Below are 57,293 nucleotides of genomic sequence, written 5' to 3' on the forward strand. Positions count from 1 at the left end.
TTGCGGTGATTTCAAATATTGGCTTTGCGCTCACCATCATTCCGTCGGGGATCCTGAGCGATAAGATAGGACGCCGCACAGTGATGATTATCGCCGCCGCGCTGCTGCTGATCCTCGCCCTTCCGCTGCTCAACATCCTGCAGGCGGAGTCGAGCACGCTGGCCGTCAAAGCCATCGTGGTGCTGATTGCAGGGGGTCTGGTAGGGATGCTGGCGGGGCCAGGTCCGGCCATGCTCTCGGAGATGTTTCCGACGCGCGTGCGCTATACCGGGCTTGGGCTGGCCTATTCCCTGTCGAATGCGATTTTCTCGGGCTGTGCGGGCTTAATCATTACCAGTCTGATTAAAGAGACGGGCAATCTTGATATTCCGGCCTATTACGTAATGGCAACGGCGGTGGTGAGCATTGTGGCGCTGATGACATTGAGGAAGGATGACCATTTGCGGTCGCTGGAGGAGTGAGGTTGTTTTGCCGGGTGGCGGCTTCGCCTTACCCGGCCTACAAAACCGTAGGCCCGGTAAGCGAAGCGCCACCGGGCGAAAATCAACTACGCTGACGCACCGCTTCAAACAGGCAGATGCCCGTCGCGACGGAGACGTTCAGCGACGACACGCTACCTGCCATCGGAATGCTGATCAGCTCGTCACAATGCTCGCGCGTCAGGCGACGCATGCCTTCCCCTTCTGCGCCCATCACCAGCGCCATGCGGCCGGTCATCTTGCTTTGGTACAGGGTGTGATCCGCTTCGCCAGCCGTACCGACGATCCAGATATTCTCTTCCTGCAGCAGACGCATGGTGCGCGCCAGGTTGGTCACGCGGATCAGCGGTACGTTTTCCGCCGCGCCGCAGGCCACTTTTTTGGCCGTCGCGTTCAGCTGCGCTGAGCGGTCTCTTGGTACGATCACCGCGTGGACGCCCGCCGCATCGGCGCTGCGCAGGCACGCGCCGAGGTTGTGCGGATCGGTCACGCCATCAAGGATCAGGAAGAACGGGTTATCCAGCCCGGCAATCAGATCCGGCAGATCGTTTTCCTGGTACTGACGGCCCGGCTTCACGCGCGCAATAATGCCCTGGTGAACCGCGCCTTCACTTTTCTCATCCAGGTACTGACGGTTCGCCAGCTGGATCACCACGCCCTGCGCTTCCAGCGCGTGGATTAGCGGCATCAGACGTTTATCTTCACGCCCTTTCAGAATAAACACTTCCTGAAAACGCTCCGGCGCGCGCTCCAGCAGGGCCTGCACCGCGTGGATGCCGTAAATCATTTCACTCATTGATGGTTCTCATTATGACAATGCTTGTCCCCCTCCCTTTTCGGGAGAGGGTCAGATTAGCAGAGTAGTTTACTCCGCCTGCTGTTTCTTCGCAGCGCGTTTCGCTTTGGTAGCGGCTGCGATTTTCTGGGTCTTGGTGGAAGGCTTCTTCGCTTTCCGGGCATCTTTCTTCGCTGCCTTCGGCTTCTGTTTCTTCTCGCCACGGAAGGCGCTGTCCGGCTCAAAGTTTACCTTTTTACCGGCCTGACGGCGTTTACCGCCCGCGTTGCCGTTGCCGCCTTTCTTCGCTCTTTCACGCTCGGTTTTGCCGACGTTACGCGGCGCACGCTCGCTGGAGATCAGGCTAAAGTCGATTTTACGGTCGTCCATATTGACGGCTTCAACTTTCACTTCCACGCGGTCGCCCAGGCGATAAGTCTGGCCACCGGATTCGCCAATCAGGCGCTGGCCCACCTGGTCGAAGCGGTAGTAGTCGTTATCCAGGCTGGAAACGTGCACCAGACCGTCGATAAACAGCTCATCCAGACGCACGAAGAACCCAAAGCCGGTCACGCTGGCAATCACGCCTTTAAAGACGTTGCCGACCTGATCCAGCATAAAGTCACACTTCAGCCAGTCAGCCACATCACGCGTGGCTTCGTCGGCGCGGCGTTCAGCCATGGAGCAGTGCTGACCAAGCTGCAGCATCTCGTCCATCGAGTAGTGATAGCCGCCGGTTTCGGTGGTGTTACCTTTGTGACCCTGCTCCTGAGCCAGCAGATACTTGATGGCGCGGTGCAGAGAGAGGTCCGGATAACGACGGATCGGCGAGGTAAAGTGCGCGTAAGACTGTAGAGCCAGGCCAAAGTGGCCCCGGTTTTCCGGATCGTAAATCGCCTGCTTCATGGAGCGCAACAGCATGGTTTGCAGCATTTCTGCATCCGGGCGGTCGCCAATGGACTCCAGCAGCTCGGCGTAATCACGCGGCTCGGGCTTGTTGCCGCCAGGCAGTTCCAGTCCTAATTCGGACAGAACGGTGCGGAACGAATTCACTGCTTCCGTCGTCGGCTTATCGTGGATACGGAACAGCGCCGGCTCTTTGGCTTTCTCAACGAAACGTGCCGCTGAGATGTTCGCCAGGATCATGCACTCTTCAATCAGCTTATGCGCATCGTTGCGCTGGGTCTGCTCGATGCGCTCGATACGACGTTCGGCGTTGAAGATAAACTTCGCCTCTTCGCTCTCAAACGAAATCCCGCCGCGCTCTTCGCGCGCCTGATCCAGCGTTTTGTAGAGGTTATGCAGCTCTTCGATGTGCTTGACCAGCGGCGCGTACTGTTCGCGCAGATCCTGGTCGCCCTGCAGCATATGCCAGACCTTGGTATAGGTCAGGCGCGCGTGCGAGCTCATCACCGCTTCGTAGAATTTGTAGCCGGTTAAGCGGCCCTTGGTCGAGATGGTCATTTCGCAGACCATACACAGACGGTCAACCTGCGGGTTCAGCGAGCAGAGGCCGTTGGAGAGCACTTCCGGCAGCATCGGCACAACCTGTGACGGGAAGTAGACCGAAGTTCCACGGCTGCGCGCTTCGTTGTCCAGCGGGGTATTCGGACGCACATAGTAACTGACGTCTGCAATCGCAACCCACAGACGCCAGCCACCACCGCGTTTCTTCTCGCAGTATACGGCATCATCGAAGTCGCGGGCGTCTTCGCCATCGATGGTCACCAGCGGCAGGGAGCGCAGATCCACGCGGCCCACTTTGGACTCTTCCGGCACTTCTTCACGCAGGTTTTCGATTTGCTCTTCAACCGCTTTCGGCCAGACGTACGGGATCTCATGGGTACGCAGCGCCATATCGACGGCCATACCGGTGCCCATGTTATCGCCCAGCACTTCGACGATTTTACCTACCGCTTTGGTACGGCGGGTTGGACGCTGGGTGAGTTCAACCACCACCACAAAGCCCATGCGCGCGCCCATCACCTCTTCGGGCGGAATAAGGATGTCGAAGCTCAGACGGCTGTCGTCCGGCACCACAAAGCCCACGCCCGCATCGGTAAAGTAGCGACCCACAATCTGGCTGGTTTTCGGTACCAGCACGCGCACCACGCGCGCCTCACGGCGGCCTTTACGATCGGCCCCCAGCGGCTGCGCCAGGATCTGATCGCCGTGAATACACATCTTCATCTGTTCGGATGAGAGATAGAGATCGTCTTTACGGCCTTCCACGCGCAGGAAGCCAAAGCCATCGCGGTGCCCAATGACCGTGCCTTTCAGCAGATCGAGACGTTCAGGCAGGGCGTAGCACTGGCGGCGGGTAAAGACCAGCTGCCCGTCGCGCTCCATGGCGCGCAGGCGGCGGCGAAGGGCTTCGGTTTGCTCTTCACCTTCAATGTTTAATTCAACGGCAAGTTCTTCACGATTGGCGGGTTTTTCGCGTTTGGTTAAGTGTTCAATGATGAACTCGCGGCTGGGGATAGGATTCGCGTATTTTTCGGCTTCGCGTTCCTGGAAAGGATCATGTGACATGTCGGTTCCTCCGTTGTCAGCTCCGGTGGAAATTTTCTTCATTCCACCAGCAATAATTTATAAAGCGGTTGATTCTCTTCAACCAAATCGGCCAGCGTGTAGTTATCCAGTTCCTTGAGAAAACTTTGCACGGCCTGAGAAAGCGCCTGTTTCAGGCGACAAGCGGGGGTAATGTGGCAAAATGCGCTGCTGCAGTTCACCAGAGACAAGGGCTCCAGTTCACGTACCACATCCCCAACACGAATACTCTGCGCCGGTTTACCCAGGCGGATCCCGCCATTCTTCCCGCGGACGGCAGCAACGTATCCGGCACGACTAAGTTGATTGATTATTTTGACCATATGATTACGGGACACGCCGTATACCTCTGTGACTTCAGAGATACTTGTCATTTTCCCGGCGGGTAACGACGCCATGTAAATGAGCGCGCGTAAGCCGTAATCGGTGAAACTTGTTAACTGCACATCAACCTCAGGAAATAAGGAAAAACGCGGTCAAACCGCAGAGATATTCATTAATGATGATAAACCAGCCAGCCAGGTAGCGGCTAATTTATTTGACAGACGGGGCGAAAAAGCGGATATCCAGGAGCGGTCGCCGGATGGCGCTACGCTTATCCGGCCTACGGGTCACCCCGCAGGCCAGCAGTCACGAAGATTATGCGTCGAACGGATCGCGCAGGATCATCGTTTCAGTACGATCCGGGCCGGTAGAAATAATATCGATCGGCACTTCGGTCAGTTCTTCAATACGCTTGATGTAATCCAGCGCCGCCTGCGGCAGGCCGCTACGCTCTTTCACACCGAAAGTGGTCTCAGACCAGCCCGGCATGGTTTCGTAGATTGGCTCGATGCCTTCCCAGTCGTCAGCAGCCAGCGGCGTGGTGGTTACTTCGCGGCCATCTGGCATACGGTAACCTACGCAGATTTTCACCTCTTTCAGGCCGTCCAGCACGTCCAGCTTGGTCAGGCAGAAGCCAGACAGGGAGTTGATCTGCACGGCACGACGCACGGCAACCGCGTCCAGCCAGCCGGTACGACGACGACGACCGGTGGTCGCGCCAAACTCGTTACCCTGCTTGCACAGGAACTCGCCGGTCTCATCAAACAGCTCGGTCGGGAATGGACCTGCACCCACACGCGTGGAGTACGCTTTGATGATACCCAGAACGTAATCCACATAACGTGGACCCAGACCAGAGCCGGTCGCCACGCCACCAGCGGTGGTGTTAGAGGAGGTAACGTACGGATAGGTACCGTGGTCGATGTCCAGCAGCGTACCCTGCGCACCCTCGAACATGACGAAATCGCCACGCTTGCGCGCCTGGTCCAGCAGATCGGAAACATCAACAACCATACCGGTCAGGATGTCAGCAATCGCCATGACGTCATCCAGCACTTTCTGGTAGTCAACGGCGTCAGCTTTATAGAAGTTAACCAGCTGGAAGTTGTGATATTCCATCACTTCTTTCAGTTTTTCAGCAAAGGTCGCTTTATCGAAGAGGTCGCCGACGCGCAGACCGCGACGTGCTACTTTGTCTTCGTAAGCCGGGCCGATACCACGACCGGTCGTCCCGATCGCTTTCGCGCCACGCGCTTTTTCACGTGCAACGTCCAGCGCCACATGATAATCCAGAATCAGCGGGCAGGCTTCGGAGAGCAGCAGACGCTCGCGAACAGGAATACCACGGTCTTCCAGGCCTTTCATCTCTTTCATCAGGGCAGCAGGAGACAGCACGACGCCGTTACCGATGATGCTGGTGACGTTTTCGCGAAGAATGCCTGATGGAATAAGATGGAGGACGGTTTTTTCACCGTTGATTACGAGAGTATGGCCTGCGTTGTGACCGCCCTGGTAGCGTACAACATATTTAGCCCGTTCAGTCAGAAGATCAACGATCTTCCCTTTACCTTCGTCACCCCATTGGGTGCCCAGTACGACGACGTTGTTACCCATTTTTTCAAAATCACCGATTGCTTAAAAATGGATTCTACCATCGCTTTTTCAGATATACAGCACTTTTTGACCCTAAAACATGCCAAATCCGACCACTTTTTGATCAGCCAATCGTTTTCCTCAACATGTAGTAGATAACGATCCCGGCAACCACAAGAGCACCGCCAAATCGACGCAACGTATTTTCTGGCAAGTGTGTCATCGCCAGAATCATCTTCTTCCACGCACGGGGATAGAGCATCGGCCCGAGACCTTCCAACACTAAAACCAAAGCAAGCGCCAGCAAGATGTGTGAGTTCACGCGACTATCCTTCTTACTATTATCGAATCGTATCCGTTGTCATGCCAGTGACTGTAACATACCTTGGCCCTCATTTTTCCTGCGCTTTTTTCGTTTAAAATATGAACAACCCGAAAGATACACTTAAATAATAAATATAAAAGGCAAGTTATATTTATTTAACAAATATACTCCTGGAATATTATTTAAAGGCAGGTAATCATGAGTAAAATCATAAAGTATGTCAGACTTAACCCATAGCATGCTCCCCACTTTGAATATTATCTAATGTTCAAAATCCATAAAGATTACTTAAAATACATGTAAGCAATTGTTGATTGTAACAATCAATGATTCAGATTATTCTTGTAAAACAATATTAAATACACTTAGTTCATGAGTTTACATTACCTAAGTTATTTGTCTCTTTTTAAAGTGTTCCCCTCCCCTTCCTCCGATCGGGTTATGAATTGCTTTCAAAGATGCTGGAGATCGAGGCATACCTCCGCTTGGTTATCAATAACCGCATATCTATTAATGCCTGTTTTTTAATACATTAAGGATGAAAAATGAAAAACGTTGTTAAAACGACGCTCGCTGCTGCGTTGGTTTTGGGTAGTGCAATGTCTGTCGCTCAGGCAGAGGAAACTACAACCGGCGCCAACGATGGTACCGTGACGTTTGTCGGCAAAATCGTAGAATCTCCATGCTCTATTAAGATTGGAGACGAAAACCAGACCATCAGTTTGGGCGAAAACCTGGGTACTGCATCACTGAAAGCAGGCCTGACACAGAAAGTTGATTTTGACATTGAACTCGTAAACTGCGTATTCGACGCTCAGACAAATATGTCCATTGTCTTCAACGCAAATGGTAACGAATCGACTACCCACGCCGGTAACCTGGCTTTAATGGGTGCTGGCGGTGAAATGAAAGGCGCCTACATTGTGATGGCTGACAGTAAAGGTACCGAACTGCGTATGGGTACAGCCTCAACCCAGCTAATGACAAAAGATACAGCGGGTAAAGCTATGGCCGATCAAACCCTGCGTTTCAAAGCTTGGGTTCAGGGCGATACTGCTGCGGCAACTGTCGACACGGGTGAATTTTCTAGCATGACCAGTTTCCAGATTACGTATCTGTAATAAATATATTCCCCTGCTGCATGATGCGGCAGGGGAAAATGAAACAACATGACATCGGAATGTCGAAGGAATAATTCATACTATGCCGCCCGGTCCTCATTTCAGCCTCAAAAGTTTGACAAATGTCATAGCGTTTACGCTTGCCTGTCAATCATATATTGGCCTGGCGGAAGAAAACGTAGAATTCAATACCCAATTCCTGGAGTCTCAGGAAGGGGCGAGTTATGACATTAGTCGTTTTTCTCGCAAAGGATATGTATTACCGGGTTCTTACGATCTCCAGGTTTTTATAAATAATAGCGCCTTGCCAGATGAGCATACCATTATCTGGTACGCTACGGATGATGCATCAAAAACTAGCTTTGCGTGTTTGTCACCTCAGCTGGTCTCCTTATTAGGTATTCAACCCGCACTGACAGAAAAATTCATTTGGATTAAAGATGGCTCCTGCCTGAAACCCGGGCAGTTAGACGGCATGGAAATTGAAGCCGATCTCAGCCATTCCGCATTAAATATCACGCTTCCTCAGGCTTACCTGGAATACACCGATAAAAATTGGGATCCCCCGTCGCGCTGGGATAACGGCGTCTCAGGTATTCTTTTTGACTATAACGTTAACGCTGACCATGAACATCGCATGGATGGCAGCGGTAATGAGCATGATATTAGCGGTAACGGGACAGTAGGCGCGAATATCGGCGCATGGCGTTTACGCGCCGACTGGCAAGGAAACTATCAGCGCCTGGATGACCAAACATACCAACAGTGGAACTGGAATCGCTACTATGCGTATCGTGCTCTGCCCAGTCTTAGCGCGCAGCTGACGCTGGGTGAAGATTATCTGCAGTCAGATATCTTTGACAGTTTCAACTATGCTGGCGCCAGCATACGTACAGACGACCAGATGCTCCCCCCCAATCTTCGAGGCTATGCGCCGGACATCATTGGCGTCGCCAGGAGTGTCGCTAAGGTCATTGTTAGCCAACAAAATCGCGTTCTGTATGAGAAGCAGGTACCGGCAGGGCCTTTCCATATCCAGGATATCAGCCAGTCGACCACGGGCGATCTGCACGTACGCGTCGAAGAACAAGACGGCAACGTTCAGGAATATGATGTCACCACGGCCTCTATCCCGTTCCTGACCCGCCTGGATCAGGTTCGCTATAAGGCGGCAGTGGGTCGACCACAAAGCTGGGACCTTCATATGGAAGGATCCCCCTTTGGCGTTGGAGAAGCGTCCTGGGGGATCGCTAACGGATGGTCGTTATACGGTGGAATGATTGGCGAACAAGATTATCAGGCACTGGCATTGGGTGTGGGCCGCGATCTGGCTATCCTCGGTGCACTCGCCGTTGATGTGACAAACTCCCGTACACACCTGACCGAAGACACCGGTTATGGGACCGGGACGTTGCAGGGCAATTCTTTCCGCATCAGCTATGCCAAAAACTTCGACGAACTGCACAGCCGTCTCTCCTTTGCGGGTTACCGCTTTTCTGAAGAAAAGTTCATGACGATGAATGAGTCTCTTGACGCTCGCAATGGCGAAAACATTCGCGCGGGCCACGATAAAGAGATGTTCACCATGAGTTACAACCAGAATTTCATCGGACCTGGGCTGAACATGTATTTCAACTGGACGCAACGAACCTATTGGGATCGTCAGGACCAGAATAACTACAACGTTATGGTTTCTAAATATTTTGATATCAGCCGTATCAGGAATATCAGCCTGTCGCTCAACGCTTTTCGCAATGAGTTCGATAATGAAAAAGATGACGGTCTCTATTTATCGCTGAGTGTACCTTTGGGTGATAACCGCACGCTAAGCTACAGCGGTTCATTCGACGATAACACTACCTCGAACCGGGTTGGCTATTATGAGCAACTTGATAACCATAACAACTACCAGGTTAATGTTGGTCAGTCAGAACATGCCACATCGGTGGATGGTTACTATCGCCACACAGGTAGCTATGCCGATGTGGATATGAATGCCAGCTATGTGGATGGAGACTATTCATCGGTGGGATTATCCCTAACCGGCGGGGCAACGTTAACCACCCAGGGCGGCGCGCTGCACCGTACGTCAATCCCCGGCGGTACGCGCCTGCTTGTGGACACCAGCGGCGTCCCGGATATCCCGGTTGGCGGTTACAGCGATCCGGTTTACACCAACCGCTTTGGCAAGGCCATTATATCCGATGTTAACGACTACAATCGGAACGATATCCGCATCGACATTGATCACCTCCCGGAGAATGCTGAGGCCTTGCGTTCAATTGCTCAGGCAACGCTCACGTCCGGCGCAATTGGCTATCGTCAGTTTGATGTGATCAGCGGCGTGAAAGCCATGGCGGTACTGCGCATGAGTAATGGTAGCCACCCACCGCTTGGTGCAGAGGTAAAAAACCATCGCCAACAGCAGGTAGGGCTGGTTGATGAAAATGGCAGCGTGTATCTGGTGGGCGTTAACCCCGGCGAGAAAATGCAGGTTTCATGGAATGGCGACGATCATTGCGAGATCGCGCTTCCATCCCCACTACCGAATGACCTGTTTAATGGCGTGTTTTTACCCTGCCGCAACGATAAACCCGTCGGTCCAAACACGCCGGTGCAAACCATTCCGGCCATTCAGCAACAAACCAATCGGCTTGAGCTGCCCCCTACACCCGAAAATATTTCCGGGATACCCGCTCTCGCCACCTCCTCAGGAAAAGCACTATGAAGATTTTTCATTCACATACCGTAAAACTCATCGCAGGTTGCCTGCTGATGTCCACACTTGCGGCTCATGCCGCAGTCGTTCCTGACAGAACGCGCGTGATTTTCCGCGGCGATCAAAAATCGGTCAGCATCACGCTCAGAAACGACAACCAATCGCTGCCGTATCTGGCGCAGGCATGGATCGAGACCAGTACAGGACAAAAGATCACCTCGCCACTGACTGTACTGCCGCCCGTTCAACGAATTGAACCCACGGCCACCGGTCAGGTAAAAGTACAGGGAATGCCTGGACTGGCCTCTTTGCCGCAGGATCGCGAGACGATGTTCTATTTCAACATCCGCGAAATCCCGCCGAAAAGCAGCAAACCTAACGTATTGCAAATCGCTCTTCAAACGCGGATTAAGCTGTTTTATCGTCCCGCGGCGCTGCCTGCGCTGGATCCCCAGCATCCGTGGCAACATAAGCTGACGCTTACCCGAACCAGCGACAGCTATACGGTGAAGAACCCCACGCCATATTTTGTGATCATCAGCAGTGCCGGTCCCAGCAAGGATAAAACTGCCGCTGGCTTTGAGCCCATTATACTCGCCCCCTTCGCCAGCCAGCCGCTGAAGGTGAAATCTGCCGATCTCGGCAGCGAACCTGTTCTGGGATACGTCAATGACTACGGCGGACGTCCCCCTTTGTACTTCACATGCGCAGCGAATACGTGCAGCGTAAATGAAGAAAAGAGTCTGAAGAAATAGTCGCAGGAGAAAAATGAAATGCTGCGCACTGTCCTCTGGAGTCTGATCATCGTGTTCATCAGCGCAAACACAGCATGTTTTGCCGGCAGTAAATCCGTCGATATGTCGCTTACGGTATTGATTAATGTTCCAATTCCCTGCGTCATCAACGGCGGAACGGTGGAGTTTGGTACCGTTGTCACCACCAAAGTGAACGGTGAGCACTATACACAGCCCGTGAACTACGCAATGGATTGTCAGACGAGGATAAGTGATTATCTCAAGCTACAGTTACAGGGCGAGACGACCGTCATTAATGGCGAACAGGTGCTCAAAACCAACATTGAGGGTTTTGGGCTGCGCTTACAGAATAAAGCGGATAAAACACTGATCAAGCCAGGAACAACCGACTGGCTTAACTTTACTTATACCCAGGCCGCTCCCGAACTGGAAGTCGTACCAGTAAAAGAAGCATCGGCATCACTTCAGGCGGCTGAGTTTAATGCCACCGCAACAATGGTGGTCGATTACCAATGAAACCATTGATGCTTGTATTACTCCTCGTTTTCACGCATGACGCCATGGCCAGTGCCGATGTCAACTTTCACGGTTATCTTGTGAACCCGCCACAATGCGTCATTAGCAACAATGAAACCATTGAAGTTCCCTTCGCTGAAATGCAGATCGATGATATCAACGGCATTAACTATATGAAGGAAATCCCTTATACCATCGACTGTGATTCGACGGTCCGTGATGCATACATGACCATGACGTTAACGCTAATGGCGACGCAGTCCGACTTTAACGATGCCGCCGTCAACACCGATATTAACGGTCTTGGGATAAAAATAACCCATGATGATCAACCTTTTACCATCGGCACAGCGCTCACTATTAATCCAGCGACGCAACCGGTGCTAAAAGCTGTGCCGATTAAAAAGGATGGCGTTACGCTTCCTGAGGGCACGTTTGAAGCATGGGCAACGCTTCAGGTGGACTATCAATGATACATCGAAAAACAGCGCGACTCCTGATAGGCGGGCTATTGCTGTGTGGGGGGCTTCAGCCCCTGTTTGCCGCGACGGATAACCTTCATTTTAGTGGAACCTTGCTGACCACCTTCTGTAAACCCGTGATACAGGGGGGCACGTTGGATGAGGTCGTGTTTCCAGAAATGGCTGCGCCGGATTTAATGTTGCGCGGTCAATCAGCACGCGCAAAGCTGGTTATTTCGCTTAAAGACTGCAGCGGACCAACGCTAAAAAACGGCCTGCGGGTGACATTTTCAGGCTCAGAAGAACAGACGCTGCCGGGGTTTCTGGCCCTGGATAGCGGATCGACCGCCAGTGGTTTTGCGATTGGGCTTGAAACATTGGCAGGCACGCAAGTGATGTTCAATCATCCGACGGGGGCAACGTTCGCGTTAAATCCGGGCAGTAACGAGCTGATCCTGAACGCATGGCTACAAACCGTTGCCGGGACTCGGGTGATGCCAGGTACTTTTATCGCAACGGCAACCGCCACGTTTGAGTATTTATAAATGAAAAAATTGCCTGCATTATTTATTCTTTTTTCGCTTATGTTGGCGATGTTATTTACATCATCAGCAATGGCGGCTACCGATAACCTGAAAAGCCAAACGCACTTTCTCGTTTATTTTGCTTATCTTAAAAACCCCAGTGTTCAAGCTAATATTCAGCTTCACGTGTCTTTCCCATCCTCTAATTCCACTGAAAACGGTATTTACGATGCAACCGATGCTGTAGAGAACGGATTAGGCACGCCCACTTTAATTTCCTGGAGCACCTCTCATCTCCCCAGAATAGAAATACTCCATGCTCAAAAGAATGACATTGCCTCATCGCACTGCCCTGGAATTGATACCACCCTGTGGGCATGCGGGAGTTTAGATGTTTCGTACACCGTACACTTTGAGGGTCAGGATTGCCCGTGGAATATCGCGCAATATACCATGAGTGTCGATCCCTCTACCGGTAAATCGTGGACATCTCCCCCAACACGCGAAACGGCTTGCCCGACCGTACCTGTCGCCACCTACGATATTTCCTGGAGTAAAGACCAGGTTCAACATGAAAAACAACTGATTCTAACCCCCAATGGCGGCAGGGTAGAAACGATATTACAAACCTATTTAATGGAAGGGGGTCAGTTGTGCGATGGTAGCCAGATGAACGATCGTGGCGTCTATTGTCGCTACGTTTCCACCGGTGTTTCCGTCAGTGTGTTGGGTTGCGACGATCCCCGCGTCACCACCAGTATTTCTAAACACCCCATGACCGACACTGAGCTTTATGATATTCATGTTCAGGCAGACACCCAGCACCTTGGCGCGGGTTTATTCAGTACGACCTGTAATTTTCGTTATCTGATCGATGAATTGTAACCAGACGCAGACCTTACACTTAACGTAAAAAGGGTGGCCCATTGGCCACCCTTTCGCTTTACGACTTACCTAATGTGAATTAATTAGCGTGTCGCGTTACTCGGCGTCTTCATATAACGGAAGAAATCGCTGTCCGGGCTGAGCACCATCACATCCTGGTTGCTCTGGAAGCTATTCTCGTAAGCACGCAGGCTACGGATGAAGGCGTAGAAGTCAGGATCCTGGCTGAAGGCATCAGCAAACAGTTTCGCCGCTTCGGCATCACCTTCACCGCGCAGGATACGGCCCTGACGCTCAGATTCCGCCAGCGTCTTGGTCACTTCGTAGTCCGCCGCTGCACGCAGCTTCTCAGCCTCTTCCTGGCCCTGTGAACGGTGACGACGGGCTACCGCTTCACGCTCGGCGCGCATACGGTTGTAAATCGCCTCAGACACTTCTGCAGGCAGGTTGATCTGCTTGATACGCACATCGACCACTTCGATACCCAGCGCCGCCATACTGTTCGGATTGATCACCGGCACGTTGCCGTTGGTTTCCGTCTGAACACGCTCAGCCGCTTTGGCAATGGCGTCATCCGCTGCCGGGGTTTCCACTTCGTCTTCCGTACCCGCAGAACCGGAGTTCAGCGCATCACGCACTTCGAGAGTCAGACGACCACGGGAGTCGGTAACGATGTCTTTCACGTCCAGACGACCAATTTCAGAACGCAGACGGTCAGAGAACTTACGTTTCAGCAGCACTTCTGCCTGAGAAACGTCACCACCGCCTGTTGCCAGGAAGTAGCGGCTGAAATCACTGATGCGCCATTTGATGTAGGAATCAACGATCAGGTCTTTTTTCTCTTTGGTCACAAAACGGTCGGCCTGGTTATCCATGGTCTGAATACGCGCATCGAGCGTTTTCACCGACTGAATAAACGGAACCTTGAAGTGCAGGCCCGGCTCATAGATCACCGGACGCTTGTCGCCATCACGCACGACGCTGCTGAACTGGAATTTGATCCCACGCTCGCCCTCTTTCACCACAAAGATCGAGGTGTAAAGCACGACCAGTACGATGATGATGATCGCAATAACTGACTTACGCATCCTTATTCCCCCTGACGCTGGTAGTCGTTACGCTGCGCGTTAGCACGGCGTTGGTCCATAATGTCACCATCGTTCGAAGAAGGCGTTGTGTTCGCGCTGGAGCCGCCCTTTGAGGCTGGCGGCAGACGCAGCAGGTTGTTTGCGCCGCTGGTGTCTTTCGCAGCCGGTGCAGAACCGCCTTTCAGCATCTGATCCAGCGGCAGAACCATCAGGTTCCCGCCCTTGCTGTCGTTAACCAGCACTTTACGCGTGTGGCTCAGCACTTTTTCCATGGTTTCGATATACAGACGCTCACGGGTAATTTCCGGAGCCGCTTTATATTCCGGTAGGATCTTCGCGAAACGCGCCACCTCACCCTGTGCTTCCAGGATGGTCTGCGTCTTATACGCACGCGCTTCTTCCAGAATACGCTGCGCCTGACCGTTAGCACGCGGCTGAACTTCGTTGGTGTACGCTTCCGCTTCACGGATGTACTGCTGCTCGTTTTCACGCGCGGCAATCGCATCGTCAAATGCGGCTTTCACCTCTTCCGGCGGACGTGCAGCCTGGAAGTTGACGTCCAGCAGGGTGATACCCATGTTGTACGGGCGAATGGTCTCTTCCAGCTCGCGCTGGGTATCGCTACGAATAACGGTACGACCTTCCGTCAGGATGCGGTCCATGGTGTACTTGCCGATCACGCCGCGCAGGGCGCTGTCGGTTGCCTGACGCAGGCTGTCGTCCGCGCTGGTCACGCTAAACAGATAACGTTCTGGATCGGTCACGCGGTACTGCACGTTCATTTCAACGCGCACGACGTTTTCGTCAGAAGTCAGCATTACGCCAGAGGCGGCCAGTTCACGGACGGATTCCACGTTTACCGCGGTCACGTCGTCAATGAAGGTCGGTTTCCAGTTCAGGCCCGGCTCAACCAGATGGCTGAACTTACCAAAACGGGTAACCACGCCGCGCTCCGCTTCTTTAATGGTGTAGAACCCGCTGGCCGCCCAGATGATCACCACGGCAGCAGCAACAATGCCCACGATGCGGCCACCCATTTGCGGGCGAGGTCCCTGAGTGGAATTTCCACCCGTGCCAGAACCTTTACCCCCACCTAACCCACCCAGCTTTTTGCTGAGCTTACGGAAGATGTCATCCAGATCCGGCGGCCCCTGCTCGCGACCACCTTTGTTGCCATTTCCCCCAGAGTTGCCGCCTTGATTATTGCTGCTTCCCCACGGGTCGCGGTCTTGTCCGTTATTACCGGGCTGATTCCACGCCATGTATATGCTCCATATTTGTTATGCAAGGGCGAATTATTCAGGCATCCCCTTTCTGATCAGACGATATAGTCGATCAGCGCAGGTTCTTGTTTACAGAGGCGACGCCAGTCAACGATCGGCATACGCACCTGCATCCCCACGCTGCCGTCATCCTCCATCCACTCTTTTTCTATCGCCTGAAGCTGATAAAACCGGCTGCGCAGCCTGCCTTCCTGTGGCGGCAGTCGCAGCGTGTGCTGAGCTACCTCACCGGAAAGACGTTCTGTCAAAGCCTGGAAAAGCAGTGGCACACCAACACCGGTCTGGGCAGAAAGCCAGACCCGAATCGGTTTGTTCTCTTCATCTCGGTCGATACGCGGCTCGAAATCCTCCAGCATATCGATTTTGTTCATCACCAGCAGCGTCGGGATTTCGTGGGCCTCGATCTCTTCGAGCACCACGTTTACCGCGTCGATGTTCTCCTGCACGCGCACGTCTGCTGCGTCAATAACGTGCAGCAGCAAGGTCGCCTGGCGCGTCTCCTGCAGGGTGGCTTTAAACGCTGCCACCAGATCGTGCGGCAGATGGCGGATAAACCCTACGGTATCCGCCAGCACCGTTTCACCGACGTCCGCAACGTCAATACGACGCAGCGTCGGGTCCAGGGTCGCAAACAGCTGGTCTGCGGCATACACCTGAGCCTCGGTTATCTGGTTAAACAGGGTGGATTTACCGGCGTTGGTATAGCCCACCAGCGACACCGTCGGGATGTCGGCTTTCGTTCGCGCCCGACGTCCCTGCTCACGCTGTTTCTCTACGCGTTCCAGGCGTGAGAGGATCTGGGTAATACGGCCACGCAGCAAACGGCGGTCGGTTTCGAGCTGGGTTTCACCCGGACCGCGTAAACCAATCCCGCCCTTTTGTCTTTCAAGGTGGGTCCAGCCACGCACAAGACGCGTCGCCAGATGGCGCAGCTGCGCCAGCTCAACCTGCAGCTTCCCTTCATGGGTACGCGCACGCTGAGCAAAAATATCTAAAATTAGCCCAGTACGATCGATAACCCGACATTCGCAAAGTGCTTCAAGATTACGCTCCTGAGCGGGAGACAGCGCGTGATCAAACAACACGACTGATGCGCCGGTTGCTTTAACGGCATCCGCAATTTCAACTGCTTTACCTTCACCAACAAAATACTTCGGGTGCGGCGCTTTACGGCTACCGGTAATCACCTGCATTGCTTCGACGCCAGCGGAAGAGACCAGAGTTTCAAACTCCTGGAGGTCTTCCATATCTTTGTCTTGCGAAAAATAGATGTGTACCAGCACCGCCTGCTCACCGGCATCATAACGGTCAAACAAGCGTAAACCTCTCAATAAAGATCAACGGGGAACGCAGGATCCCTGGCTCCCCGTGTGGATAACAGCCGAAACCTTATTCGGTATCGTCGCTGTCCTGCGCAGGGGCAGCAGAACCCTGTGCGTTGCTACCATGATGGTAGTTACTACCTGTGCCGCCGCCAGCGTTATTGCTGTGATGAGATACCGGACGAGACGGAACAACAGTAGAAATAGCGTGCTTATAGACCATCTGGCTGACCGTGTTTTTCAACAGAATCACGAACTGATCGAAAGACTCAATCTGACCTTGCAGCTTAATACCATTCACCAAATAAATAGAAACTGGAACACGTTCCCGACGCAATGCGTTCAGGAACGGATCTTGTAAAGATTGCCCCTTAGCCATTCTATCTTTTCCTTATATGCTTGTTTTGTACTTAGAACCTTGCGATTCTGAAAAATTGCGCACGATACGGCTTAATTGTACACATTCAGTGAGCGATATCACCAATAACCTCAATCACTTCGTTTAACGCCTGTTGTGGTTTTTCACTGTCTAACCAGTGAACCCCCTCCCAACCGCGCAACCAGGTGATCTGGCGCTTCGCTAACTGCCTCGTGGCGCAAACACCTCGATAAACCATTTCATCGTATGAAATCTCACCTTCAAGATACGACCACATCTGGCGGTATCCCACACAACGAATGGAAGGCATGTCCGTATGCAAATCTCCACGGGCAAAAAGCGCCCGCACTTCTGCTTCAAAATCTGAAGCCAACATCTGATGAAAACGCTGCTCAATTCGTTGATGGAGCAGTTCACGGCTCGCCGGGGCGATGGCGAACTGATGCACCTGATACGGCAGAGCCTCTCCTGACGTTTGCGTCAGTTCCGTTAAAGTTTTACCCGAAATGAAAAAAACTTCCAGTGCCCGGGAAAGCCTTTGCGGATCATTTGGATGAATCCGTGCTGCGGCAACCGGATCGACTTGTGCCAGTTGCTTGTGCAAAACGTCCCACCCCTGCTCTGCCGCCTGCTGCTCAATCTTTGCTCTTACCTCAGGATCCGCCGATGGCAGAGGTGATAACCCCTCCAGGAGCGCCTTAAAGTAGAGCATGGTACCGCCAACCAGCAGCGGTATTCGTCCTGCCACCGTAATGTCGGCCATTTCGGCCAGGGCATCGCGGCGAAAATCGGCTGCCGAATAAGCCTGAGCCGGGTCAAGAATATCCAGCAAACGATGCGGTGCCGCGCGCAGTTCGTCTGCGTCTGGCTTCGCCGTGCCAATGTCCATCCCCCGGTAAATGAGGGCAGAATCAACGCTAATCAACTCTACAGGCAAAACTTTACGCAGCTCAATGGCTAATGCCGTTTTACCGGAGGCCGTCGGCCCCATTAAAAAAATTGCCTTAGGCAGGCTCGCCTTGCTTACATCAATCATCTTTCAGGGCGGTCATCGCCGTTTTTAAATCAACAGGTTGTAATAATCCACCCGGTGGCGCTTTTACCAGATGCGGACAAAGGCGTTCCACCTCCGCCAGCACGGTAATGGCCTGCGCCATACTCCATGCAGCGTGTTCACTTGCCAGATGGCGAGCAATCCACTGCGCGGTATTCGCGGCATCAGACGTTGTCTGTTGCGCCAGGTAGCCTATCAGTTCAGGAATCAAGTTTTGTAAATTTTGTTGGCGTAAGGGTAAAGGCACTGCGCGAATGGTCACATGCTGCGCTTCGAGTGCGATTTCAATACCCATTTCCGCCAGTAACGGCGTTGCACGCTGCAATACCGCTGCTTCCTGTGCGGTTATTTTCAGGCGTACGGGGATCAGGAGCGGCTGTGCGCAAGCGGCATTGATCCCCGGCGTCAGTTGCGCCTGTTTGAGCCAGCGTTCCGCCACCGGCAGCGCCAGCAGCATCAGTTGCCCTTCGCGTTCGAGCAGCGCGACATCCGGCGCGATGATGGTCAATACCCGTCCAAAGCTCTGGCTGTGGCCGTCCAGCGAAGGCGTAGAGACCGCAATGCGTTCTTTATGCTCAACGGCTGGCGTATCCAGCAGCTTGCGGTACAACGCCCCCTGCTGCTTTTGATAACCCGGCTGGGCGTTCGGGTAGTTCGCCCCCGTGGCTCGCGGCGTGTTGCCGGACGCGGCGAATCGCGGTGCCGCCGGTTCACGCGCAACGGCGGGTTCGGCAAAGTGGTTACGCCCTGCGGCGACCCGGTTTTCCGGCAGTGAACGCGCAGACGGCTCGCTGTCGTCCAGCGGTAACGTCGGCTCTGCCTGCTGCTGCAATACGCTCACCACGCCCTGATAAATAAAATCATGCACCAGACGCGACTGATGGAAACGGACCTCATGCTTGGCCGGATGAACGTTAACGTCAACCTGGTGCGGGTCAATATCCAGATAGAGCACAAAGGCGGGCTGCTGATCCGCACCGAGCTTCTCTTCACAGGCCTGGCGAATTGCGTGGTTGATCAAGCGATCGCGCATCATACGCCCGTTGACGTAGCAGTACTGAACCTCAGCAAACGCGGCGCTGCTCACCTTAGGATCGGCCACCCAGCCGCGCAGGGCCAAATCGCCATGCTGCCACTCAATCGCCAGCGCGTGCTCAAGGAAGGGCGTTCCGCAGATGGCACCCAGGCGGCGCTCTTTTTGACCGCCTTCAGCGACCGCGCGGTACTGGCGCATGACTTTGCCGTTATGGCTGAGGTTGATCGTGACATCAAACCGCGCCAGCGCAATGCGGCGAATAATCTCATCGATATGGCCGAATTCGGTCTTCTCGGTGCGCATGAACTTGCGTCGGGCGGGCGTGTTGTAAAACAGATCCAACACTTCCAGCGTGGTGCCAACGGGATGTGCGGCAGGTTTCACCGTCACATCCATGTCGCGCCCTTCGGCGTAGGCTTGCCAGGCCTCCTGCTGTTCGGCCGTGCGGGAGGTGAGCGTAAGACGTGAAACGGAACTGATACTGGCAAGCGCCTCGCCGCGAAAACCCAGGCTGATAATCGCTTCCAGGTCGTCAAGCGAGGCGATTTTACTGGTGGCATGGCGCGCCAGAGCTAACGCCAGCTCGTCCTTTTTGATGCCGCAGCCGTTGTCCCGAATGCGGATAAGCTTCGCGCCACCGCGTTCGATATCAATATCGATGCGGGTTGCGCCCGCATCGAGACTGTTTTCCACCAGCTCCTTCACCACCGATGCAGGGCGTTCAACCACCTCACCGGCGGCGATTTGGTTCGCGAGCTGCGGCGGGAGAATCTGAATCGGCATGACGTCTCCTTAATTGGTCGCGGTCATCTCACCCGGTAACGCAGCGCTGGCCGTCTGGCTCACGCCGCCCTGCGGTGCTGCCTGCAGCGGATGCGCGTCAAAATATTTACGCAGACCGTTATAAATCGCTTCGGCAATTTTCTGCTGGTAGCTGTCGCTTCCCAGCAGACGTTCTTCACCGTTATTACTGATAAACCCGGTCTCCACCAGAATCGACGGGATATCCGGCGAGCGCAGAACGCCGAGGCTGGCGTGTTCAGGACGCCGCTTGTGCAGCACGCCCACGCTTTGTAACTGGTTCAGTACGTTGGTGGCGACATCATACCCGACGCGCTGAGAATGACCGAACTGTAAATCCAGCACGGCCTGGCTGAGATACGGGTCAGACTGGCTGTTTGCCAGCACGTCGCCCGCGCCGCCTAACAGCTCGGACTGTTTCTCATGCTGCTCCAGCCAGCCCGCCATTTCGCTGTTGGCGCGACGGTTTGAGAGCACCCAGACGGACGCTCCGGTGGCATCACGATTCGGAGCCGCATCCGCATGAATTGACACCAGGAAGTTAGCATTCTGCTTACGCGCCACGTCCGAGCGGCCCATGACCGAGATAAAGTAATCCCCGTCGCGGGTCAGCACGCCTTTAAACATCGGGTCGTCGTTGAGCAGCGTACGCAGCTTGCGGGCGATGGCGATAGTGACATTTTTCTCGCGCGTGCCGCCCGGCCCAATTGCACCGGGGTCTTGCCCACCGTGACCGGCATCAATGGCGATAATCACCTTGTCTCCACTGACCGTCGCACGACGCGCACTGGCCGCCGGGCGCGTCACCGTATTGCTGCTGGTCGCCACAGTGATGCGATCGTCCTGCGATTTGAACGGATTACGGGCAGGCTCAGCGGGACGCGGAGTATAAACCGGCGTTTCCACGCGTTTCGCGACCACCGGCGCAGGCGGCGGTGGAGGTGGCGGAGGCACATCGGCGTTGATGGTAAAGACCACCGTATAATTCGAGCCGTTTTGCTGCTTAACCGCCTTCGTTTTCCCTTTTTCGGTCAGATCCACCACCAGACGTAGTGACTGGCTGTCCTTTGGCGTTCCGGATCGGATGCTTTTCACCAGGTTATTTCCGCTAAACTGCAGCGGCAGCCCCTGGATCACGCCGGTTTGTTTGATATCGAGCGCCACGCTGTGGCTGTCGATTTGTGAAAAGGCATACTCAGGATCACCCATAAAGCTGAAGGTGATGCGGGCCTGGCTATCGCCATTGGAGACCTGAATATCCGAAAGATTCGCCGCCCCGGCCTGCGCACACAGCAGCACCGTTGCAGCTAACAACCAACCTTTAACGCGATTAATCATCCCGTCATTCCTACGCTTAACCGGCCAGACGGGCCAGTAAGGAACACCCTGATGAGGAAACAGCACTGATGCGTGCCTCACGCCCTTGCGCCTGGTACTCTAAGTGAATTTCGACATCCGGGTCAGGCAGCACACCCGCACCTTGCTGCGGCCACTCCACCAGGCAAATGGCGTCGTTGGCAAAATAATCGCGGATCCCCATAAACTCCAGCTCCTCCGGGTCCGCAAGGCGGTATAAATCAAAGTGATAGACCGTAACATGGTCCAGGGTATACGGCTCAACCAGCGTGTAGGTTGGGCTTTTCACATTCCCTTTATGGCCTAACGCCTGCAGGAACCCACGGCTGAAGGTTGTTTTACCCGCGCCTAAATCTCCATACAGATAAATGACGGTTGCCCCCTGACAGGCCTGCGCCACGCGCGTGCCGAAATCTAAAGTGGCTTGTTCATCAGGTAAAGAAATCGCTCGATTAGTCATTTTCTACGTCAATCACATCCGGGTTAACTACACGCCGCAGCGTGCAAAAAAGATCGGTGGCCAGCATACCGCGCGTGCCGTAACGCGCTGCCAGCCTGTCGGCTGCCGCCCCGTGGGCTACGCAGCCCGCGCAGGCTGCATCATATAGGGGAAGTTTCTGTCCGAGCAATGCGCCAATGATGCCGGAAAGCACATCGCCCATGCCGCCGCTGGCCATTCCCGCGTTACCGGCATCAATGATGCCCTGCAAAACGTCGCTGGCAACGACGGTCCCTGCCCCTTTGAGGACAACAACACCTCCGTAACGTTTTACCAGACGCTGGGCAGAAAGTAAGCGATCGCTTTCAATTTCTGCCACGCTGCAGTTAAGCAACCGCGCGGCTTCACCGGGGTGCGGCGTCAGAATGCGATTGTGACGCGTATCCGGGTTGATTGCCAGAAGGTTCAGCGCGTCGGCATCCCAGAGCATCGGTTTACGGAAATTCTCCACCTTTTGCAGGGCTTGTTTGCCCCAGGCTTCTTGTCCCAGCCCCGGACCAATCACCACCACATCCGCCCACTCGAGACTCTCCTCAAGCGATTTTGGGGTCAATTCATGCACCATCAGTTCCGGGCGGGCGGTGATAATCGGAACAATATTTTCGCTGCGCGTCAGCACCCGCACCAGCCCTGCTCCGCAGCGCAACGCCGCTTCGCCGGTCATGCGGATCGCGCCCGCGGTACCGGTATCGCCTCCGATAATCACCAGCCGCCCCTGGTCGCCCTTATGGGACGTTGGACGGCGCGGCGGCAACCAGTGGGCAAGCTGCGAGGCATCAAAACGTGAAAGATTTGTCTCCTGTCCGGCCAGCCAGCCGTCCAGCCCCAGCGTACTGTGGTGCAACAGGCCGACCACATCCCGCGCTTTACCGGTGAGCAGGCCAGGCTTGAGGGCGATAAAGGTCACGGTGTGAGCGGCGTTAATCACCGCCCCCGGCGTGGCTCCGGTCTGCGCGATCAATCCGGAAGGGATATCCAGCGCCACCACCGGTGCAGCATGCGCGTTGGCGCGTTCAATCAGCGCCGCAACGCTGTCGCGCGGCGCGCTGTGCAGCCCGGTCCCCAGCAGCCCATCAACGATCAGCGCGACATCACCCGGCCAGAGAATGTCCGGCGCGTGGATCATACCGCCCGCGTTAAGCCAGGCGTCCCGCGCGGCGCTGGCTTCTTCTGGCAGGGGCTTATCGCTCTCCTGCGCAAGCAGCGTGACGCGAAGACCGGCGGCAACGGCCAGACGTGCGACCACATAGCCGTCCCCGCCGTTATTACCGTGCCCGCATAAAATCAGCCAGTGCGATGCATCCGGGTAGGCCGTCCGGGCAACGTTAAATGCCACTTCGCCCGCGCGCAGCATCAGCTCATACAGGGTAATCCCCAGGCTGTCGGCCGCCTCTTTTTCGGCATGGCGGAGGTCATCCGCATGCCAGATGGAATGTGGTATACTGGCGGGGTTTTTCTTCACAGTATGGTCCGTCATGTCACAGCCCCTCGATCTCAATCAGTTAGCGCAAAAAATTAAACAGTGGGGTGCTGAACTTGGCTTCCAGAAAGTGGGTATCACCGATACCGATCTCTCTGCCAGCGAGCCAAAATTGCAGGCATGGCTGGACAAACAGTACCACGGCGAGATGGAGTGGATGGCGCGTCACGGTATGATGCGCGCCCGTCCACACGAGCTTTTGCCGGGCACGTTACGCGTGATCAGCGTGCGCATGAACTACCTGCCTGCCAACGCGGCATTTGCGCGCACGCTAAAAAATCCCTCGTTGGGCTACGTCAGCCGGTATGCCCTCGGGCGTGATTACCATAAGCTTCTGCGTAACCGCTTAAAAAAACTTGGGGAAACTATTCAGCAGCACTGTGTTTCGCTGAATTTTAGACCGTTTGTTGACTCCGCGCCTATTCTTGAGCGTCCGATTGCCGAAAAAGCCGGGCTTGGCTGGACAGGTAAGCACTCACTTATCCTGAGCCGTGACGCCGGCTCCTTCTTTTTCCTCGGGGAGTTGCTCATTGATTTACCGCTGCCCATTGACGGGCCGGTAGAAGAAGGCTGTGGGCGCTGTGTAGCCTGTATGACCATCTGCCCGACCGGGGCAATCGTCGAGCCGTATGTCGTCGACGCGCGCCGCTGCATCTCCTATCTCACGATTGAACTCGAAGGCGCAATCCCCGAAGCGTTTCGCCCGCTCATCGGCAACCGCATCTACGGCTGCGACGACTGCCAGCTGATCTGCCCGTGGAACCGCTACTCGCAACTTACCGAGGAAGAGGACTTCAGCCCGCGCAAAGCGCTTCATGCGCCACAACTCATCGAACTGTTCGCCTGGACCGAAGCCTGGTTCCTGAAAGTCACGGAAGGTTCGGCTATCCGCCGTATCGGCCACCTGCGCTGGCTGCGTAACGTCGCCGTCGCGCTGGGAAATGCCCCCTGGGATGAAGCCAATATTCAGGCGCTTGAAAGCCGCAGAGGTGAGCACCCACTTCTCGATGAACACATAGAGTGGGCGATTGCGCAGCAAATTGAGAAGCGAAATGCCTGCGTCGTTGAAGTGCAGCTGCCGAAGAAACAGCGCCTGGTGCGGGTGATTGAAAAAGGGCTGATACGGGATGCTTGATATATTCACAGCCTGTGAATAAAAATAAAAACTCAAGCGCTATCAGGGCTGACAACGAGATCAAGCGATCGCGTTAACATTTTGCAATCAAATTTTCTTCATGAAAAACAGCATGTTAAAAAGATATTATTCACCCTGCTAAGGTTTAAGCCGTTTCGGATACATCAGGCGTTCTGTGGATAAGTCTGTTCACAAGAATATTTCAAATGCAACGGGAAACGTCCCCAGCATGACTTTACGCTGTGGATAATTTTGACTGGAAGAAGAATTTGGAGCGGGAAACGAGACTCGAACTCGCGACCCCGACCTTGGCAAGGTCGTGCTCTACCAACTGAGCTATTCCCGCTTGGGTGGTTCGTGCTGTGAAAGCACTTTCAAATTTTGGAGCGGGAAACGAGACTCGAACTCGCGACCCCGACCTTGGCAAGGTCGTGCTCTACCAACTGAGCTATTCCCGCTTGGGTGGTCCGTGCTGTGAAAGCACTTTCAAATTTTGGAGCGGGAAACGAGACTCGAACTCGCGACCCCGACCTTGGCAAGGTCGTGCTCTACCAACTGAGCTATTCCCGCAAATCTGTACTGCTTTTGTTGCTGTCGTAACGTGTAATTCTCTGTCGTTACGGGAGGCGCATTATACGAGAAATCCGTTTAGCTGCAACCCCTCCTGAAGCGATTTTTTTGAAATTTCGTTCAAGTGATTAATTAATCAGCAAGCTGAACAATTTAACGGCAAAAACCCGGCAACGCAAGCGTGCCGGGCCTCAAAATCAAAGCTTAATAAAGTTTTCGCGGTAGTAGGCCAGCTCAGCCACCGACTCACGGATGTCATCCATCGCCTGGTGGGTCCCCTGCTTTTTGAAGCCATCCAGGATTTCCGGTTTCCAGCGACGGGCCAGCTCTTTCAGCGTGCTCACGTCCAGATAACGGTAGTGGAAGTAAGACTCCAGTTCCGGCATGTACTTAAAGAGAAAACGACGATCCTGACCGATGCTGTTCCCACAGATAGGTGATTTCCCTTCCGGCACCCATTGTTTGAGGAATTCGAGGGTGGCCAGCTCTGCTTCGCGGTCGCCCTGGGTGCTGGCCTTCACGCGGTCCACCAGACCACTCCCCGTATGGGTACGCACGTTCCACTCATCCATCAGCGCAAGCTGCTCATCGGACTGATGCACCGCGATGGTTGGCCCCTCCGCCAGAATATTGAGGTTCGCATCGGTGACCAGCGTTGCGATTTCAATGATGCGATCTCGCTCGGGATCCAGCCCGGTCATTTCAAGATCGATCCAAATCAGGTTGTTTTCGTCCGCGCTCATGTTATTTTCCACCCTTCTCGCATAACCGGCAGTAGCAGGTTAACTAGTATTAATTAGAGTGTATCATAGAGGTTTTGCCCGTTACGGGCGACCAGGAGCCAGCGCGATTGAGTAAAAATAAACTCTCCAAAGGGCAGCAGCGTCGGGTGAATGCCAATCACCAGCGCCGTCTTAAAACCACTACGGAGAAGCCCGATTACGACGACAATCTGTTTGGCGAAGGGACGGAAGGCGTAGTGATTAGCCGTTTCGGTATGCACGCCGATGTCGAAGCCGCCGACGGCGCGATCCACCGCTGCAATATCCGACGCACCATCCGTTCGCTGGTGACCGGCGACCGCGTGGTATGGCGCCCGGGTAAAGAAGCGGCGGAAGGCGTAACGGTAAAAGGCATTGTCGAAGCCGTACATGAACGCACCTCGGTGCTGACCCGTCCCGATTTCTACGACGGCGTGAAGCCCATTGCCGCCAACATTAACCAGATCGTTATCGTGTCGGCGATTTTGCCCGAGCTGTCGCTCAACATTATCGACCGCTATCTCGTGGCCTGTGAGACGCTGCAGGTTGAGCCGATCATCGTGCTGAACAAAATCGACCTGCTGGATGACGACGGCATGGCGTTCGTCAACGAGCAGATGGATATCTACCGCAACATCGGTTATCGCGTGCTGATGGTGTCGAGCCACACCAAAGACGGCCTGAAGCCGCTCGAAGAGGCGTTGACCGATCGCATTAGTATCTTTGCCGGGCAGTCCGGGGTGGGCAAATCGAGCCTGCTGAATAACCTTCTTGGCCTGCAGCAGGAAATCCTGACGAACGACGTTTCTGGCGTCTCGGGTCTTGGTCAGCACACCACTACGGCTTCACGCCTGTATCATTTCCCGCACGGCGGCGACGTGATCGACTCCCCGGGCGTGCGTGAATTCGGTTTATGGCACCTTGAGCCGGAACAAATCTTCAACGGATTTGTCGAATTCCATGACTATTTAGGCGCTTGCAAATACCGCGACTGTAAACATGACAATGATCCAGGCTGCGCCATCCGCGAAGCGGTCGAAAACGGTAAGATTGCAGAAACGCGTTTCGAAAATTATCACCGCATTCTTGAGAGCATGGATCAGGTAAAAACGCGTAAAAACTTTTCCGATTCTGATAACTGACAACTACGCTAAGCATCGCTAAAATCGTCCCCCTTTTTAAGGATCCGGCTGTCTGCAGTCGGATCAGGAACGACAAAACAATGGCCTGGAGGCTACCTTGTTAAACTCATTTAAACTTTCGCTTCAATACATTCTGCCAAAACTGTGGCTCACTCGCCTGGCGGGCTGGGGCGCAAGCAAACGAGCGGGCTGGCTGACCAAACTGGTCATCGATCTGTTTGTGAAATACTACAAGGTCGACATGAAAGAGGCGCAGAAGCCGGACACCGCCAGCTACCGCACCTTCAACGAATTCTTCGTGCGCCCCCTGCGCGACGAAGTTCGCCCGCTTAACACCGATCCTAACGTGCTGGTGATGCCTGCCGACGGCGTGATCAGCCAGTTGGGTAAAATCGAAGACGACAAAATTTTGCAGGCGAAGGGCCATAACTACAGCCTGGAAGCGCTGCTGGCGGGTAACTATCTGATGGCCGACCTGTTCCGTAACGGTTCGTTTGCCACCACCTATCTGTCACCGCGCGACTACCACCGCGTCCATATGCCGTGTAACGGTATCCTGCGTGAAATGATCTACGTGCCGGGCGATCTCTTCTCCGTGAACCACCTGACCGCACAGAACGTTCCAAACCTGTTCGCCCGTAACGAGCGTGTGATCTGCCTGTTTGATACCGAATTTGGCCCAATGGCGCAGATTCTGGTAGGCGCAACCATCGTCGGCAGTATCGAAACCGTTTGGGCGGGCACCATCACCCCACCACGCGAAGGGGTGATCAAACGCTGGACCTGGCCTGCCGGAGAAGATGAAGGCTCTGTTGCCCTGCTGAAAGGCCAGGAGATGGGCCGCTTTAAGCTCGGCTCTACCGTGATCAACCTGTTTGCGCCGGGAAAAGTGCACCTGGTGGAACAACTCCAAAGCCTGTCGGTGACCAAACTCGGCCAGCCGCTGGCAGTTTCTGCCGAAGCGCTCGTCACACCAGACGCAGAGCCTGCACCGCTGGCGGAAGAAGAGATCAAAGCCGAGCACGACGCCAGCCCGCTGGTTGACGACAACAAAGACCAAGGCTAACAACAGAAGGATCGCTGACGTGCGCCCGATTATCGTTCTACTGATGGCCTGGTGCCTCAGCATGGGGGCGTACGCAGCGACGGCCCCCGACGCCAAACAGATAACCCAGGAGCTGGAGCAGGCAAAAGCGGCGAAACCCGCTCAGCCAGAGACCGTTGAGTCGCTCCAGGCCGCGCTGAACGCGCTTGAGGAACGTAAAGGCTCCCTCGAGCGCGCCCAGCAGTATCAGCAGGTTATCGATAACTTCCCTAAACTTTCGCAGACCCTGCGCTCGCAGCTTAATAACCTGCGCGATGAACCTCGCAATGTTCCCGTCGGCATGACGTCTGACGCGCTGAACCAGGAGATCCTCCAGGTCAGCAGCCAGCTCCTCGAAAAAAGCCGTCAGGCCCAGCAGGAGCAGGAGCGCGCGCGTGAAATTGCCGACTCGCTCAGCCAGTTACCACAGCAGCAAACCGATGCCCGCCGTCAGTTAAATGATGTCGAACGCCGCGTCGGTACCCAAACCGGCAGCACGCCTCAAAGCCAGGCGCAAAACCTTGGCCTGCAGGCAGAATCCGCCAGACTCAAGGCGCTGGTTGATGAGCTGGAGTTGGCGCAGCTTTCCGCCAACAACCGCCAGGAGCTTTCACGCATGCGCGCCGAGCTGGCGCAGAAGCAGAGCCAGCAGTTAGACGCCTATCTGCAGGCCCTGCGCAATCAGCTCAACAGCCAGCGCCAGCGTGAAGCAGAGCGCGCGCTGGAAAGCACGGAACTGCTTGCTGAAAACAGCGCAAACCTGCCGACCGGGATCGTCGATCAGTTCAGGGTTAACCGCGAGCTTTCTGCCGCGCTGAACCAGCAGGCGCAGCGTATGGATCTGGTTGCCTCGCAGCAGCGTCAGGCCACGAATCAAACCCTGCAGGTGCGCCAGGCACTCAATACGCTGCGCGAACAGTCCCAGTGGCTTGGCTCTTCAAACCTGCTCGGCGAAGCGTTACGCGCCCAGGTTGCCCGCCTGCCGGAGATGCCAAAACCGCAGCAGCTTGATACCGAAATGGCGCAGCTGCGCGTTCAACGTCTGCACTTTGAAGACCTTCTCAACAAGCAGCCGCAAATCCGCCAGATCCGTCAGGCTGACGGCCAGCCGCTGACCAACGAGCAAAGTCGTATTCTTGAAGCACAGATGCGCACCCAGCGGGAACTGCTCAACTCCCTGCTGCAGGGTGGCGACACGCTGATCCTGGAACTCACCAAGCTGAAGGTCTCCAACAGCCAGCTGGAAGACGCGTTGAAAGAGGTCAACGAGGCGACGCACCGCTATCTGTTCTGGACGTCTGACGTGCGGCCAATGACCTTCTCGTGGCCGATTGAGATTGTGCAGGACCTGCGCCGCCTGATTTCACTTGATACCTTCAGCCAGTTGGGTCAGGCCAGCGTGATGATGATCACCAGCAAAGAGACCATCTTCCCGCTGCTGGGGGCGCTCATTCTGGTGGGGTTCAGCATTTACTCGCGCAGACACTTCACCCGCTTCCTCGAACGTTCCAGCGCCCGCGTGGGCAAAGTCACTCAGGATCATTTCTGGCTGACGCTGCGCACCGTGTTCTGGTCGATTCTCGTCGCCTCACCGCTGCCGGTGCTGTGGATGACGCTCGGGTATGGCCTGCGGGAAGCCTGGCCTTATCCGCTGGCGGTCGCGATTGGTGATGGCGTTACCGCCACCGTACCGCTGCTGTGGGTCGTGATGATTTGCGCCACGTTCGCGCGCCCTAACAGCCTGTTCATCGCCCACTTTGGCTGGCCGCGTAACCGCGTTGCGCGCGCCATGCGCTATTACCTGATGAGCATCGGGCTGATTGTGCCGCTGATCATGGCGCTGATCATGTTTGATAATCTTAACGACCGCGAGTTCTCCGGCTCTTTGGGTCGCCTCTGCTTTATGCTGATTTGTGGAGCATTGGCGATCGTAACGCTGAGTCTGAAACGAGCGGGCATTCCGCTCTATGTCGATAAGACCGGCAGCGGCGATAACATGTTTAACCGCTTGTTGTGGAATTTACTGCTAAGCGCGCCGCTGGCAGCGATTCTGGCGGCGGCGGTGGGTTACCTTGCCACCGCGCAGGCCTTGCTGGCGCGTCTGGAAACCTCGGTAGCGATCTGGTTCTTGCTGCTGGTGGTTTACCACATTATCCGCCGGTGGATGCTCATCCAGCGCCGCCGTCTGGCGTTTGATCGTGCCAAGCATCGTCGTGCTGAAATCCTTGCCCAGCGCGCCCGCGGCGAAGAGGAGTCGCATCACACCAACAGCACCGAGGGTACCGCAGAGGTGGACGAGGTCGAGCTGGATCTCGATGCCATCAGTACCCAGTCCCTGCGTCTGGTGCGATCTATCCTGATGCTCATCGCGCTGCTGTCGGTCATCGTCCTGTGGTCAGAGATCCACTCGGCGTTTGGCTTCCTCGAGAACATCTCCCTGTGGGATGTGACCTCGACGGTGCAAGGGGTTGAAAGCCTGGAGCCAATCACCCTGGGGGCTGTGCTGATTGCCATTCTGGTGCTGATTATCACCACCCAGCTGGTGCGGAACTTCCCGGCCCTGCTGGAGCTGGCGCTGTTGCAGCATCTGGATCTCACCCCCGGTACGGGGTATGCGATCACGACGATCACCAAATACCTGATTCTGCTCTTCGGCGGGCTGGTGGGCTTCTCAATGATTGGTATCGAGTGGTCGAAACTGCAGTGGCTGGTCGCGGCACTTGGTGTGGGGCTGGGTTTTGGTCTGCAGGAGATCTTCGCAAACTTCATCTCCGGCCTGATTATCCTGTTCGAAAAACCAATTCGTATTGGCGATACGGTGACGATCCGCGATTTGACCGGCAGTATTACCAAAATCAACACCCGCGCCACGACCATCAGCGACTGGGACCGCAAAGAGATTATCGTCCCGAACAAAGCGTTTATCACCGAGCAGTTTATCAACTGGTCGCTGTCCGACTCCGTGACGCGTGTGGTGCTGACGGTGCCTGCACCGTCGGATGCTAACAGCGAAGAGGTGACGCAGATCCTCTACACGGCGGCAGAGCGCTGTACGCTGGTGATCGACAACCCGCCACCGGAAGTGTTCCTCGTCGATTTGCAACAGGGGATCCAGATCTTCGAACTGCGAATCTACGCCGCCGAAATGGGGCACCGTATGCCGCTGCGCCATGAGATCCACCAGCTGATTCTGGCAGGCTTCCGCGAACACGGTATTGATATGCCGTTCCCACCGTTCCAGATGCGCCTTGAAACGCTGGATGGCCGTAAGACGGGAAGGACGCTGTCGTCAGCGGCGCGTACGCGCCCGGCAGGGAGTTTATAGTAAGCCCCTCCCGTTCGGGAGGGGTTTAATCCACTATGCCGTTTCTGTGAGATAGGCCGTCGTACGACGACGGTAATTCTCATAAATCCCCATCGCCATCAGCGAGAAGAAGATCGGGCCACCCACCATCCACAGCGCGCTGTTCCAGTCATTGGCCTCAATGACCGGCTGGATCACGGTGAAGATATTCGCAAAAGCCACCACCAGCACGACGACGGTTGTGGCCAGCAGCGTGGCGGCGCGGGTTTTGAAAATCACGAACGGACGTTCGAGATCCTGCTTCGCCTTAAAGAACGGGAACGCCAGGGTCAGGAAAAGATACGGCAGCGTCATTGATACGTTCGCCATCAGGGTTAGCTTGTTGTAAAACGCAGAGGCAGTATCCCCACCGAACGACACCAGAAGAATAAACACGCAGACCAGCAGGCACTGCATCCACATGGCGTTCGCAGGCATACCTGCCGTATTGAGCTGCGTCATGCGGGCTGGCCACAGCGCTTTTGGCGTTCCCTGGATAATCGCTTTTAGCGGCGAATAGATCAGCGTAAAGAAGGCACCGGTATAGGCGAGGAACATCGACAGGCCGGTGATACGCGCGAACCAGACGCCCATCGTCGTGGCCGCATCCGGCGTCAGCTGCAGTGCCTGCCCGAGCGTCATCCCCAGGCTCTTCATCAGCACGTAAGTAATATTGCCAAGGTTAGTAGTATCGTTGCTTAACACCTGCTGCCAGTTGGTGCTCACACCCCAGAGGAAAATCGCCAGCGAGTAGCCGACAGAGATAACTATCGCCGCGAAGATAATGCCTTTGGCAAAGTTCTTTTCCGGGTTTTCGGTTTTATCGACCAGGCCGCCCACCGCTTCTATACCCCCGTAGGCAAAGATGGCAAACACCACAAAAGAGAGCATCGCGAGGCCGGACTGATAGCTCGGGTTAGGTGACGAAACGAAATTCACCTCCTGCGCAAAGTGGCCGCCGTTGAGGCACAAAATCGCGATGCTCACCAACAGCAGGACCAGGTTCAGACACATAACTGAAATACCGCCCACGGCGGTTATGCGCGCGATTTTGTTGATACCTTTCGACGCTACCAGCGTCACCACCACCATCCAGCAGACCGCGAGGATCCCGACAACCTGCGTGGAGCTCAGCCCAGCCAAAGACCAGACCTGCGTTTTATCTGCCCCAAAGAGAAACGTCGAGAAGGGTACCCACACCTTGGCAGCCGTACTGACCATCCAGACCACGTAGGAAGAGAACCACATAAAGGTGCCGATAAACGCGTAGCGCGGCCCGATGCTGTTGTTCATCCACGAGTAAATTCCGCCCTCTTCCTTGCGATAAGCAGACCCCATCTCCGCCATCATCAGCGCAAACGGAATAAAGAAGAACAGAGCAGAGACGATATAAAACGGCGTCGCGCTGTAGCCCATCAGGTAAAACGCCGAGGGGCTGTTGGCAAAGCCAAACACTGACGTAAAAATCATCAGGATAAGACCGGTCAGGGTCATTTTTTTCATTGAGTGGGACATAGAACCATCCAAAGCGAAAATAAACTGCGCGGATGGTAGCAGATGACCAGACGAATAGTGTGGCTATTCAGGGCAAATTAGGAAAATAACCTGCGTAACGCGACGCTGGCAGTTATTGATGCCATGAATATTTACTGGAAAGGTTTATTGCCAGGGAGGGAGACACACCGGGCAGGCTCGCGCGCCACCCGGTATTGTATTACGCGCGGTCGACCGTAAATGCAATCACGTCGCCAAGCTGCTCTGCGCCAAGCGCCAGCATCACCAGACGGTCAACACCCAACGCCACGCCGGAACAATCGGGCAGGCCGGCTTTCAGGGCTTCCAGCAGATTCACGTCGATCGGCTGTTGCGGCAGGCCCCGGGCGTTACGCTTGCGGTTGTCCTGTTCGAAACGCTGCTGCTGTTCGCGCGCGTCGGTCAGTTCGTGGAAGCCATTCGCCAGCTCGATGCCTTTGTAGTAGACCTCAAAACGTTCAGCTACGCGGTGATCTTCCGTACTGATCTGCGCCAGCGAGGCCTGGCTTGCCGGGAAGTGATAGACGAACGTTGGGCGATCTTTACCGATCTGCGGCTCAACGCCGAAGGTAAACAGCAATTGCAGCAGCGTGTCGCGATCTTCTTCCGTCTCCGCCACGTTGCTGAGATCCAGTTTTGCCGCCGCGTCGCGCAGCTGCGCTTTATCCGCAGACAGCGGATCGATTTCCAGATGGCGCTGGAACGCCTGCTGATAGGAGAGCGTTTCGGCTTCCGCGCAGTCCAGCACCTGTTGCAGCAGATCGTCCACCTCGTTCATCAGGCGATACATGTCGTAATGCGGACGGTACCACTCCAGCATGGTGAATTCCGGATTATGGTGACGACCCATCTCTTCATTACGGAAGCTACGGCACAGCTGATACACCGGGCCACAACCCGCCGCCAGCAGGCGCTTCATGTGGTATTCCGGGCTGGTCATCAGATAGAGATTCATCCCCTGTGAGTGGCCAGGGCCAACAAAACGGGTTTCAAACGGGACCAGATGAATATCCGTTACCGTTGCCTGGCTCATGCACGGCGTTTCCACCTCAAGGACTCCGCGATCGGCAAAGAAACGACGGATCTCCGCCATAATGGCCGCGCGTTTAAGCAGGTTTGGGATGGATGCGCTCGGCTGCCAGGTTGCCGTTTCGCTCATGAGTTTTTCTCCGATTTCAGACAAGGGCACGAAGTCTACTCGACAGGCGGGGCAGAGACAAATTTTGCACAGTAAAAAGCGGCTTTTCATTCATGAGTGAAATTACGTGACGCAATTCATCAATCACCATGATAAATCACCGCACAGAACAGCAAAAAAATCGAACACGTCAAATTTCCCTCATATCCATCCGGTTATACTGTTTTACCCATAAAGGAGCAGTGGAATCGCTTTCGCAATCGTCCGTTTGGACAGGTGAACTGCCTTTAACTCACGCATTGCGGGAAAACAAAAATCTGGAGGAATGTCGTGCAAACTTTTCAAGCCGATCTTGCCGTAATAGGCGCTGGCGGGGCTGGATTACGCGCAGCAATTGCTGCGGCACAAGCTAATCCAAACGCTAAAATCGCTCTGATTTCAAAAGTCTATCCGATGCGCAGCCACACCGTTGCCGCTGAAGGAGGGTCCGCCGCCGTTGCGCAGGATCATGACAGCTTCGAATACCATTTCCACGACACGGTTGCAGGGGGCGACTGGCTTTGCGAACAGGATGTCGTTGACTATTTCGTGCATCACTGCCCCACGGAGATGACCCAGCTTGAGCAATGGGGTTGCCCGTGGAGTCGCCGTCCGGACGGCAGCGTCAACGTTCGTCGCTTTGGCGGCATGAAGATAGAACGAACCTGGTTCGCCGCCGACAAAACCGGCTTCCACATGCTCCACACCCTGTTCCAGACCTCCCTTCAGTTCCCACAAATTCAGCGCTTTGACGAGCACTTCGTCCTCGACATCCTGGTGGATGAGGGCGAAGCGCGCGGTCTGGTGGCGATGAACATGATGGAAGGCACCCTTGTGCAGATCCGCGCGAAAGCGGTGGTGATGGCAACGGGCGGTGCGGGGCGCGTTTATCGCTACAACACCAACGGCGGTATCGTCACCGGCGACGGCATGGGCATGGCGCTCCGCCACGGCGTGCCGCTGCGCGATATGGAGTTTGTCCAGTATCACCCAACCGGTCTGCCAGGCTCCGGCATACTGATGACGGAAGGCTGCCGCGGTGAAGGCGGTATTCTGGTTAACAAAAACGGCTACCGCTACCTGCAGGATTACGGTATGGGGCCAGAAACACCGCTCGGCGAGCCGAAGAACAAATACATGGAGCTGGGTCCACGCGACAAAGTGTCTCAGGCTTTCTGGCACGAATGGCGCAAAGGCAACACCATCTCCACGCCGCGCGGCGATGTGGTTCACCTCGATTTGCGTCATCTCGGCGAGAAGAAACTGCTTGAGCGCTTGCCGTTCATCTGCGAGCTGGCGAAAGCGTACGTTGGCGTCGATCCGGTGAAAGAGCCCATTCCGGTGCGTCCAACCGCGCACTACACCATGGGCGGGATCGAAACCGACCAGCAGTGTGAAACCCGCATTAAAGGCCTGTTCGCCGTCGGCGAGTGCTCCTCCGTGGGCCTGCACGGCGCAAACCGCCTGGGGTCCAACTCGCTGGCCGAGCTGGTGGTCTTTGGTCGCATGGCGGGCGAGCGCGCGATGGAGCGTGCCGCCACGGCAGGTGAAGCCAACGGTGCGGCGCTGGATGCGCAGGTTGCCGACGTTGAAAAACGGCTCAAAGACCTGGTGAATCAGGAAGGCAACGAAAACTGGTCGAAGATCCGCGACGAAATGGGCCTGTCGATGGAAGAAGGCTGCGGCATCTACCGTACGCCAGAGCTGATGCAGAAAACCGTCGATAAACTGGCGGAGCTGCAGGAACGCTTTAAGCATGTACGCATCACCGACACCTCCAGCGTTTTCAATACCGACCTGCTCTATACCATCGAGCTGGGCCACGGTCTGAACGTCGCGGAATGTATGGCGCACTCGGCGCTGGCGCGTAAAGAGTCACGCGGTGCCCACCAGCGTCTGGATGAAGGTTGTACGGAACGTGATGACGTCAATTTCCTGAAACACACTCTCGCCTGGCGCGACGCGGATGGCACCACTCGTCTAGACTATAGCGACGTGAAGATCACCACGCTGCCACCGGCGAAACGCGTGTACGGTGCAGAAGCAGAAGCCGCCGAGAAGAAGGAGAAGGCGAATGGCTGAGATGCAAAAAATGAAAGTTGAAGTGGTGCGCTACAACCCGGAAGTGGACACCGCGCCGCACAGCGCTTTCTATGAAGTGCCCTATGACGAGCAAACCTCCCTGCTGGATGCGCTCGGGTATATCAAAGACAACCTGGCGCCGGATCTGAGCTATCGCTGGTCGTGCCGTATGGCGATCTGCGGCTCCTGCGGCATGATGGTCAACAAGGTGCCGAAGCTGGCCTGTAAGACCTTCCTGCGCGACTACACCAAAGGCATCAAGGTTGAAGCGCTGGGCAATTTCCCGATCGAACGCGATCTGGTGGTCGATATGACCCACTTTATCGAAAGTCTGGAGGCCATTAAGCCGTACATCATTGGCAACCCGCGCACGCCGGATCAAGGCCCGAATACGCAAACCCCGGCGCAGATGGCGAAATACCATCAGTTCTCCGGCTGCATCAACTGCGGCCTGTGCTATGCCGCGTGCCCCCAGTTTGGCCTGAACCCGGAGTTCATCGGCCCGGCCGCCATTACCCTGGCGCACCGCTATAACGAGGACAGCCGCGACCACGGCAAAAAAGAACGTATGGCGCAGCTTAACAGCCAGAACGGCGTCTGGACCTGCACCTTTGTGGGCTACTGCTCCGAAGTCTGTCCAAAGCACGTCGACCCGGCTGCCGCTATTCAGCAGGGGAAAGTAGAAAGCTCGAAAGACTTTCTTATTGCAACCCTAAAACCACGCTAAGGAGTGCATGATGACGACTAAACGCAAAGCCTATGTGCGGCCGATGCCGTCCACCTGGTGGAAAAAACTGCCGTTTTATCGCTTCTATATGCTGCGTGAAGGGACGGCAGTTCCCGCGGTGTGGTTCAGTCTGGAGCTTATCTACGGCATTTTTGCCCTTAAGCACGGCCCCGAATCCTGGGCGAGTTTTGTGGGTTTCCTGCAAAACCCGATCATCGTGGTGCTGAACCTGATCGTGCTCGCTGCGGCGTTGCTGCATACCAAAACCTGGTTTGAACTGGCACCCAAGGCGGCGAACATCATCGTTAAAGGCGAGAAAATGGGACCAGAGCCTGTGATTAAAGGGCTGTGGGCGGTGACGGCAGTGGTTACTGTGGTCATTCTGTTTGTCGCACTGTTCTGGTAAGGAGACTACCGTGATCAATCCAAATCCAAAACGTTCTGACGAGCCGGTTTTCTGGGGGTTGTTTGGTGCAGGCGGCATGTGGAGCGCCATCATCGCACCGGTGATTGTCCTGCTGGTCGGCATTATGCTGCCGCTCGGGCTGTTCCCGGGCGATGCGCTGGGTTATGAACGCGTCCTCGCGTTTGCCAGCAGCTTTATTGGCCGCGTGTTTATCTTCCTGATGATCGTCCTGCCCCTGTGGCTCGGCTTGCACCGCATTCACCACGCGATGCACGACCTGAAAATCCACGTTCCAAACGGGAAATGGGTCTTCTACGGCCTGGCCACCATCCTGACCGTGGTCACCCTGATCGCCGTCGTCACCCTGTGATCGTTCTGGCCCGCCACCCGGCGGGCCTTCTAGTGCGGCATCTTCTCCACCAGCCACTGGGCGAATTCGCGCATGGCGGGCGTTTCCACACGCGACTGCAGCCGCGTCAGCCAGTAACTGCCCAGACCGATCTGCGTCGCAAACGGCTGCACGATACGCTCGCGGGCGAGTAAATGGCTAAACATATCGACAGGTGCGATAGCGATCCCCACGCCGGCCTGGGCGGCCTCCAGCATAGTGACGGACGAATCAAAGACCATGACCCGGTGCGTCGGTGAAGGTGGATGCTCGCCCACCGCCGCCATCCACGCCGTCCATTCATCCCGTCGATACGAACGCAGCAGAGTAAATTTCAGTATGTCGGCCGGGGTGCGCAGTCTGGCGGCAATGTCTGGCGTACAGAGCGGGGCCAGCGGGGCATGGCACAGAAACGTTGCCTCGGTGCCGTGCCACGCTCCGCCGCCGTAGCGGATCGTGTAATCCAGCCCTTCAGCCGCCGGATCGACGCGGTTGTTGTGTGTAGACAGCTGAAGATCGATATGCGGGCAGCGGCGGCGGAAATCATCAAGCTGCGAAAATAACATGCCGGTCGCAAACGTCCCCACGACGCCGATTTTCAGCTTCTCCTGCGCCCGGTGATTTGCAAAGCGATCTAACATACCGGCGATACGATCAAATGAATCGTTCAGCACCGGCAGCAAATTTTCCCCTTCCGTGGTCAGCATCAAACCCCGCGAAACGCGGATAAAGAGCTGGCAGTTCAGGTGCTGCTCCAGCGCCTTGACGTGCTGGCTGATCGCAGAGTGGGTAACGTTCAGCTCGATAGCGGCATGCGTAAAGCTCAGATGCCGGGCGGCAGCTTCAAAAGCACGAAGTGAATTAAGCGGAATGTAGCTGCGCGTCATAGGCTCGTCCGTTAGAAAAATTTACAGCTCATGCTAAATTTAACCGTTTGTCAGCGGCTGTCAAATCCCACAGACTACGCTCGTCTTATGGGCCCGGACACTCCCTTACACGCTATTACGGAAGATAACTGATGAAGAAAAAACTCGTTTGCTGCGCCCTGCTTCTCGGCGTTTCATGCTCAGCCCTCGCGTCCTCCCTGTCAGAAAAAGAGCTGGCAAAGGTGGTGAAGCGCACCGTGACGCCTCTGATGAAAGCACAGTCCATTCCGGGCATGGCGGTGGCGGTGATCTATCAGGGCCAGCCGCACTACTTCACCTTCGGCAAAGCCGATGTTGCTGCAAACACACCCGTCACGCCGCAGACCTTATTTGAGCTGGGCTCTGTCAGTAAAACTTTCACCGGCGTGCTGGGCGGCGATGCCATTGCCCGCGGCGAAATTTCGCTTAACGATCCGGTGACGAGGTACTGGCCTGAACTGACCGGCAAGCAGTGGCAGGGCATTCGCCTGCTGGATCTCGCCACCTACACCGCCGGTGGCCTGCCGTTACAGGTTCCGGATAACGTTACCGACCCGGCCGCACTGCTGAACTTCTATCAAACGTGGCAGCCGCAGTGGAAACCGGGCACCACGCGCCTGTATGCCAATTCCAGCATCGGCCTCTTTGGGGCGCTGGCGGTCAAGCCCTCTGGAATGGGCTTTGAGCAGGCCATGACCACGCGCGTCCTGAAGCCGCTGAAGCTCGATCATACCTGGATCCAGGTTCCGAAATCCGAAGAGCAGCATTACGCCTGGGGCTATAGCGACGGGAAAGCGGTCCGCGTTTCACCGGGTATGCTGGACGGCGAAGCCTATGGCGTAAAAAGCAACGCCGAAGACATGGCGAGCTGGGTGATGGTAAACATGGCACCGGAGCGCGTTCAGGCTACATCACTTAAACAGGGTATTGCCCTGGCACAGTCACGCTACTGGCGTGTTGGGTCGATGTATCAGGGGCTGGGCTGGGAGATGCTGAACTGGCCGGTCGATGGCAAAACGATTATCGATGGCAGTGATAATAAGATCGCGCTGGCAGCGTTACCCGCGCGAGAAGTAAACCCTCCGGCACCACCGGTTAAGGCCTCGTGGGTCCATAAAACGGGCTCAACCGGCGGGTTCGGCAGCTACGTGGCCTTCATTCCCGAGAAGCAACTGGGGATCGTAATGCTGGCGAACAAGAGCTATCCGAACCCTGCCCGGGTAGAAGCGGCTTACCAGATCCTTAACGCACTGCAGTAACACGTTGCCGGGTGGCGGCTTCGTCCACCCGGCCTCCGCCAACATCAACGCACAAAACCCGCATTTTCCTTGCTGTCATCTACACTTAACAAAAAACCAGTAAGGAAACACCTATGCGCATTCTGCCTGTTATCGCCGCAGTGACAGCCGCGTTTTTAGTCGTTGCCTGCAGCTCCCCTACCCCTCCTCCTGGCGTGACTGTCGTCAGCAATTTCGACGCACAACGCTTCCTTGGCACCTGGTATGAAATCGCCCGCCTCGATCATCGCTTTGAACGCGGATTAGAAAAAGTCACGGCACATTACAGCTCAATGGATGACGGCGGTATTCAGGTCGTTAACCGGGGATATAATCCGGATCGTGAGATGTGGCAGCAGTCTGTGGGTAAAGCCTACTTTACCGGCGATCCGCACAGAGCCGCCATGAAGATCTCGTTTATTGGCCCGTTCTACGGCGGATACAACGTGATCGCGCTCGACAGAGAGTATCGCCATGCGCTGATTTGCGGGCCGGATCGCAGCTATCTGTGGATACTCTCCCGCACGCCAACCCTTTCACCCGAAATGAAACAGCAGATGCTCGACGTTGCGACCCGGCAAGGGTTTGATGTAACGAAATTAATCTGGGTAGAGCAGCCGCATTAATGCGTGCTGAGCTTCAGCCCTATGATCCCGGCAACAATCAACGCGAGGCTGGCGATGCGCGCCAGGCTCGCTGATTCTCCCAGCAGTAAGATCCCGGTTATCGCCGCACCGACGGCACCAATGCCCGTCCAGACGGCATAGGCTGTACCCACGGGCAGAGAACGCATCGCCCATGACAGCAGGACAATGCTCACAATCATCGCGGTGACGGTAATGACGCTTGGGGTCAGGCGGGTGAAACCATGGGTATATTTCAGGCCAATGGCCCATACCACTTCGAGCAGACCGGCAATAAAGAGAATAATCCAGGACATCTCAGGCTCCTTAACTTCAGTGAAAGTTGGGGCCGTCCCCGGTGAAAGAGGCGCTTACGGGTCGTCCCGCAAGGCAGAGGTTACACGCCCTATTTTGGTTAGCGTGCAATTTTTTTTCAATCCTTTTTTGCTGAACGCGTTAAGGCAAGAAATAGCCTCAGTATGCCGTGCAGTTCAGGCATTTATCACTCATCCGACTTCTCTATTATGGTGTGCTTTCTGATGGCAGGAAGCCAAACCACTAGCCGACTGCGAATACAATATGTTCAAAATTCTTTTGATTGACCGTTGTCACTTCACCCGCGCCGGGATTGAAGACTGGCTCAATCACTCAGGCCTGTTTCCGGGTGACTTCGTTGTGACCGGCCTGAATAATCTGTTTCTTGCCCGAGAGCACATCCTGCAGTGGAAACCGACGTTAGTTATCGCTGACTTACACGGTTTCAGACAGGACATTCACCATTTTCAGCAGCTCTCTTCCTTGCTGATAGCCAGCGAAACGCTGCCTTTTATTTTATTGCAGTCGGGCGAGGAGAAAGCGATGGCCGATTATGTGGCGCAGTTCCCGGTATGGTCGTCACTGCACAAAAAAACCGATCTCGAACAGCTGGCAACGGTGATTAACGACGCGCTGACGATGTGTACGCGCGTGGCGATCCCGCAGGCGGCGGCCCCGCTGTTAACCCGGCAGGAAGAAAAAGTGCTGACGCTGTGGATGAATGGTGCAAGCAACCAAAATATTGCCAGCCACCTGAGTATTAACGGAAAGACGGTTTATACGTATAAACGCAATATTCGCATGAAATTACATATGGATACGCGCTTTTCACCGTTTTTATCGCTGCAGGAAAGTGAAAATTGACGGTACGGGGAGACGACACGCCGTACCGTCCTGTCTCATCAGTTCTGAGCTTTAGTCGCTGCACCAGAAATGGCACTACCACCGTCAGAGATATCTTCCCCTACACCACGGGTGGTATTACATGCGGTCAGTACCGAAGACAGCACCAGAACAGAAAAGATCGCTGCAATTGTTTTCTTAACCATAATATCTTCCTTTTATAGCCAAAGTTATTTTGTGTATAGCAACTTAAGGATAGACAAGATCCTGGCGATTGACGGAAAAGGAACAATTTTTAGGAAAATTAGACGGGATTAGCTGGCTGCGTGGGAAATGATATGGCCGAGATCCTGAATATCTTCGCCCATGCCGCGCGCGGTGTTGCATCCGGAAAGGAGCGCGCTGGAAAGCGCTAACAGAAGCAGAATTTTTACGATACGTTTCATCATCCGTGCCTGAAAATCAGGCGCAGCGGGCGCTGCGCCTTTCATCATCTACATGAATTACTTCACGCGAGATACGTATTCGCCGGAGCGGGTATCCACTTTGATCACTTCGCCAGTCTGTACGAACAGCGGAACTTTAACCACGGCACCGGTGGACAGTTTAGCTGGCTTACCGCCAGTACCTGCGGTGTCGCCCTTCAGACCTGGATCGGTTTCAACGATTTCCAGCTCAACGAAGTTAGGTGGGGTCACAGCGATAGGCTGGCCGTTCCACAGGGTCACGATGCACTCGGCCTGGTCCAGCAGCCATTTAGCGCTGTCACCTACGGCTTTCTCGTCAGCAGACAGCTGTTCGAAAGTCGTGTTGTTCATGAAATGCCAGAACTCACCGTCGTTGTACAGGTAAGTCAGGTTCATATCGACAACATCTGCGCCTTCAGCGGAGTCAGTAGACTTGAAGGTTTTTTCTACACGGGTACCGGTCAGCAGACGGCGCAGCTTAACGCGCGCGAATGCCTGGCCTTTACCTGGTTTAACGAATTCGCTGGCTTCAACCGCATACGGTTCGCCGTCCATCATGATTTTAAGACCAGCACGAAAATCGTTGCTATAGTACGTTGCCATAAGGCCCTCTAAATTTGTTAACTGGTAGCTAAGCCACAAAATGGCGCATATTGTAACCCTAAACACCCCGTCCAGAGAAGATTGGTTATCGCAACTTGCCGATGTAATCACCAGTCCTGATGAATTGCTGCGTCTCTTAGACCTCGAAGGGCATCAAACATTGCTCGCAGGCCGTGAGGCAAAGCGCCTGTTTGCACTGCGCGTGCCCCGCGCGTTTGTCGCCCGCATGGAGAAAGGTAACCCTGACGATCCGTTGCTAAAACAAACACTTACTTCTCAGGATGAGTTTGTCACTACGCCGGGTTACAGCACCGACCCGCTGGAAGAGCAGAACAGCGTCGTGCCGGGTTTGCTGCATAAATACCTTAATCGCGCTCTGCTGCTGGTGAAGGGCGGCTGCGCGGTAAATTGCCGTTATTGTTTCCGCCGTCACTTCCCCTACGCTGATAATCAGGGAAACAAGCGTAACTGGCAGGTCGCGCTGGACTATATCGCCGCCCACCCGGAACTGGATGAGATCATTTTTTCCGGTGGCGACCCGCTGATGGCAAAAGATCACGAGCTGGACTGGCTGCTGACCCAGCTTGAAGCCATCCCGCATATTAAGCGTCTGCGCATTCATAGCCGTCTGCCGATCGTGATCCCGGCGCGGATCACCGACGGGCTGGTTTCGCGCCTTGCGCAGTCTCGTTTACAGGTTTTGCTGGTCAACCATATCAACCACGCCAACGAAATTGACGATGAATTTCGGGCGGCGATGATTCGCCTGCGTCAGGCTGGCGTGACGCTGCTGAACCAGAGCGTGCTGCTGCGCGGCGTCAATGATAATGCCCGCGTGCTGGCCGATCTGAGCAATGCGCTGTTTGATGCAGGCGTGATGCCCTATTACCTGCATGTGCTGGATCGCGTTCAGGGTGCGGCACATTTCATGGTGACGGATGAAGAGGCGCGGCAGATCGTGCGCGAACTGCTAACGCTGGTCTCTGGCTATATGGTGCCGAAACTGGCGCGCGAGATTGGCGGTGAGCCAAGCAAGACGCCGCTGGATTTGCAGCTGCGTCAGAGCTAGTTTTCCCTCTCCCGACGGGAGAGGGAAAAGGCAATCAGTTCGGGCACTTATAGACCTGGCCGTTCATCTGGCTGGCCGTTGGGACGAAGCTGGACAGCATACTCTGCGTTGGGCTGCTCACGCCGTAAATCACGTTGCCTCCCATTGCTGCTGCCTGGTTACGCAGGGCATTTGCCGCGCCGCGCATAGAGCCGCCTTCTTCACCGTGTTGCCCGGAAAGCCAGTTGCTTTGTTTACCGGAGGCTGTGCCTAACAGCTGGCATTCGCTACCCGGCTTATCTTCCACAAAGCGAACGCTTTGACCAGCCGCCGACAGCTCATTGCTGGAGCTACAACCCGCCAGCAGCAATGCTGCACCTACGATCCCTGCACAGACTTGTACGCGCATGTTATTCCTCGTTTTCAAAAAGCTGGACTCAGTTGTCCGTGTGTAAATCTTATACCTAAAAGATGACCAAAAGAAAAACACTGAGCATTTCTGCGAGTCCGATTCCGCCTCGCATGCCTTTTCTATCCTAAATGAATTCCGATATTAACCTTTGAGGTATCGTGTTTTAGCCCTTAATCGTTTTTAGTGGTGCCACGTACAACTTTTGTACGGCATAAAAAAAGGGGGCTTCATGAGTAGATCATCCTCAGGAGAGGAAAAAGTGACATGGGTGGGCTATCTGGCGTTTGTGCTTACCATTGTATTTTTTTCAGGTTTCTTCGCCAAAAGCACCGAATGGTGGCGCGTGCTGGATTTTACCGTCATTAACGGCAGCTTTGGCGCGGTGAACGGCGCGCTGACGTTTCGCGGCGAGGGCGGTACGGGGGCGAAAGACGGGTTCTTGTTTGCCCTTGAGCTGGCACCCTCGGTCATTTTATCGCTCGGCATTATCGCCGTGACCGAAGGATTAGGCGGGCTGCGCGCCGCGCAGCAGCTGATGACGCCGGTGTTGCGCCCGCTGCTCGGGGTACCCGGCGTATGCTCGCTGGCGCTGATCGCCAACCTGCAAAATACCGATGCTGCCGCAGGGATGACCAAAGAACTCGCTGACGAAGGGACGATTACCGGGCAGGAACGCGCCATTTTCGCCACCTTCCAGACCAGCGGAAGCGCCATCATAACGAACTATTTCTCTTCAGGCGCTGCGCTCTTTACCTTTATCACCGTCCCGGTGATTACGCCGCTGGCCGTAATTCTGGTGTTTAAATTTGTTGGCGCGAATCTTCTTCGCCTGTGGATTGCCCGCATCGAAGGCCGACATAGTCAGGAGGAAGCCAATGATCGCCCAGCCGCGTAAAAACATCATGGATCTGTTTATCGAGGGTGCCCGCCGCGGCTTTACCATTGCCACCACCAGCCTGCTACCCAATGTGGTCATGGCCTTCGTTATCATTCAGGCGCTCAAGGTAACGGGCCTGCTGGATATAGTGGGTAAGGTATGTGAACCCGTCATGGCGCTCTGGGGGCTGCCGGGCGCAGCGGCGACGGTGCTGCTGGCTTCGGTGATGAGTATGGGCGGTGGCGTGGGTGTCTGCGCCAGCCTGGTGGCCGCAGGAACGCTGAATGGACACGATGCCACCGTTCTTCTCCCGGCAATTTACCTGATGGGCAATCCGGTGCAAAACACGGGGCGCTGCCTGGGTACCGCAGGCGTTGACCCAAAATACTATCCGCACATTATCACCATCTGCGTGATTAACGCGCTGGTCTCTCTGTGGGTGATGCAACTGCTTGTCTAAAAAAAAGCCCCCGACATTGCTGTCGGGGGCTTCTTTATTTCTGCAAAGGGCAGAACTGCATGATTACATCATGCCGCCCATTCCACCCATGCCGCCCATACCAGCAGCACCTAAGTCAGGTGCGTCGCCTTTAGGCAGGTCGGTCACCATGCACTCGGTGGTGATCATTAGGCCAGCAACAGATGCCGCGTACTGCAGAGCAGAACGGGTCACTTTTGTTGGGTCCAGAATACCGAAGTCGATCATGTTGCCGTATTCTTCAGTTGCTGCGTTGTAACCGTAGTTACCTTCGCCTGCTTTCACGTTGTTAGTCACAACAGACGGCTCTTCACCGGCGTTGGACACGATCTGACGCAGAGGTGCTTCCATCGCGCGCAGCGCAACTTTGATACCCACGTTCTGATCTTCGTTCTGAGCAGTCAGGTTAGCCAGTTTAGCGGCAACACGCACCAGCGCGACACCACCACCAGCAACGACGCCTTCTTCTACCGCAGCACGGGTTGCGTGCAGGGCATCGTCAACGCGCGCTTTCTTCTCTTTCATTTCAACTTCGGTCGCAGCACCGACTTTGATTACCGCAACACCGCCTGCCAGTTTCGCTACGCGCTCCTGCAGTTTTTCACGGTCGTAATCAGAGGTCGCTTCTTCGATCTGCTTACGGATCTGAGCCACACGGCCCTGGATTGCGCCTTCTTCACCCACGCCATCGATGATGGTGGTGGTGTCTTTGTTGATGACAACGCGTTTCGCCTGGCCCAGGTCTTCCAGAGTGGCTTTTTCCAGCTCCATACCGATCTCTTCGGAGATGACGGTACCGCCGGTCAGGGTTGCGATATCCTGCAGCATCGCTTTACGACGATCGCCGAAGCCAGGTGCTTTAACCGCAGCCACTTTCACGATGCCACGCATGGTGTTAACCACCAGGGTTGCCAGCGCTTCGCCTTCAACGTCTTCAGCGATGATAACCAGCGGCTTGCCTGCTTTCGCAACGGCTTCCAGCACTGGCAGCATTTCGCGGATGTTGGAGATTTTTTTGTCAGCCAGCAGGATGAACGGGCTTTCCAGCTCAACTGCACCGGTTTCCGGCTTGTTGATGAAGTATGGAGACAGGTAACCGCGGTCGAACTGCATACCTTCAACTACGTCCAGTTCGTCTTCCAGGCCGGTACCGTCTTCAACGGTGATCACGCCTTCTTTGCCGACTTTGTCCATCGCTTCTGCGATCAGCTTACCTACGGTTTCGTCGGAGTTAGCGGAGATAGTACCAACCTGAGCAATCGCTTTAGAGTCAGAGCACGGTACGGACAGCGCTTTCAGTTCTTCAACGGCGGAGGCGACAGCTTTGTCGATACCACGTTTCAGATCCATTGGGTTCATGCCCGCCGCAACGGCTTTCAGGCCTTCAGTGATGATAGCCTGAGCCAGCACGGTCGCGGTGGTGGTACCGTCGCCTGCAGCGTCGTTCGCTTTAGAGGCAACTTCTTTCACCATCTGCGCGCCCATGTTTTCGAATTTGTCTTCCAGTTCGATTTCACGTGCAACAGAAACACCATCTTTGGTGATGGTTGGAGCGCCGAAGGATTTATCCAGCACTACGTTGCGGCCTTTCGGGCCAAGAGTGACTTTAACTGCATCTGCCAGCACGTTTACGCCGCGCAGCATTTTCACACGAGCGTCGTTACCGAATTTTACGTCTTTAGCTGCCATGTTCTTTTTTCCTCAAATTCGTACAGTTTCGTGCGTAGATTACGCTTCAACAATTGCCAGAATATCGCTCTCGGACATGATCAACACTTCTTCATTGTCGATCTTCTCGGATTTCACGCCGTAGCCATCGTTGAAAATGACGATGTCACCAACTTTAACGTCCAGAGGCTGCACAGTTCCGTTTTCCAGGATGCGGCCCTTACCGACAGCGATGATTTCGCCACGCGTTGATTTGGCTGCTGCAGAACCGGTCAGAACGATGCCGCCTGCAGACTTAGTTTCAACTTCTTTACGTTTGACGATCACACGATCATGTAACGGACGAATACTCATTGATAGCTCTCCTTTGAGAAAGTCATTATCAGTTATGGATGACGCCGGTCCGCACGCGGTTTCCGGCTAGTGCACTGAGAGATGGGGATAGCTTTTTACCCCTTCAAGGGGGAATCGAAAAAAAATTTGCGAAAGTGTTACCATCGCCTCTCTTTTAATGGCGGCAGGACGATGTAAATGAGTGGACTGAAACAGGAGCTGGGGCTGGCGCAGGGGATAGGGTTGCTCTCCACCTCTTTGCTCGGCACGGGCGTTTTTGCGGTCCCTGCGCTGGCGGCGCTGGTCGCGGGAAATAACAGCCTGTGGGCCTGGCCGGCGCTGATTGTGCTGGTTTTCCCGGTGGCGATTGTTTTTGCGATCCTCGGGCGGCACTTCCCCAGCGCAGGCGGGGTGGCGCACTTTGTCGGGATGGCATTCGGTCCACGTCTGGAGCGCGTGACGGGCTGGCTGTTTCTTTCGGTGATCCCGGTCGGCCTGCCTGCCGCGCTGCATATTGCGGCTGGCTTTGGGCAGGCGCTTTTTGGCTGGCATCACGAGCAGCTCCTGCTGGCCGAGCTGGGTACGCTGGCGATTGTCTGGTGGGTTGGGTCACGCGGGGCGAGTTCCAGCGCTAACCTGCAAACGCTGGTCGCGGTGCTGATCGTCGCACTCATTGCCGCCATCTGGTGGGCGGGCGATATCAACGTCGCGGACATTCCGTTCCCGGCGGTGAAGGATGTCGATCATTCCCAACTGTTCGCCGCGCTTTCCGTGATGTTCTGGTGTTTTGTCGGGCTGGAGGCCTTTGCTCATCTGGCGTCAGAATTTAAACAGCCCGAACGCGACTTCCCGCGCGCGCTGATGATCGGCCTGCTACTGGCGGGCACGGTGTATTGGGCCTGCACCGTTCTTGTGCTGCATTTTAATGCGTTTGGCGCAGATAAAGCTGCCGCAGCGTCGCTGCCGGGGATCGTGGTGCAGCTGTTTGGTGTGAAAGCGCTGTGGGTAGCGTGCGTGATTGGCTATCTGGCCTGCTTTGCCAGCCTTAACATCTACATCCAGAGCTTTGCGCGCCTGGTATGGTCGCAGGCGTTGTACAAACCCGAAAGCCGCCTTGCGCGCTTGTCCAAACGTCAGCTGCCATTGAATGCGCTTAATGCCGTGCTGGGCTGCTGTGTGGTGAGCACGCTGTGCATTTACGGCCTGGACATCAATCTTGATGCGTTAATCGTCTACGCCAACGGCATCTTCATCATGATTTATCTGCTGTGCATGCTGGCAGGCTGCCGTTTGCTGAAGGGGCGTTATAAAGCGCTGGCGATCGTCGGGGGTGTGCTGTGTCTGCTGCTGCTGGCGATGGTGGGCTGGAAAAGCCTGTACGCCATTGTCATGCTGGCGGGACTGTGGGCGTTTTTGCCGACGCGCGGTGCGCTCCGCTAGTTGCCAGTTAGCGAAGCGCCACAGAAGAAAATTTATCGATCGTCTTTATGGTCTAAACGGTCGCGCTGGTCGTCCTTACGCTGATACTCCCCGTCGAACGTGTCGCCAGGGCCGGTGCTGAAACCACCGCCTGGCACGCGGTTGAATCGCAGATGCGGCAGCAGTTTCATGGTCAGGTGCTTTTGAACCGGCGGTAACAGCAGCAACAGGCCGAGGAAATCGGTAAAGAACCCCGGCAGGATCAGCAGCAGGCCTGCAATAATCAGCGACACACTTTTGATCATCTCGGCGGCTGGGCTTTCGCCTGCGGCCATCTTCTGCTGCATTAACAGGAAGTTCTTGAAGCCCTGGTTGCGCACCAGCGACATGCCGATAACGGAGGTGAAGATCACCAGAATCAGCGTCAGCAGGACGCCCAACACATGAGCAACCTGAATGAAAATCGAAATCTCAATGTAAACGTAGAGAAAGAAAGCAATAAACGGTATCCAGCGCACTGGCATCTCCTGTATGGCAGGTGCCGTAAGGCCCCTGTCTGAATGTGTTCGCGAAGCGCGTCTGTAAGAGATGGTGACGGTTAGCCAAAATTCAATCGGTTTGCACGGATATTTTTTCTGGAAATATTAAAGCGGTGACTCATTTCACAGATTAATAATTATCATGTGATCGAGACGATAATAAGTGATCCAGCTTACGGCAATTCGCTATCATCAGCATATGATCTCGAACATCTGGCTGATTGAGGGAATAATCGTCGGTCAGAAAATATTCAAAACCACATATATACTGTGTGTTTAGTACAATCCATCGGCAGCTTGAAAAGAAGGTTCACATGTTAAACAACATTCGTATCGAAGAAGACTTGTTGGGTACCAGGGAAGTTCCAGCGGATGCCTACTATGGTGTTCACACTCTGAGAGCGATTGAAAACTTCTACATCAGCAACAGCAAAATCAGCGACATCCCTGAATTTGTGCGTGGCATGGTGATGGTGAAAAAGGCCGCAGCACTGGCGAACAAAGAGCTGCAAACCATTCCGAAAAGCGCCGCAAATGCGATTATCGCCGCCTGCGATGAAGTGCTGAACAACGGCAAATGCATGGACCAGTTCCCGGTTGACGTCTATCAGGGCGGCGCGGGTACCTCCGTCAACATGAATACCAACGAGGTGCTGGCAAACATCGGCCTGGAGCTGATGGGTCACCAGAAAGGTGAATACCAGTACCTGAACCCGAACGACCACGTTAATAAATGCCAGTCCACCAACGACGCCTACCCGACCGGCTTCCGCATTGCGGTATATGCCTCCGTGGTGAAACTGGTCGACGCGATTAACCAGCTCGGCGAAGGCTTCCAGCGCAAAGCGGTTGAATTCCAGGATATCCTGAAGATGGGCCGTACCCAGCTGCAGGACGCGGTGCCTATGACCCTCGGCCAGGAATTCCACGCGTTTAACGTGCTGCTGAATGAAGAGACCAAAAACCTGCTGCGCACCTCTGAGCTGCTGCTGGAAGTTAACCTCGGCGCGACCGCCATCGGTACGCGTCTGAACACGCCGGACGGCTATCAGCAGCTGGCGGTACAGAAGCTGGCCGAAGTCTCTAATCTGCCGGTTGTGCCTGCAGAAGACCTGATTGAAGCCACCTCCGACTGCGGCGCTTACGTGATGGTTCACAGTGCCCTGAAACGTCTGGCAGTGAAGCTCTCCAAAATCTGTAACGACCTGCGTCTGCTCTCTTCCGGCCCGCGCGCCGGCCTGAACGAAATCAACCTGCCAGAGCTGCAGGCGGGTTCCTCTATTATGCCAGCCAAAGTTAACCCGGTGGTGCCAGAAGTGGTTAACCAGGTTTGCTTTAAAGTCATCGGGAACGACACGACCGTTACCATGGCTTCTGAAGCCGGTCAGCTGCAGCTCAATGTGATGGAGCCGGTTATCGGTCAGGCGATGTTTGAATCCATTCACATCCTGACTAACGCCTGCTACAACCTGCTGGAAAAATGCATTAACGGCATCACCGCCAATAAAGAAGTGTGTGAAGGCTACGTTTACAACTCCATCGGCATCGTCACCTACCTGAACCCGTTCATTGGTCACCACAACGGGGATATCGTCGGCAAAATTTGTGCCGAAACCGGTAAGAGCGTACGTGAAGTGGTGCTGGAGAGAGGTCTGTTGACCGAAGCCGAGCTGGACGATATCTTCTCCGCTCAAAACCTGATGCATCCGGCCTATAAAGCGAAACGTTATACCGATGAAAGCGAACAGTAACAGTTCAGGCTAAGCTACCGAAAGGCACGTCACTTGTGACGTGCCTTTTTTCTTTTTAAGCATTACCAATTACACAACAATTTAATATCAACTTGTTAATAAACAAGGAAGGCATATATGTTTGGAGCAGAACTCGTCATCGTCCTGTTGGCGATTTATCTGGGAGCAAGACTCGGAGGCATTGGCATTGGGTTTGCCGGTGGTCTCGGGGTGCTCGTTCTCACCCTGATCTTCCAGATCAAACCCGGCGCAATCCCGTTTGACGTCATCGAAATCATCATGGCGGTTATCGCCGCTATCGCTGCCATGCAGGTGGCTGGCGGGATGGATTACCTGGTCAGCCTGGCGGAGCGTATGCTGCGCCGCCATCCCAAATACATCACCTTCCTTGCGCCTCTGGTGACCTGGTTTATGACCATTCTCGCCGGTACCGGGCACACCGCCTTCTCCACGCTGCCGGTGATCACCGAAGTGGCGAAAGAGCAGGGTATCCGCCCTTCTCGCCCGCTCTCTATCGCGGTTGTGGCGTCTCAGATTGCCATCACCGCATCGCCCATTTCCGCCGCCGTGGTCTTCTTCGCCGGTATTCTGGAGCCGATGGGCGTGAGCTACCTGACGCTGCTGGCCATCTGTATTCCGGTCACGCTGATTGCCGTGATGATTACCGCCGTGCTGTGCAACTTCCTGGGTGCCGAGCTGAAAGATGACCCGGTTTATCAGGAACGTCTGGCGAAAGGTGAAGTGAAGCTGCGTGGCAGCCAGGTCTTCGAACTGAAGCCGCACGCAAAACGCTCCGTACTGCTGTTCCTGATTGGTATCGTTGCCGTGATGTTCTACGCCACCGCCATCAGCGACACCGTGGGCCTGATTCAGAACCCGGTTCTGCCGCGTAACGAAGCGATTGTGGTGTTTATGCTGACTATCGCCACGCTGATTAGCATTACCTGTAAAATCGACACCAGCGAAGTGCTGAACGCCAGCACCTTTAAATCCGGCATGAGCGCCTGCGTGTGCGTGCTTGGCGTGGCATGGCTTGGCGATACCTTCGTGAAAGCCCACATCAGCGATATCCAAACCGTTGCAGGCGACCTGCTGCATAACTATCCGTGGCTGCTGGCCGTGGTGCTGTTCTTCGCGGCGACCCTCCTTTACTCTCAGGCAGCGACCACCAAAGCGTTGATGCCAGCGGCCCTGATGCTGGGCGTAACGCCACTGACCGCGATCGCCTCTTTCGCCGCGGTATCTGCGCTGTTCGTGCTGCCAACGTATCCAACCCTACTGGCGGCGGTTGAGATGGATGACACCGGTTCGACCCGTATCGGGAAGTACGTGTTTAACCACGCGTTCCTGATCCCGGGCGTCGTCGCGATTTCCCTGTGCGTTATCCTCGGCTTTATCATCGGCGGTATCGTTCTGTAAACCGTTAGCCGTTGTAAAAATAGTTAAAATCGGGCCGCTCTGCGGCCCGTTTCATTAATGACCAACCGCCGTGCGTGATATAGTGAGGCCTTTCGTGATGAGGAGGTCGACTTGTGAACACGCCTGATGCTGTTGTCGTACTTTGTACCGCCCCAGATGAAGCCTCTGCCCAGGATCTCGCCGCTAAAGTGCTGGCCGAGAAACTGGCCGCCTGTGTGACTCTTCTTCCCGGTGCCACGTCCCTCTACTACTGGGAAGGCAAACTGGAACAAGAATACGAAGTCCAGATGCTGCTTAAAACCAACCTGGCGAACCAGCAGGCGCTCCTTGATTGCCTTAAGTCTCATCATCCTTACCAAACTCCGGAACTGCTGGCGCTGCCAGTCGTCCACGGCGATAACGATTATCTCTCATGGCTCAACGCTTCTTTACGCTGATCCTGCTGCTGTGCAGCACATCAGCCTTTGCCGGGTTGTTTGACGCACCCGGCCGTTCAAACTTTATTCCTGCTGACCAGGCGTTTGTTTTTGATTTTCAGCAGAACCAGCACGACCTCAACCTCACCTGGCAGGTGAAAGAGGGCTACTACCTCTACCGCAAGCAGGTCAGCATCACGCCCGCTCAGGCAAGCGTAGGCGCATTACAGATGCCCGCCGGCGAGTGGCACGAGGATGAGTTTTATGGCAAAAGCGAAATCTATCGCCAGCGCCTGAACGTGCCCGTTACGGTAAATCAGGCCGACACAGGTGCCACGCTGACGGTCACTTACCAGGGCTGCGCCGACGCGGGGTTCTGCTACCCCCCTGAGACGAAGGTGGTTCCCCTAAGTGAAGTAAGCGCTGCCGCCACCGTTTCACCTCCACCTTCCAACGTGAAGGACGAGGGGGAGAGCGCTTCAGACCTTCCTTTCTCCGCGCTCTGGGCCTTACTGATTGGTATTGGCATCGCCTTTACCCCGTGCGTGCTGCCGATGTATCCGCTGATTTCAGGCATTGTGCTGGGCGGTAAGCAACGTCTGTCCACCGCCCGTGCGCTGCTACTGGCCTTTATTTACGTACAGGGCATGGCGCTGACCTATACGGCGCTTGGCCTTGTTGTGGCCGCAGCCGGGCTACAGTTCCAGGCAGCACTTCAGCATCCGTATGTGCTCATCGGCCTGTCGGGCGTGTTTATTCTGCTGGCACTGTCGATGTTCGGCCTGTTTACCCTGCAACTGCCCTCTTCCCTGCAGACACGCTTAACGCTGATGAGTAATCGTCAGCAGGGCGGCTCAGCAGGCGGTGTGTTCGCGATGGGGGCCATCGCCGGGCTGATTTGCTCTCCGTGCACAACCGCGCCACTGAGCGCGATCCTGCTGTACATCGCCCAGAGCGGCAATATGTGGCTGGGCGGCGGTACGCTTTATCTCTACGCGCTGGGTATGGGCCTGCCGCTGATCCTGGTTACGGTGTTTGGCAACCGCCTGCTGCCTAAAAATGGCCCGTGGATGGAGACGGTTAAAACGGCATTTGGCTTTGTGATTCTGGCTCTGCCGGTTTTCCTGCTGGAACGCATCATCGGTGACGTTTGGGGCACGCGTCTGTGGGCGATGCTCGGCGTGGCGTTCTTCGCCTGGGCATTTATCGTCAGCCTCGGGGCAAAAAAACCGTGGATGCGTCTGGTACAAGTTCTTCTCCTTGCCGCCGCACTGATAAGCGTTCGTCCGCTGCAGGACTGGGCGTTTGGTGCGCCTGCGGGGCAATCGCAGGCGCATCTCAGCTTCACGCAGATTAAAAACGTGGATGAACTTAACCGCGCGCTGGTTCAGGCAAAGGGGAAACCCGTAATGCTGGACCTCTATGCCGACTGGTGCGTGGCCTGCAAAGAGTTTGAAAAATACACCTTTAGCGATCCGCAGGTGCAACGTGCGCTGAAAGAGACGGTTCTACTACAGGCGAACGTCACGGCAAACAGCCCGCAGGATAAAGCCTTGCTTAAGAAACTTAACGTGCTCGGTCTGCCTACGATCCTGTTTTTCAATGAACAGGGCGAAGAACAACCAGCACAGCGTGTCACCGGGTTTATGGATGCTGCAGCGTTCAGTGCGCATTTGCACGATCGCCAACCGTAAACAACACTTTAAACGGGACAAACCGTGGGAACAGCGGAGGAGAAAACCGTGCAACGCGAAGACGTACTGGGACAAGCCCTGCAATTACTTGAGATTCAAGGGATCGCCAGCACCACGCTTGAGATGGTCGCCGACCGTATCGATTACCCTCTGGATGAATTAACACGCTTCTGGCCTGATAAAGAAGCGCTGCTTTACGATGCCCTGCGCTATCTTAGCCAACAAGTTGATGTCTGGCGCCGGCAGTTGATGTTAAATGAAGAGCTGACGACAGAACAGAAACTGCTGGCGCGTTATACCGCCCTGTCCGAATGCGTAAGCAACAACCGCTATCCGGGCTGTCTGTTTATCGCCGCCTGTACGTTCTACCCGGACCCAGGCCATCCGATTCACCAGCTGGCGGATCAGCAAAAGCGTGCGGCGCATGACTTCACCCATGAGCTGCTGACTACGCTTGAAGTGGACGATCCGGCGATGGTGGCTAAACAGATGGAGCTGGTGCTGGAGGGCTGCCTGAGCCGTATGCTGGTGAACCGTAGTCATGCCGACGTGGAAACAGCACATCGACTGGCAGAAGATATTCTGCGCTTCGCACAGTGCCGTATGGGTGGTGCATTGACCTAAGCTTTAGCGGTAAATTTGCCGTTTTCGCTGCGTAAACCGTCAGATTGTCGTAAAGTTAAGCAGTTGAACGGCTTTTCCCGAAATAATGTTGACGGTCAGGCGTGATTGCGGTTTAATGCGCTCCGTTGCCCGGATAGCTCAGTCGGTAGAGCAGGGGATTGAAAATCCCCGTGTCCTTGGTTCGATTCCGAGTCCGGGCACCACTATTTAAAGAACCCAGCCTATGGCTGGGTTTTTGCTTTCTGGAAATACAGTTCCCTCCCCTGGCACTCCATCTACCAGGCATTACCTGCTTTGATCCCCATAGCTTTGCTAACATTTCATTAAATACGAAACATACCTTCCTTTTACGGAAGAAAGACTTCCTTTTTTTTGTTCCAACGACCCAAAGCCGACCAAATAGCGCAGACAATAACTGGCACAGGAATTGCATAGAATATTTTATTAATGTATTCGAAAACGAAGTCTTAACAAAATATGAGCATGAAAACCCTAAAAATCTATATTTAGCCAGCATCCCTTCCTTTGACGCAGCAATTGAACAATTATGTTCAGTCCATTGATGACGAAAACGTCTTCAGTGTCCTTATTCTTGGGAGATTAAAGTTAAATAGCGCTGAACTGGTAAATGGCAGAACTGTATTTTCTTACAATGTTAATGAATATTTATCACAAAAACTCGATAGCGTTTCTAAATTCATCGCCAATAAAAAGGACTATAGAATTGAAATTCATACAAATATTATCCATGAAACAGATATATTAGTACCATTATTACAAAGAGTTTTGCCGAAGATACCGTTAAAGCAGTTTAAACTTCATCTGTATGATGATGGCACCGGAACCATTATTCAACGCGTTATGATAGGTCGATTTGATGGTAAACTATTGAGAAAAATGATGCGTGAAAGGTCGGAAGTGTTCCAGCACCTTTTAATGATGAATAAACCGTTGGGCTCATGGGAATGGAATATTGCCGATAATTATATTTGGCATTATTTTATTGATACAAAGTACTATTTACTCGAGCCTTTTTATAACAAAACGGTAAAAAACCACTTCTTTGATGAACTGCAACCTTCCATAATTCCTTTATCCTATAAAGAGGGTGATATCTCGTTGCTATCAAATAATGGAATATGGGACCGTTTGTTAAATATTCCTGAAGACCTCCGTGTACGATTATCAGCAATAGCAAAATATAGAGATGCCACGCTCTTTCTAACAACTTTCTACCCTGATATTCGAAAGAGAGCTGCGCATCATCAGGCAATGTTAAGAAAAATCACTGAGCTTAAATCTTCAGGGATGCTGCCTAATGAGACGTCCATAATTTACAAAGGCCATCCAGCCAATCATGAATTAAATCATGAACTATGCACAGCCCTGGGTAATAATATCACAGTGCTTCCGGATAATATTCCGTTAGAGTATCTTCATACTCAGAGGTTATTACCTAAAAACATTGCGGGATGTTTTGGAACCTCTTTTTTCAGTATGAAGGATAAAAACGTTAAGTTCGTGATTATGAATGGCGATAAGCATTGTGATGAAAACATCATGAATATTGAGATCATTCAAATGCATAGCAGCTTTGACACAGACAAGATCATCTATCTTGAAGAGTCTTCCTGAAGCCTTATTAGCTGCAAGAAAAGTTCTTAATATTTTTGATTTTCCGTCTTTTAAACGTTGAAACACTCATACTTTCAGTCGGTAGCTTTTCTTTTCTAAATAAGCTACCGGACTGATCCTGGAACGTTTTTATCAGCTGTTATAGCTTCGCCTCATCCCAACCAAAAGCAAAAAACCCCGCACCTTACGGTACGGGGTTCTTCTTGTTTGATGCCTGGCAGTTCCCTACTCTCACATGGGGAGACCCCACACTACCATCGGCGCTACGGCGTTT

At 54.6% G+C, this 57,293-nt stretch carries 54 protein-coding genes, 4 tRNA genes and 1 pseudogene (1 of these 59 cut by a window edge); 30 read left to right on the top strand and 29 right to left on the bottom strand.

What is annotated here, in order from left to right:
* Positions 1-461, top strand: the 3' end of a protein-coding gene (locus tag FFS28_RS12965; protein ID WP_137849733.1) for an MFS transporter. The gene continues 814 nt to the left of window position 1, outside the view; 461 of the gene's 1,275 nt are visible here — the last part of the coding sequence; the start codon falls outside the window, past its left edge; it ends in the stop codon at positions 459-461.
* An 82-nt stretch (positions 462-543) separates the two neighbouring features.
* Here the strand turns inward: FFS28_RS12965 and rlmB are convergent, their stop codons facing one another.
* The 5 genes from rlmB to FFS28_RS12990 all read right to left on the bottom strand — a co-directional run bounded on the left by rlmB (position 544) and on the right by FFS28_RS12990 (position 6,043).
* Positions 544-1,275, bottom strand: coding sequence for a 23S rRNA (guanosine(2251)-2'-O)-methyltransferase RlmB (gene rlmB, locus FFS28_RS12970; protein WP_006178978.1), 732 nt, complete (start codon positions 1,273-1,275; stop codon positions 544-546).
* 69 nt (positions 1,276-1,344) lie between these two features.
* On the bottom strand, positions 1,345-3,786 hold the full coding sequence (gene rnr / locus FFS28_RS12975; RefSeq protein WP_137849734.1) for a ribonuclease R: 2,442 nt from the start codon (positions 3,784-3,786) through the stop codon (positions 1,345-1,347).
* Positions 3,787-3,824: 38 nt separating this feature from the next.
* A complete protein-coding gene (gene nsrR, locus FFS28_RS12980) occupies positions 3,825-4,250 on the bottom strand; it encodes a nitric oxide-sensing transcriptional repressor NsrR (protein ID WP_058609530.1) in 426 nt (141 codons plus the stop codon).
* A gap of 193 nt (positions 4,251-4,443) precedes the next feature.
* On the bottom strand, positions 4,444-5,742 hold the full coding sequence (locus FFS28_RS12985) for an adenylosuccinate synthase (protein ID WP_006178975.1): 1,299 nt from the start codon (positions 5,740-5,742) through the stop codon (positions 4,444-4,446).
* 103 nt (positions 5,743-5,845) lie between these two features.
* On the bottom strand, positions 5,846-6,043 hold the full coding sequence (locus FFS28_RS12990) for a DUF2065 domain-containing protein (RefSeq protein WP_058609529.1): 198 nt from the start codon (positions 6,041-6,043) through the stop codon (positions 5,846-5,848).
* A 548-nt stretch (positions 6,044-6,591) separates the two neighbouring features.
* Here FFS28_RS12990 and FFS28_RS12995 point away from each other — a divergent pair.
* The 7 genes from FFS28_RS12995 (at position 6,592) to FFS28_RS13025 (ending at position 13,027) form a co-directional block, all read left to right on the top strand.
* The gene (locus FFS28_RS12995; protein ID WP_137849735.1) at positions 6,592-7,167 is read left to right on the top strand and encodes a fimbrial protein; all 576 of its coding nucleotides are present in this window, start codon (positions 6,592-6,594) and stop codon (positions 7,165-7,167) included.
* Positions 7,168-7,249: 82 nt separating this feature from the next.
* The gene (locus FFS28_RS13000) at positions 7,250-9,895 is read left to right on the top strand and encodes an outer membrane usher protein (protein WP_137849736.1); all 2,646 of its coding nucleotides are present in this window, start codon (positions 7,250-7,252) and stop codon (positions 9,893-9,895) included.
* 47 nt (positions 9,896-9,942) lie between these two features.
* Positions 9,943-10,641: a fimbria/pilus periplasmic chaperone gene (locus tag FFS28_RS13005; RefSeq protein ID WP_249357437.1), complete on the top strand. Its 699-nt coding sequence runs from the start codon at positions 9,943-9,945 to the stop codon at positions 10,639-10,641.
* Positions 10,642-10,659: 18 nt separating this feature from the next.
* On the top strand, positions 10,660-11,157 hold the full coding sequence (locus FFS28_RS13010) for a fimbrial protein (protein ID WP_137849738.1): 498 nt from the start codon (positions 10,660-10,662) through the stop codon (positions 11,155-11,157).
* Positions 11,154-11,630 (top strand): fimbrial protein, encoded by a 477-nt coding sequence (locus tag FFS28_RS13015; protein ID WP_137849739.1) that lies wholly within the window; start codon positions 11,154-11,156, stop codon positions 11,628-11,630. The genes FFS28_RS13010 and FFS28_RS13015 overlap by 4 nt, the downstream gene beginning before the upstream one ends.
* The gene (locus FFS28_RS13020) at positions 11,627-12,163 is read left to right on the top strand and encodes a fimbrial protein (protein WP_137849740.1); all 537 of its coding nucleotides are present in this window, start codon (positions 11,627-11,629) and stop codon (positions 12,161-12,163) included. The genes FFS28_RS13015 and FFS28_RS13020 overlap by 4 nt, the downstream gene beginning before the upstream one ends.
* The gene (locus FFS28_RS13025; protein ID WP_137849741.1) at positions 12,164-13,027 is read left to right on the top strand and encodes a StfH/YfcO family fimbrial adhesin; all 864 of its coding nucleotides are present in this window, start codon (positions 12,164-12,166) and stop codon (positions 13,025-13,027) included.
* 83 nt (positions 13,028-13,110) lie between these two features.
* On the opposite strand, the gene hflC is transcribed toward FFS28_RS13025, so the two are convergent.
* From hflC to nnr, 9 genes are all read right to left on the bottom strand, one after another.
* Positions 13,111-14,115, bottom strand: a complete 1,005-nt coding sequence (gene hflC / locus FFS28_RS13030) for a protease modulator HflC (protein WP_058609523.1) — start codon at positions 14,113-14,115, stop codon at positions 13,111-13,113.
* A 2-nt stretch (positions 14,116-14,117) separates the two neighbouring features.
* On the bottom strand, positions 14,118-15,377 hold the full coding sequence (gene hflK / locus FFS28_RS13035) for an FtsH protease activity modulator HflK (protein WP_137849742.1): 1,260 nt from the start codon (positions 15,375-15,377) through the stop codon (positions 14,118-14,120).
* Between the two features lie 56 nt (positions 15,378-15,433).
* The gene (hflX, locus tag FFS28_RS13040) at positions 15,434-16,714 is read right to left on the bottom strand and encodes a ribosome rescue GTPase HflX (protein WP_137849743.1); all 1,281 of its coding nucleotides are present in this window, start codon (positions 16,712-16,714) and stop codon (positions 15,434-15,436) included.
* Between the two features lie 73 nt (positions 16,715-16,787).
* Positions 16,788-17,099 (bottom strand): RNA chaperone Hfq, encoded by a 312-nt coding sequence (hfq, locus tag FFS28_RS13045; RefSeq protein WP_137849744.1) that lies wholly within the window; start codon positions 17,097-17,099, stop codon positions 16,788-16,790.
* Positions 17,100-17,184: 85 nt separating this feature from the next.
* On the bottom strand, positions 17,185-18,135 hold the full coding sequence (gene miaA, locus FFS28_RS13050; protein WP_137849745.1) for a tRNA (adenosine(37)-N6)-dimethylallyltransferase MiaA: 951 nt from the start codon (positions 18,133-18,135) through the stop codon (positions 17,185-17,187).
* Positions 18,128-19,972 (bottom strand): DNA mismatch repair endonuclease MutL, encoded by a 1,845-nt coding sequence (mutL, locus tag FFS28_RS13055; protein WP_137849746.1) that lies wholly within the window; start codon positions 19,970-19,972, stop codon positions 18,128-18,130. The genes miaA and mutL overlap by 8 nt, the downstream gene beginning before the upstream one ends.
* A 9-nt stretch (positions 19,973-19,981) precedes the next feature.
* Complete coding sequence (amiB, locus tag FFS28_RS13060) at positions 19,982-21,328, bottom strand: N-acetylmuramoyl-L-alanine amidase AmiB (RefSeq protein ID WP_006178967.1); 1,347 nt, start codon at positions 21,326-21,328, stop codon at positions 19,982-19,984.
* A 16-nt stretch (positions 21,329-21,344) separates the two neighbouring features.
* Positions 21,345-21,806 carry a tRNA (adenosine(37)-N6)-threonylcarbamoyltransferase complex ATPase subunit type 1 TsaE gene (tsaE, locus tag FFS28_RS13065; protein ID WP_006178966.1) on the bottom strand — a complete coding sequence of 154 codons (462 nt, stop codon included), beginning with the start codon at positions 21,804-21,806 and terminating at the stop codon, positions 21,345-21,347.
* A complete protein-coding gene (gene nnr / locus FFS28_RS13070; RefSeq protein WP_137849747.1) occupies positions 21,799-23,322 on the bottom strand; it encodes a bifunctional ADP-dependent NAD(P)H-hydrate dehydratase/NAD(P)H-hydrate epimerase in 1,524 nt (507 codons plus the stop codon). The genes tsaE and nnr overlap by 8 nt, the downstream gene beginning before the upstream one ends.
* Here nnr and queG point away from each other — a divergent pair.
* A complete protein-coding gene (queG, locus tag FFS28_RS13075; protein WP_088208699.1) occupies positions 23,321-24,460 on the top strand; it encodes a tRNA epoxyqueuosine(34) reductase QueG in 1,140 nt (379 codons plus the stop codon). The genes nnr and queG overlap by 2 nt on opposite strands.
* Positions 24,461-24,730: 270 nt before the next feature.
* On the opposite strand, the gene FFS28_RS13080 is transcribed toward queG, so the two are convergent.
* The 4 genes from FFS28_RS13080 to orn form a co-directional block, all read right to left on the bottom strand.
* Positions 24,731-24,806: transfer RNA gene (locus tag FFS28_RS13080), tRNA-Gly, on the bottom strand.
* A gap of 36 nt (positions 24,807-24,842) precedes the next feature.
* Positions 24,843-24,918: transfer RNA gene (locus tag FFS28_RS13085), tRNA-Gly, on the bottom strand.
* 36 nt (positions 24,919-24,954) lie between these two features.
* A tRNA-Gly gene (locus tag FFS28_RS13090) sits at positions 24,955-25,030 on the bottom strand.
* Between the two features lie 197 nt (positions 25,031-25,227).
* Complete coding sequence (gene orn / locus FFS28_RS13095; RefSeq protein ID WP_006178962.1) at positions 25,228-25,773, bottom strand: oligoribonuclease; 546 nt, start codon at positions 25,771-25,773, stop codon at positions 25,228-25,230.
* A 107-nt stretch (positions 25,774-25,880) separates the two neighbouring features.
* Here orn and rsgA point away from each other — a divergent pair, with 107 nt between their 5' ends.
* From rsgA to mscM, 3 genes are all read left to right on the top strand, one after another.
* Entirely contained in the window at positions 25,881-26,933 is a 1,053-nt protein-coding gene (gene rsgA, locus FFS28_RS13100) for a small ribosomal subunit biogenesis GTPase RsgA (RefSeq protein ID WP_171007409.1), read from the top strand.
* 97 nt (positions 26,934-27,030) lie between these two features.
* Positions 27,031-27,999, top strand: coding sequence for an archaetidylserine decarboxylase (asd, locus tag FFS28_RS13105; RefSeq protein ID WP_006178960.1), 969 nt, complete (start codon positions 27,031-27,033; stop codon positions 27,997-27,999).
* 19 nt (positions 28,000-28,018) lie between these two features.
* The gene (gene mscM, locus FFS28_RS13110) at positions 28,019-31,342 is read left to right on the top strand and encodes a miniconductance mechanosensitive channel MscM (RefSeq protein ID WP_137849749.1); all 3,324 of its coding nucleotides are present in this window, start codon (positions 28,019-28,021) and stop codon (positions 31,340-31,342) included.
* Between the two features lie 33 nt (positions 31,343-31,375).
* Here mscM and yjeM read toward each other — a convergent pair whose 3' ends face one another.
* Positions 31,376-32,875 (bottom strand): glutamate/gamma-aminobutyrate family transporter YjeM, encoded by a 1,500-nt coding sequence (gene yjeM / locus FFS28_RS13115; RefSeq protein WP_042322491.1) that lies wholly within the window; start codon positions 32,873-32,875, stop codon positions 31,376-31,378.
* Positions 32,876-33,074: 199 nt separating this feature from the next.
* Positions 33,075-34,052 carry an elongation factor P--(R)-beta-lysine ligase gene (epmA, locus tag FFS28_RS13120; protein WP_006178957.1) on the bottom strand — a complete coding sequence of 326 codons (978 nt, stop codon included), beginning with the start codon at positions 34,050-34,052 and terminating at the stop codon, positions 33,075-33,077.
* Positions 34,053-34,361: 309 nt separating this feature from the next.
* Here epmA and frdA point away from each other — a divergent pair, with 309 nt between their 5' ends.
* From frdA to frdD, 4 genes are read left to right on the top strand one after another with little or no spacing between them, the layout of a single operon-like run.
* Complete coding sequence (frdA, locus tag FFS28_RS13125) at positions 34,362-36,152, top strand: fumarate reductase (quinol) flavoprotein subunit (protein ID WP_137849750.1); 1,791 nt, start codon at positions 34,362-34,364, stop codon at positions 36,150-36,152.
* The gene (locus tag FFS28_RS13130) at positions 36,145-36,879 is read left to right on the top strand and encodes a succinate dehydrogenase/fumarate reductase iron-sulfur subunit (RefSeq protein WP_006178954.1); all 735 of its coding nucleotides are present in this window, start codon (positions 36,145-36,147) and stop codon (positions 36,877-36,879) included. Before frdA ends, FFS28_RS13130 begins: the two co-directional genes overlap by 8 nt.
* A gap of 10 nt (positions 36,880-36,889) precedes the next feature.
* On the top strand, positions 36,890-37,285 hold the full coding sequence (gene frdC, locus FFS28_RS13135; RefSeq protein WP_042322487.1) for a fumarate reductase subunit FrdC: 396 nt from the start codon (positions 36,890-36,892) through the stop codon (positions 37,283-37,285).
* Between the two features lie 10 nt (positions 37,286-37,295).
* A complete protein-coding gene (gene frdD / locus FFS28_RS13140) occupies positions 37,296-37,655 on the top strand; it encodes a fumarate reductase subunit FrdD (protein WP_042322484.1) in 360 nt (119 codons plus the stop codon).
* Between the two features lie 29 nt (positions 37,656-37,684).
* On the opposite strand, the gene ampR is transcribed toward frdD, so the two are convergent.
* Positions 37,685-38,560, bottom strand: coding sequence for a LysR family transcriptional regulator AmpR (ampR, locus tag FFS28_RS13145; protein ID WP_137849751.1), 876 nt, complete (start codon positions 38,558-38,560; stop codon positions 37,685-37,687).
* Positions 38,561-38,691: 131 nt separating this feature from the next.
* Between ampR and ampC the strand changes: the two genes are divergently transcribed.
* A complete protein-coding gene (gene ampC, locus FFS28_RS13150; protein WP_137849752.1) occupies positions 38,692-39,837 on the top strand; it encodes a CMY2-MIR-ACT-EC family cephalosporin-hydrolyzing class C beta-lactamase in 1,146 nt (381 codons plus the stop codon).
* 113 nt (positions 39,838-39,950) lie between these two features.
* Positions 39,951-40,481, top strand: a complete 531-nt coding sequence (locus tag FFS28_RS13155; RefSeq protein WP_006178945.1) for a lipocalin family protein — start codon at positions 39,951-39,953, stop codon at positions 40,479-40,481.
* Here FFS28_RS13155 and sugE read toward each other — a convergent pair.
* Complete coding sequence (gene sugE / locus FFS28_RS13160) at positions 40,478-40,795, bottom strand: quaternary ammonium compound efflux SMR transporter SugE (protein WP_006178944.1); 318 nt, start codon at positions 40,793-40,795, stop codon at positions 40,478-40,480. The genes FFS28_RS13155 and sugE overlap by 4 nt on opposite strands.
* Positions 40,796-41,057: 262 nt before the next feature.
* Between sugE and FFS28_RS13165 the strand changes: the two genes are divergently transcribed.
* Positions 41,058-41,657, top strand: a complete 600-nt coding sequence (locus FFS28_RS13165) for a helix-turn-helix transcriptional regulator (protein WP_137849753.1) — start codon at positions 41,058-41,060, stop codon at positions 41,655-41,657.
* Positions 41,658-41,695: 38 nt separating this feature from the next.
* On the opposite strand, the gene ecnB is transcribed toward FFS28_RS13165, so the two are convergent.
* From ecnB to efp, 3 genes are all read right to left on the bottom strand, one after another.
* A complete protein-coding gene (gene ecnB, locus FFS28_RS13170; protein WP_006178941.1) occupies positions 41,696-41,842 on the bottom strand; it encodes a lipoprotein toxin entericidin B in 147 nt (48 codons plus the stop codon).
* Positions 41,843-41,950: 108 nt separating this feature from the next.
* Entirely contained in the window at positions 41,951-42,082 is a 132-nt protein-coding gene (locus tag FFS28_RS13175; protein ID WP_137849754.1) for an entericidin A/B family lipoprotein, read from the bottom strand.
* A 57-nt stretch (positions 42,083-42,139) separates the two neighbouring features.
* Complete coding sequence (efp, locus tag FFS28_RS13180; protein ID WP_006178939.1) at positions 42,140-42,706, bottom strand: elongation factor P; 567 nt, start codon at positions 42,704-42,706, stop codon at positions 42,140-42,142.
* A 40-nt stretch (positions 42,707-42,746) separates the two neighbouring features.
* On the opposite strand from efp, the gene epmB reads away from it, so the two are divergent.
* Positions 42,747-43,775 carry an EF-P beta-lysylation protein EpmB gene (epmB, locus tag FFS28_RS13185; RefSeq protein ID WP_137849755.1) on the top strand — a complete coding sequence of 343 codons (1,029 nt, stop codon included), beginning with the start codon at positions 42,747-42,749 and terminating at the stop codon, positions 43,773-43,775.
* A 34-nt stretch (positions 43,776-43,809) separates the two neighbouring features.
* On the opposite strand, the gene FFS28_RS13190 is transcribed toward epmB, so the two are convergent.
* Positions 43,810-44,163: a DUF4156 domain-containing protein gene (locus tag FFS28_RS13190; protein ID WP_006178937.1), complete on the bottom strand. Its 354-nt coding sequence runs from the start codon at positions 44,161-44,163 to the stop codon at positions 43,810-43,812.
* Positions 44,164-44,395: 232 nt separating this feature from the next.
* Between FFS28_RS13190 and FFS28_RS13195 the strand changes: the two genes are divergently transcribed.
* Entirely contained in the window at positions 44,396-45,061 is a 666-nt protein-coding gene (locus tag FFS28_RS13195; RefSeq protein WP_137849756.1) for a nucleoside recognition domain-containing protein, read from the top strand.
* Positions 45,042-45,503 (top strand): YjiG family protein, encoded by a 462-nt coding sequence (locus FFS28_RS13200; protein WP_058609507.1) that lies wholly within the window; start codon positions 45,042-45,044, stop codon positions 45,501-45,503. The genes FFS28_RS13195 and FFS28_RS13200 overlap by 20 nt, the downstream gene beginning before the upstream one ends.
* A gap of 63 nt (positions 45,504-45,566) precedes the next feature.
* On the opposite strand, the gene groL is transcribed toward FFS28_RS13200, so the two are convergent.
* Entirely contained in the window at positions 45,567-47,210 is a 1,644-nt protein-coding gene (gene groL, locus FFS28_RS13205) for a chaperonin GroEL (protein WP_137849757.1), read from the bottom strand.
* A 39-nt stretch (positions 47,211-47,249) separates the two neighbouring features.
* Entirely contained in the window at positions 47,250-47,543 is a 294-nt protein-coding gene (locus FFS28_RS13210) for a co-chaperone GroES (RefSeq protein ID WP_003855929.1), read from the bottom strand.
* A 177-nt stretch (positions 47,544-47,720) separates the two neighbouring features.
* Between FFS28_RS13210 and yjeH the strand changes: the two genes are divergently transcribed.
* A complete protein-coding gene (gene yjeH / locus FFS28_RS13215; protein ID WP_102891546.1) occupies positions 47,721-48,962 on the top strand; it encodes an L-methionine/branched-chain amino acid transporter in 1,242 nt (413 codons plus the stop codon).
* 32 nt (positions 48,963-48,994) lie between these two features.
* Here yjeH and FFS28_RS13220 read toward each other — a convergent pair whose 3' ends face one another.
* Positions 48,995-49,459 (bottom strand): FxsA family protein, encoded by a 465-nt coding sequence (locus tag FFS28_RS13220; RefSeq protein WP_042322475.1) that lies wholly within the window; start codon positions 49,457-49,459, stop codon positions 48,995-48,997.
* A gap of 335 nt (positions 49,460-49,794) precedes the next feature.
* Here FFS28_RS13220 and aspA point away from each other — a divergent pair, with 335 nt between their 5' ends.
* The 7 genes and pseudogenes from aspA to FFS28_RS13255 all read left to right on the top strand — a co-directional run.
* A complete protein-coding gene (gene aspA, locus FFS28_RS13225) occupies positions 49,795-51,231 on the top strand; it encodes an aspartate ammonia-lyase (RefSeq protein WP_006178931.1) in 1,437 nt (478 codons plus the stop codon).
* Positions 51,232-51,348: 117 nt separating this feature from the next.
* A complete protein-coding gene (locus tag FFS28_RS13230) occupies positions 51,349-52,650 on the top strand; it encodes an anaerobic C4-dicarboxylate transporter (protein WP_006178930.1) in 1,302 nt (433 codons plus the stop codon).
* A 113-nt stretch (positions 52,651-52,763) separates the two neighbouring features.
* Positions 52,764-53,087, top strand: coding sequence for a divalent cation tolerance protein CutA (gene cutA, locus FFS28_RS13235; RefSeq protein ID WP_006178929.1), 324 nt, complete (start codon positions 52,764-52,766; stop codon positions 53,085-53,087).
* Entirely contained in the window at positions 53,063-54,760 is a 1,698-nt protein-coding gene (locus FFS28_RS13240; protein WP_137849758.1) for a protein-disulfide reductase DsbD, read from the top strand. Before cutA ends, FFS28_RS13240 begins: the two co-directional genes overlap by 25 nt.
* A 48-nt stretch (positions 54,761-54,808) precedes the next feature.
* Positions 54,809-55,384: a transcriptional regulator gene (locus FFS28_RS13245; protein WP_042322470.1), complete on the top strand. Its 576-nt coding sequence runs from the start codon at positions 54,809-54,811 to the stop codon at positions 55,382-55,384.
* A 127-nt stretch (positions 55,385-55,511) separates the two neighbouring features.
* A tRNA-Phe gene (locus FFS28_RS13250) sits at positions 55,512-55,587 on the top strand.
* 319 nt (positions 55,588-55,906) lie between these two features.
* A pseudogene (locus FFS28_RS13255) lies at positions 55,907-57,019 on the top strand (hypothetical protein); the annotation flags it as partial.
* Positions 57,020-57,293 lie beyond the last annotated feature (274 nt).

Origin of the sequence: Enterobacter sp. 2VL (genome assembly GCF_005503595.1) — a bacterium.
GTDB classification, from domain to species: domain Bacteria; phylum Pseudomonadota; class Gammaproteobacteria; order Enterobacterales; family Enterobacteriaceae; genus Enterobacter; species Enterobacter cancerogenus.

Bases quoted from the DNA above. Each gene is read 5' to 3' on its own strand.
- frdC (WP_042322487.1), top strand. From the start codon at position 36,890: ATGACGACTAAACGCAAAGCCTATGTGCGGCCGATGCCGTCCACCTGG.
- hflK (WP_137849742.1), bottom strand. From the start codon at position 15,377: ATGGCGTGGAATCAGCCCGGTAATAACGGACAAGACCGCGACCCGTGG.
- rnr (WP_137849734.1), bottom strand. From the start codon at position 3,786: ATGTCACATGATCCTTTCCAGGAACGCGAAGCCGAAAAATACGCGAAT.
- FFS28_RS13155 (WP_006178945.1), top strand. From the start codon at position 39,951: ATGCGCATTCTGCCTGTTATCGCCGCAGTGACAGCCGCGTTTTTAGTC.
- FFS28_RS13010 (WP_137849738.1), top strand. From the start codon at position 10,660: ATGCTGCGCACTGTCCTCTGGAGTCTGATCATCGTGTTCATCAGCGCA.
- ecnB (WP_006178941.1), bottom strand. From the start codon at position 41,842: ATGGTTAAGAAAACAATTGCAGCGATCTTTTCTGTTCTGGTGCTGTCT.
- hfq (WP_137849744.1), bottom strand. From the start codon at position 17,099: ATGGCTAAGGGGCAATCTTTACAAGATCCGTTCCTGAACGCATTGCGT.
- hflC (WP_058609523.1), bottom strand. From the start codon at position 14,115: ATGCGTAAGTCAGTTATTGCGATCATCATCATCGTACTGGTCGTGCTT.
- efp (WP_006178939.1), bottom strand. From the start codon at position 42,706: ATGGCAACGTACTATAGCAACGATTTTCGTGCTGGTCTTAAAATCATG.
- epmA (WP_006178957.1), bottom strand. From the start codon at position 34,052: ATGAGCGAAACGGCAACCTGGCAGCCGAGCGCATCCATCCCAAACCTG.
- ampC (WP_137849752.1), top strand. From the start codon at position 38,692: ATGAAGAAAAAACTCGTTTGCTGCGCCCTGCTTCTCGGCGTTTCATGC.
- FFS28_RS13015 (WP_137849739.1), top strand. From the start codon at position 11,154: ATGAAACCATTGATGCTTGTATTACTCCTCGTTTTCACGCATGACGCC.
- tsaE (WP_006178966.1), bottom strand. From the start codon at position 21,806: ATGACTAATCGAGCGATTTCTTTACCTGATGAACAAGCCACTTTAGAT.
- FFS28_RS13190 (WP_006178937.1), bottom strand. From the start codon at position 44,163: ATGCGCGTACAAGTCTGTGCAGGGATCGTAGGTGCAGCATTGCTGCTG.
- orn (WP_006178962.1), bottom strand. From the start codon at position 25,773: ATGAGCGCGGACGAAAACAACCTGATTTGGATCGATCTTGAAATGACC.
- amiB (WP_006178967.1), bottom strand. From the start codon at position 21,328: ATGATTAATCGCGTTAAAGGTTGGTTGTTAGCTGCAACGGTGCTGCTG.
- FFS28_RS13165 (WP_137849753.1), top strand. From the start codon at position 41,058: ATGTTCAAAATTCTTTTGATTGACCGTTGTCACTTCACCCGCGCCGGG.
- queG (WP_088208699.1), top strand. From the start codon at position 23,321: ATGTCACAGCCCCTCGATCTCAATCAGTTAGCGCAAAAAATTAAACAG.
- FFS28_RS13175 (WP_137849754.1), bottom strand. From the start codon at position 42,082: ATGAAACGTATCGTAAAAATTCTGCTTCTGTTAGCGCTTTCCAGCGCG.
- rlmB (WP_006178978.1), bottom strand. From the start codon at position 1,275: ATGAGTGAAATGATTTACGGCATCCACGCGGTGCAGGCCCTGCTGGAG.
- ampR (WP_137849751.1), bottom strand. From the start codon at position 38,560: ATGACGCGCAGCTACATTCCGCTTAATTCACTTCGTGCTTTTGAAGCT.
- FFS28_RS13020 (WP_137849740.1), top strand. From the start codon at position 11,627: ATGATACATCGAAAAACAGCGCGACTCCTGATAGGCGGGCTATTGCTG.
- FFS28_RS13025 (WP_137849741.1), top strand. From the start codon at position 12,164: ATGAAAAAATTGCCTGCATTATTTATTCTTTTTTCGCTTATGTTGGCG.
- aspA (WP_006178931.1), top strand. From the start codon at position 49,795: ATGTTAAACAACATTCGTATCGAAGAAGACTTGTTGGGTACCAGGGAA.
- FFS28_RS13195 (WP_137849756.1), top strand. From the start codon at position 44,396: ATGAGTAGATCATCCTCAGGAGAGGAAAAAGTGACATGGGTGGGCTAT.
- yjeH (WP_102891546.1), top strand. From the start codon at position 47,721: ATGAGTGGACTGAAACAGGAGCTGGGGCTGGCGCAGGGGATAGGGTTG.
- epmB (WP_137849755.1), top strand. From the start codon at position 42,747: ATGGCGCATATTGTAACCCTAAACACCCCGTCCAGAGAAGATTGGTTA.
- FFS28_RS13210 (WP_003855929.1), bottom strand. From the start codon at position 47,543: ATGAGTATTCGTCCGTTACATGATCGTGTGATCGTCAAACGTAAAGAA.
- FFS28_RS12985 (WP_006178975.1), bottom strand. From the start codon at position 5,742: ATGGGTAACAACGTCGTCGTACTGGGCACCCAATGGGGTGACGAAGGT.
- groL (WP_137849757.1), bottom strand. From the start codon at position 47,210: ATGGCAGCTAAAGACGTAAAATTCGGTAACGACGCTCGTGTGAAAATG.
- nnr (WP_137849747.1), bottom strand. From the start codon at position 23,322: ATGACGGACCATACTGTGAAGAAAAACCCCGCCAGTATACCACATTCC.
- FFS28_RS13200 (WP_058609507.1), top strand. From the start codon at position 45,042: ATGATCGCCCAGCCGCGTAAAAACATCATGGATCTGTTTATCGAGGGT.
- yjeM (WP_042322491.1), bottom strand. From the start codon at position 32,875: ATGTCCCACTCAATGAAAAAAATGACCCTGACCGGTCTTATCCTGATG.
- sugE (WP_006178944.1), bottom strand. From the start codon at position 40,795: ATGTCCTGGATTATTCTCTTTATTGCCGGTCTGCTCGAAGTGGTATGG.
- miaA (WP_137849745.1), bottom strand. From the start codon at position 18,135: ATGATTGATGTAAGCAAGGCGAGCCTGCCTAAGGCAATTTTTTTAATG.
- FFS28_RS13005 (WP_249357437.1), top strand. From the start codon at position 9,943: ATGTCCACACTTGCGGCTCATGCCGCAGTCGTTCCTGACAGAACGCGC.
- FFS28_RS13230 (WP_006178930.1), top strand. From the start codon at position 51,349: ATGTTTGGAGCAGAACTCGTCATCGTCCTGTTGGCGATTTATCTGGGA.
- FFS28_RS13240 (WP_137849758.1), top strand. From the start codon at position 53,063: ATGGCTCAACGCTTCTTTACGCTGATCCTGCTGCTGTGCAGCACATCA.
- FFS28_RS13130 (WP_006178954.1), top strand. From the start codon at position 36,145: ATGGCTGAGATGCAAAAAATGAAAGTTGAAGTGGTGCGCTACAACCCG.
- FFS28_RS12995 (WP_137849735.1), top strand. From the start codon at position 6,592: ATGAAAAACGTTGTTAAAACGACGCTCGCTGCTGCGTTGGTTTTGGGT.
- FFS28_RS13000 (WP_137849736.1), top strand. From the start codon at position 7,250: ATGCCGCCCGGTCCTCATTTCAGCCTCAAAAGTTTGACAAATGTCATA.
- mutL (WP_137849746.1), bottom strand. From the start codon at position 19,972: ATGCCGATTCAGATTCTCCCGCCGCAGCTCGCGAACCAAATCGCCGCC.